We start from the raw sequence: 57,671 nt of genomic DNA, 5'->3' as shown, positions 1-57,671 counted from the left end.
CCCTGGGAGGCTGTCCGAGAATCACCGGTCATCAAATCTGTTATCAGTTTTATCATACGCTAACTGGCAACCCTTCTGAATAATGAGCCTTGGACAGAACAGTAGTCTACTTTTTATATTCTTTACGGCTTGAATTCAGGAATAATCATGGATAGAGGTGGTGATGGTATAAGTTGGCAAGACACAACATCAGGTAATGATTATAAACAACCGGATGATCATCCCGGTTTTTCAAGGAGTGGGCGATACCGGCATGGCACAGTCAGGCAGGGGCATGCTTTACCCTACATCCCGAGGCGTAATGAATTTTATAATACTTCTGACGTATGCTCTTCTCACTGTCCACCAAGACACTCAGTAAAACCTGTTCATGAATTAAATGCGCTCATTATACGAGAAAAAATGGATTGGCTGGTGAGGTTATCTGCTCGTTACGGTGAGTACTATGATGGTAAAAAACACAGTCAATTTGCCACTTCAATTAAACAATACACATCAGCTTTGAAACGACCTTTAAATCTTAGTGAACAACGCCAATTGATACCATTGTTGCACGATTTTAAAGCGACACCCGGGTGGGCTTGGCGAGGCCTGACGACAACGCTTCATTCATTGACTACAGCGGGTGTTTTTACCCCTCATAAATACATGGATGAAGGGGTTAAGGAAGCTCAAGTATCTTTATTGTCAACTTTACTTGATACAGTAATACTTAAATGCAACCAAAAAAACGCAGCCAGTGATATTGATGCACAAGGTATCAGCAACCTGCTGTGGACCATGGCGAAACTGGTGGGCAACGGACTGGAGCTGGAGAAGACTGCGAAACTCAAAGAGGCCGTGGTCGCGCTGTTGCCCCATGTGAAAACCATAGCCGAATCAAAAGAAAAGAAAGACCACTTTAACACTCAAGGTACCGCCAACCTGCTGTGGGCCCTGGCGAAACTGGTGGACAACGGGCTTGAGCTTGCGCAGACACCGAAGCTCAAAGAAGCCGTGGCGGCGATGTTGCCCCATGTGAAAACCAAGGCCGAATCAAAAGAAGAGAAAGACCAATTCAAGCCACAGGAAGTCACCAACCTGGTGTGGGCCGTGGCGAAACTGGTGGACAACGGACTGGAGTTGGAGAAGACACCGATATTCAAAAAGGCCTTGGCCGCGCTGCTGCCCCATGTGAAAACCAAAGCCGAATCAAAAGAAAAGAAAAACCACTTTATTCCTCAACATATCGCCAACCTGCTGTGGGCCTTGGCGAAACTGGTGGGCAATGGGCTGGAGCTGGAGAAGACACCGAGGCTCAGAGAGGTCGTGGCTGCGCTGTTGCCCCTTGTGCAAACCAAAGCCGAATCAAAAGAGCAGAAAGACCACTTTATTCCTCAGCATATTGCCAACCTGTTATGGGCCGTGGCGAAACTGGTGGAGCATGGACTGGAGCTGGAGAAGACACCGAAACTCAAAGAGGCCGTGGCCGCGCTGTTGTCCCATGTGAAAAGCAAAGCCAAATCAAAAGAGAAAGACCACTTTATTCCACAGCATATTGCCAACCTGTTATGGGCCGTGGCGAAACTGGTGGAAAATGGACTGGAGCTGGAGAAGACACCGAAAATCGAAGAGGCCTTGGCCGCGCTGATGTCCCATGTGAAAACCAAAGCCGAATCAAAAGAAGAGAAAGACCACTTTAATGCCCAGCATGTCGCCAACCTGCTATGGGCCATGGCGAAACTGGTGGAGAATGGGCTGGAGCTGGAGAAGACAGCGAAGCTCAAAGGGGCCGTGGCCTCGCTGTTGCCCCATGTGAAAAACAAAGCCGAATTAAAACAAGAGAAAGACCGCTTCAACACTCAAACTACCGTCATCCTGCTGTGGGCTGTGGTGAAACTGGTGGACAACGGGCTGGAGCTGGAGAAAACACCGAAGCTCAAAGAGGCCGTGGCCGCGTTGTTGCCCCATGTGACAACCCAGGCCGAATCAACAAAACAGAAAGACCTCTTCATGCCACAGGAAGTCACCAACCTGCTGTGGGCCCTGGCGACACTGATGGACAATGGGCTGGAGCTGGAGATAACACCGAAGCTCAAAGAGGCCGTGGTCGCGCTGTTGCCCCATGTGAAAACCAAAGCCGAATCAAAAGAAGAGAAAGACCAGTTTAATCCTCAGCATATCGCCAACCTGCTGTGGTCCGTGGCAAAACTGGGTGAGGCCATTGAGCTGAACCTGGTTAAATCTACGTTCGATTCTCTTGTCGACCGAATCAGTGAAAGCCCTCAGTTCTCTCAACAAGGTATATTGATGTCTCTCTGGGGAGTCATGGTATTTTGTGCCAGGTTTTATCTTTATGATGGCAATAAAAGCTCACTTGAAAAGCACATAGGTGACCTGTTATCTCGCCTGGAAAATACATTCCCAATAGATACAGAGGATGAATCCATCGTTGGCATGGCTACCAGCTGGCTTGGAAGAGCGTGTCCGGTCGTCCCCCATTACCAGACAAGTATTTCACAATTTCAATCCACCTTTCGCGATCGACTGCAATCAAGCCTTCCGTCTTTGAAGATTGAAGAAGAAAAGAGTTTGAACTCATTACCTCCGGTTGACCTGCTACTGCCAGATTACAACATGGTTATCGACATTCAGGGACCTTCTCATTACGTGAGTGGTGATTTCAAAACCAGAAATGGTTCGACGTTGTTGAAAATTGCCCTGCTGCAGAAATCAGGATTTGAGGTCATTGAAATCCCGGTGAACAAGCTTGTGAACCAGAAGTCAATAAAAACAGTGATTGAGCAAGTAAAGACAAAGTTAGCCGTCCCGCCAGAGGCTCATGGCTCTGTGTCATTTAACAGGGAAGAGGAGTCGGCAGACGAGGCATATTTTACTGCCGAAGAGTATTTGGAAGAGCAAACAGATAAACCAAAAAGAAAAAGGAAGAGAAGAAAAGCCGGTAAAACTTATTTACATAAGCATTAATTAAACCAGAGTTTATAGACACTCAGGCAAGATGAACTATAAACAAGACAGCAGTCTACTTTTTATATTTTCCATGAACGAATGAAATATAAATATGGATAGAGCTGGTGCTGGCATAAGTCAGAAATACACGACATCCGGTAATGATTATAAACAACCGGAGGATCATGTCGGTGCTTCAGGGAGTGCGCGATACAGGCATGGCACAGTCAGGAAGGTGCATATGCCACTACGCTATACCCGGAAGCGTAATGAATTTTATCCTGCTTCTGATGCCTGCTCTGCTAACCATCCACCAGGGCATTCAATAAAACCTGTTCATGGTTTTAATGCTCTCATCACACCAGAAAAAATGGATTGGCTGGCGAGGATATCTGCTCGTTATGGTGACCGCGATGATGGTAGAAATCATGGTCAATTTGCCTGTTCAATCAAACGGTACACATCAGGGGCAAAACGACTATTAAATCATAGTGAACAACGCCAACTGATACCATTGTTGCATGCTTTTAAAGTGACACCCTGGTGGTCCTGGCGAAGTCTGACAACAACGCTGCATTCATTTACTTCAGCGGGTGTTTTTGTTTTTACCCCTCATAAATACATGAATGAGGGGTATGGGGAAACTCAAGCCGCTTTACTGTCAACTTTACTTGATGCATTAATACTTAAGTGCAACCAAAAACCTGAAACCAGGGATATTGATGCACAAGGTATCGCCAACCTGCTGTGGGCCGTGGCAAAACTGGTGGACAATGGGCTGGTGCTGGAGAAGACGCCGAAGCTGAAAGAGGCCGTGGCCGCGCTGTTGCCCCATGTACAAACCAAAGCCGAATCAAAAGTAGGCCACTTCAATCCACAGGAAGTCACCAACCTGCTGTGGGCGGTGGCGAAACTGGTGGGCAATGGGCTTAAGCCGGAGAAGATGCCGAAGCTGAAAGAGGCCATGACCGCGCTGTTGCCCCATGTGAAAACCAAAGCCGAATCAAAAAAAGAGAAAGACTACTTCAAGCCACAGGAAGTCACCAATCTACTGTGGGCCGTGGCGAAACTGGTGGACAATGGGCTGAAGCTGGAGAAGACGCCGAAGCTCAAAGAGACCGTGACCGTGCTGTTGCCACCTGTGAAAACCAAAGCCGAATCAAAAGAAGGGAAAGACCAATTTACTCCTCAGCATATCGCCAACCTGCTGTGGGCCCTGGGGAAACTGGTGGACAACGGGCTGGAACTTGAGAAAACACCGGAGCTCAAAGAAGCCATCGTCGCGCTGCTGCTCTGGGGGAAAACCAAAGCCGAATCAAAAGAAGAAAAAGACCACTTTACTCCTCAGCAAATCACCAACCTGATTTGGGCCTTGGCGAAACTGGTGAGCAACGGGCTGGAGCTGGAGAAGACAGCGATGCTCAAAGAATCCGTGCCCGCGCTGCTGAACCATGTGAAAACCAAAGCCGAATCAAAAGAAGAGAAAAACCATTTTATTCCTCAGCATATCTCCAACCTGCTGTGGTCGGTGGCGAAACTGGTGGACAACGGTCTGAAGCTGGAGAAGACAGTGAAGCTCAGAGAGGCCGTGGCCGTGCTATTACCCCATGTGAAAACCAAAGCCGAATCAAAAGAAGAGAAAGACCACTTTATGCCACAGGAAGCTGCGAACTTGCTGTGGGCCTTGGCGAAACTGGTGGAAAACGGGCTGGAGCTGAAAAAGACCGCGAAGCTTAAAGAGGCCGTGGCCGCGCTGTTGCCCCATGTGAAAACCAAAGCCGAATCAAAAGAAGAGAAAGACCACTTCAAGCTGCAGGAAGTCGCCAACCTGCTGTGGGCCTTGGCGAAACTGGTGGACAACGGGTTGAAGCTGGACAAGATGCCGAAGCTCAAAGAGGCCGTGGTCGCGCTATTGCCCCATGTGAAAACCAAAGCTGAATCAAAAGAAGAGAAAGACTACTTCAACACTCAAGCTGCCGCCAACCTGCTTTGGGCCGTGGCGACACTGGTGGACAACGGGCTGCAGCTGGAGAAGACCACGAAGTTCAAAGAGGTCCTGGCTCCGTTGTTGTACCAGGTGACAACCAAAGCCGAATCAAAAGAAGAGAGAGACCGCTTTACTCCTCAGCATATCACCAACCTGCTGTGGGCTGTGGCGAAACTGGGTGAGGCCATTGAGCTGAGTCTGGTTCAATCTACGTTCAATTCTCTTGTCGACAGAATCAGTAAAAAACCTCAACTCTCTGAGCAAGAGATATCGATGTCTCTTTGGGGAGTCATGGTATTCTGTGCCAGATTTTATCTGGACTCAGGTAGCAATGATAAAAACCCACTTGAAAAGCACATAGGTGAACTTTTTTCTCGCCTGGAAAATACATGTCCGGGCATTATAGAGGTTCAAACCGTCACTGCCATGGCCGCAAGTTGGCTTGGAAAAGCGTGTCCGGTGGTCCCCCATTACCAGATATCCATTTCAGAATCACAATCCACTTTCCGCGATCAACTCCAATCAAGCCTTCCGTCTTTGAAGATTGAGGAAGAAAAGAGTCTGAACTCATTACCTCCGGTTGACCTGCAACTGCCAGATTACAATACGGTGATCGACATTCAGGGACCTTCTCATTACGTGAGTGCTGATTACAAAACCAGGAATGGTTCAACGTTGCTGAAAATCGCCCTGCTGCAAAAATCAGGATTTGAAGTCATTGAAATCCCGTCGAACAAGCTTTGGAAACAGGATTCAATGAAAATAGTTATTGAGCAAATAAAGGCAAGGTTAGCCGTCCTGCCAAAGGCTCATGGCTCTGTGTCACTTAACAGCGGCGAGTGGGTGGCAGACGAGGCATATTTTACTGCCGATGATGGAGGGCAATTTTCAGATGACTGTTATTTTACCGCCGAAGAATATTTAGAAGAGCAAACCAAAAAGCCCAAAAAAAGAAAAAGGAAGAGAAAAAAAACAGTAAAAACTGCTGCCTGCTGATGCCCTAAAATAGTCTACTTTTTATATTTTCCATGAATTAATGAAATATAATTATGGACAGAGGCGGTGCTGGTATAAGTTGGAAATACACAACTTCAGGTAATGATTATAAACGACCGGATGATCATGCCGGTGCTTCAGGGAGTGGGCAATACAGGTATGCCACAGTCGGTCAGGTGAATGTGCCACGCCCCTATCTCCGGAAGCATAATGAATGTCATCCTGCTTCTGACGCCTGCTCTGCTAACCATCCACCAGGAACCCATCCACCAGGACATTCAATAAAACCTGTTCATGGTTTTAATGCTCTCATCACACCAGAAAAAATGGATTGGCTGGTGAGAATATCTGCTCGTTCTGGTGATCACTATGATGGTAAAACACACAGTCAATTTGCCACTTTAATCAAACAATACACATCAAAGGCAAAACGACCATTAAATCATAGTGAACAACGCCAACTGATACCATTGTTGCACGATTTTAAAGTAACACCCGGGTGGACCTGGCGAAGCCTGACAACAACGCTTCATTCATTTACTTCAGCGGGTGTTTTGACCCCTCATAAATACATGAATAAGGGGGATAGAGAAACTCAAGCCGCTTTACTGTCAAATTTACTTGATGCAGTAATACATAAGTGCAACCAAAAACCTGAAACCAGAGATATTGATGCACAAGGTGCCGCCAACCTGCTGTGGGCCCTGGCGAAACTGGTGAACAATGGGCTGGAGCTGGAGAAGACACCGAAGCTCAAAGGGGCCGTGGCCGCGCTGTTGCCCCTTGTGCAATCCAAAGCCGAATCAAAAGTAGACCACTTCAATCCACAGGAGGTCACCAACCTGCTGTGGGCCGTGGCAAAACTGGTGGACAACGGGTTGGAGCTGGATAAGACACCAAAGCTCGAAGAGGCTGTGGCCGCGATGTTGCCCCATGTGAAAACCAAAGCCGAATCAAAGAAAGAGCATTTCAACACTCAAGGTGTCACCAACCTGCAGTGGGCCGTGGCGAAACTGGTGGGCAACGGGTTGGAACTGGATAAGACACCGATGCTCAAAGAGGCTGTGGCCGCACTTTTGTGCCATGTGAAAACCAAAGCCGAATCAAAAGAAGAGAAAGACCACTTCAAGCCACAAGAAGTCGCCAACCTGCTGTGGGCCGTGGCGAAACTGGTGGACAACGGGTTGGAGCTGGATAAGACACCGATGCTCAAAGAGGCCGTGGCCGCACTTTTGTGCCATGTGAAAACCAAAGCCGAATCAAAAGATGAGAAAGACCACTTTATTCCTCAGCATATCGCCAACCTGCTGTGGGCCCTGGCGAAACTGGTGGACAACGGGCTGGAGAAGACATCGAAGCTCAAAGAGGTCGTGGCCGCGCTGTTGCACCATGTGAAAACCAAAGCCGAATCAAAAGAAGAGCAAGGCCACTTCAATCCACAGGAAGTCACCAACCTGCTGTGGGCCGTGGCAAAACTGGTGGACAACGGACTGGAGCTGGAGAAGACACTGAAGCTCAAAGAGGCTGTGCACGCGCTATTGCCCCATGTGAAAACCAAAGCCGAATCAAAAAAAGAGAAAGACCACTTAAAGCCACAGGAAGTCGCGAACCTGCTGTGGGCTGTGGCGAAACTGGTGGACAACGGGCTGGAGAAGACAGCGAAGCTGAAAGAGGCCGTGGCCGCGCTGTTGCCCCATGTGAAAACCAAAGCCGACTCAAAAGAAGAGAAAGACCACTTTATGCCACAGGAAGCCGCGAACGTGCTGTGGGCCTTGGCGAAACTGGTGGAAAACGGGTTGGAGCTGAAAAAGACAGCGAAGCTGAAAGAGGCCGTGGCCGCGCTGTTGCCCCATGTGAAAACCAAAGCCGACTCAAAAGAAGAGAAAGACCACTTCAAGCCGCAGGAAGTCACCAACCTGCTGTGGGCCTTGGCGAAACTGGTGGACAATGGGTTGAAGCTGGACAAGATGCCGAAGCTCAAAGAGGCCGTGACCGCGCTGTTGCCCCATGTGAAAACCAAAGCCGAATCAAAAAAAGAGAAAGACCACTTCAAGCCACAGGAAGTCGCCAACCTGCTGTGGGCCTTGGCGAAACTGGTGGGCAGCGGGCTCGAGCTGGAGAAGACAGCAAAGCTCAAAGAGGCTCTGGTCACGCTGTTGTACAATGTGAAAACCAAAGCTGAATCAAAAGAAGAGAGAAGTCACTTCAATACTCAAGGTACCATCAATCTGCTGTGGGCCCTGGCGAAACTGGGTGAGGCCATTGAGCCGAGCCTGATTAAATCTACGTTTGATTTTCTTGTTGACCGAATCAGTAAAAACACGCAACTTTCTCAGCAATATCTATCGATGTCTCTCTGGGGAGTCATGGTATTCTGTGCCAGAGTTTATCTGGACTCAGGCAGGAATAATAAAAACCCGCTTGAAAAGCACATTGGTGAACTATTTTCTCGCCTGGGAAATACATCCCCGGACAATATAGAGGTTCAAACCGTTATTGCCATGGCCGCAAGTTGGCTTGGCAGACCATGTCCGGTGGTCCCCCATTACCGGACAGTCATTTCCGAATCACAATCCGCTTTCTGCGATCAACTCCAATCAAGCCTTCCGTCTCTGACGATAGAAGAAGAAAAGAGTCTGAACACATTACCTCCGGTTGACCTGCTGCTGCCAGATTACAAAGTGGTTATCGACGTTCAGGGACCAGTTCATTACGTGAGTGGTGATTTCACAACCAGGAATGGCTCGACGTTGCTGAAAATCGCCCTGCTGCAGAAATTGGGATTTGAGGTCATTGAAATCCCGGTGAACAAGATTGATAACCAGGATTCAATCAAAACAGTTATTGAGCAAATAAAGGCAAAGTTAGCCGTCCTGCCAAAGGCTCACGGCTCTGTGTCTCTTAACAGCGGCGAGTGGGTGGCAGACGAGGCATATTTTACTGCCGATGATGGAGGGCAATTTTCAGATGACTGTTATTTTACCGCCGAAGAATATTTAGAAGAGCAAACCAAAAAGCCCAAAAAAAGAAAAAGGAAGAGAAAAAAGCGAGTAAAAACTGCTGCCTGCTGATGCCCTGGAATAGTCTATTTTTTATATTTTCAATGAATTAATGAAATATAATTATGGACAGAGGTGGTGCTGGTATAAGTTGGAAATACACAACATCAGGTAATGATTATAAACGACCGGATGATCATGCCGGTGCTTCAGGAAGTGGGCAATACAGGTATGCCAAAGTCAGGCAGGTGAATGTACCACGCCCCTATCTCCGGAAGCATAATGAATGTCATCCTGCTTCTGACGCCTGCTCTGCTAACCATCCATCAGGACATTCAATAAAACCTGTTCATGGTTTTAATGCTCTCATCACACCAGAAAAAATGGATTGGCTGGTGAGGATATCTGCTCGTTATGGTGATCACTATGATGGTAAAACACACAGTCAATTTGCCTGTTCAATCAAACAATACACATCAGGGGCAAAACGATTATTAAATCAAAGTGAACAACACCAACTGATACCATTGTTGCACGATTTTAAAGTGACACCCGGGTGGACCTGGCGAAGCCTGACAACAACGCTTCATTCATTTTCTTCAGCGGGTGTTTTGACCCCTCATAAATACATGAATAAGGGGGATAGAGAAACTCAAGCAGCTTTACTGTCAAATTTACTTGATGCAGTAATACTTAAGTGCAACCAAAAACCTGAAACCAGGGATATTGATGCACAAGGTGCCGCCAACCTGCTGTGGGCCCTGGCGAAACTGGTGAGCAATGGGCTGGAGCTGGAGAAGACACCGAAGCTCAAAGAGGCGGTGGCCGCGCTGTTGCCCCAGGTAAAAACCAAAGCCGAATCAAAAGCAGAGAAAGACCATTTCAAGCCACAGGAAGTCGCGAACCTGCTGTGGGCCATGGCGAAATTGGTGGACAACGGACTGGAGCTAAAGAAGACAACGCAGCTCAAAGAGGCCGTGGCCGCGCTGTTACTCCAGGTAAAAACCAAAGCCGAATCAAAAGCAGAGAAAGACCACTTTAATGCCCAGCATATCGCCAACCTGCTGTGGGCCGTGGCGAAATTGGTGGACAACGGGCTGGAGTTGGAGAAGACACCGAAGCTCAAAGAGGCCTTGGCTGCGCTGCTGCCCCAAGTGAAAACCAACGCCGAAGCAAAAGAAGAGAACGACCACTTCAAGATACAGGAAGTCGCCAATCTATATTGGGCCGTGGCGAAACTGGTGGACAATGGGCTGGAGCTGGAGAAGACACCGAAGGTCAAAGAGGCTGTGGCCGCATTGTTGCCCCATTTGAAAGCCAAAGCCCAGGCAAAAGAAGAGAAGGAACACTTTATTGCTCAGCATATCTCCAACCTGCTGTGGGCCCTGGCGAAACTGATAGACAACGGGCTGGAACTGGAGAAGACACCAAAGCTCAAAGAGGCCGTGGCCGCGCTGCTGCCCAAGGTGAAAAAAAAAGCTGAATCAAAAGAAGAGAAAGACCACTTTATTCCTCAGCATATCGTCAATCTGCTGTGGGCCGTGGCGAAACTGGTGGACAACGGGCTGGAGCTGAAGAAGACAGCGAAACTCAGAGAGGCCGTGGCCGCGCTATTAGCCCATGTGAAAATCAAAGCCGAATCAAAAAAAGAGAAAGACCGCTTTATGTCTCAACATATCTCCAACCTGCTGTGGGCCATGGCGAAATTGGTGGACAACGGACTGGAGCTGAAGAAGACAGCGAAGCTCAAAGAGGCCCTGGTTGCACTGCTGCCTCAGGTGAAAATCAAAGCCGAATCAAAAGAAGAGAAAGACCACTTCAAGTCACAGGCAGTCGCCAACCTGCTGTGGGCGCTGGCGAAACTGGTGGACAACGGGCTGAGGAACACACCGAAGCTCAATGAGGTCTTGGCCGCACTGTTGCCCCATGTGAAAACCAAAGCTGAATCAAAAAAAGAGAAAGACCACTTCAACAATCAAGGCAGCATCAACCTGCTGTGGGCCTTGGCAACACTGTTGGACGACGGGCTGGTGCTGGAGAAGACAGCGAATCTTAAAGAGGTGGTGTCTGTGCTGTTGTATCATGTGAAAACCAAAGCGGAATCAAAAGAAGAGAGAAACGACTTCAACACTCAAGGTACCATCAACCTGCTGTGGGCCATGGCGAAACTGGGTGAGGCCATTGAGCTGAACCTGGTTCAATCTATGTTCGATTTTCTTGTCGACAGAATCAGTAAAATCCGTCAACTCTCTCAGCAAAATATATCGATGTCGCTCTGGGGAGTCATGGTATTTTGTGCCAGGTTTTATCTGGACTCAGGCAGCAATGATAAACACTCGCTTGAAAAGCACATAGGTGAACTATTTTCCTGCCTGGTCAATACACCCCCGGGCAATATACAGGTTCAATCCGTCATGGCCATGGCCGCAAGCTGGCTTGACAGAGAGTGTCCGGTGGTACCCCATTACCAGACAGTCATTTCAGAATTGCAATCCACTTTCCGCGATCAACTCCAATCAAGCCTTCCGTTGTTGAAGATTGAAGAAGAAAAGAGTCTGAACTCATTACCTCCGGTTGACCTGCTGCTGCCAGATTACAAAGTGGTTATCGACGTTCAGGGACCTTTTCATTACGTGAGTGGTGATTTCAAAACCAGGAATGGCTCGACGTTGCTGAAAATCGCCCTGCTGCAAAAATTAGGATTTGAGGTCATTGAAATCCCGGTGAACAAGATTGATAACCAGGATTCAATGAAAACAGTTATTGAGCAAATCAAGGCAAAGTTAGCCGTCCCGCCAGAGGCCCATGGCTCTGTGTCACGTAATAGCGGCGAGTGGGTGGCAGATGAGGCATATTTTACTGCCGATGATGGAGGGCAATTTTCAGATGACTGTTATTTTACCGCCGAAGAATATTTAGAAGAGCAAACCAAAAAGCCCAAAAAAAGAAAAAGGAAGAGAAAAAGGCCAGTAAAAACTGCTGCCTGCTGATGCCCTGGAATAGTCTACTTTTTATATTTTCCATGAATTAATGAAATATAATTATGGACAGAGGTGGTTCTGGTATAAGTTGGAAAAACACAACATCAGGTAATGATTACAAAAAAACAGACGTTCAGGCCACTGCTTCAGGGAGTGGGCAATACAGGCATGGCACAGTCAGAAAGGTGAATGTGCCACTGTCCTATATCCAGAAACGTAATGAAGGTCATCCTGCTTCTGACGCCTGCTCTGCTAACCATCCACCAGGATATTCAGTAAAACCTGTTCATGGTTTTAATACTCTCATCACACCAGAAAAAATGGATTGGCTGGCGGGGATATCTGCTCATTATGGTGATCACTATGATGGTAAAACACACAGTCAATTTGCCTGTTCAATCAAACGGTACACATCCGGGGGAAAACGACCATTAAATCATAGTGAACAGCGCCAACTGATACCATTGTTGCACGATTTTAAAGTGACACCCGGGTGGACCTGGCGAAGCCTGACAACAACACTTCATTCATTTACTTCAGCGGGTGTTTTGATCCCTCATAAATATATGAATAAGGGGGATAGGGAAACTCAAGCCGCTTTACTGACAAATTTACTTGATGCAGTAATAAATACGTGCAACCAAAAACCTGAAGCCTGGGATATTGATGTACAAGGTGTCGCCAACCTGCTGTGGGCCCTGGCGAAACTGGTGGACAACGGGCTTGAGCTGGAGAAGACAGAAAAGCTCAAAGAGGCCCTGGCCACGCTGTTGTACCATGTGAAAACCAAAGCCGAAGCAAAAGAAGAAGGAAGTCTCTTCAATACTCAAGGTACCGTCAGTCTGCTTTGGACCCTGGGGAAACTGGGTGAGGCCATTGAGCCGAACCTGATTAACTCTACGTTCGGTTTTCTTGTTGACCGAATCAGTAAAAACCCTCAACTCTCTCAGCAATATATATCGATGTCTCTCTGGGGAGTCATGGCATTCTGCGCCAGAGTTTATCTGGACTCAGGCAGGAATAATAAAAACCCGCTGGAAAAGCACATAGGTGAACTATTTTCTCGCCTGGGAAATACATCCCCGGACAATATAGAGGTTCAAACCGTCATTGCCATGGCCGCAAGCTGGCTTGGCAGAGCATGTCCGGTGGTCCCCTATTACCGGACAGTCATTTCCGAACCACAATCCGCTTTCTGTGATCAACTCCAATCAAGCCTTCCGTCTTTGACGATAGAAGAAGAAAAGAGTCTGAACTCATTACCTCCGGTTGACCTGCTGCTGTCAGATTACAACACGGTTATTGATGTTCAGGGACCTTCTCATTACGTGAGTGGTGATTTCAAAACCAGGAATGGCTCGACGTTGCTGAAAATCGCCCTGCTGAAAAATTAGGATTTGAGGTTATTGAAATCCCGGTGAAAAAGCTTGATAACCAGGATTCAATGAACATAGTTATTGAGCAAATCAAGGCAAAGTATGCCGTCCTGCCAAAGGCTCATGGCTCTGTGTCACTTAACAGCGGCGAGTGGGTGGCAGATGAGGCATATTTTACTGCCGATGATGGAGGGCAATTTTCAGATGACTGTTATTTTACCGCCGAGGAATATTTAGAAGAGCAAACCAAAAAGCCCAAAAAAAGAAAAAGGAAGAGAAACAGGCCAGTAAAAACTGCTGCCTGCTGATGCCGTAGAATAGTCTATTTTTATATTTTCCATGAATTAATGAAATGTAATTATGGACAGAGGTAGTTCTGGTATAAGTTGGAAATACACAACATCAGGTAATGATTATAAACGACCAGATGATAATGCCGGTGCTTCAGGGAGCGGGCAATACAGATATGGCACAGTCAGGCAGGTGAATGCGTCACTTCGCTATACCCAGAAGCATAATGAATGTCATCCTGCTTCTGACGCCTGTTCTGCTAACCATCCACCAGGGCATTCAATAAAACCTGTTCACGGTTTTAATGCCCTCATCACACCAGAAAAAATGGATTGGCTGGCGGAGATATCTGCTCGTTATGGTGACCTATATGATGGTAGAAATCATGGTCAATTTGCCTGTTCAATCAAACAGTACACATCAGGGGGAAAACGACCATTAAATCATAGTGAACAACGCCAACTGATACCATTGTTGCACGATTTTAAAGTGATACCCGGGTGGACCTGGCGAAGCCTGACAACAACGTTTCATTCATTTACTTCAGCGGGTGTTTTGACCCCTCATAAATACATGAATAAGGGGGATAGGGAAACTCAAGCCGCTTTACTGTCAAGTTTACTTGATGCAGTAATACATAAGTGCAACCAAAAACCTGAAACCAGGGATATTGATGCACAAGGTGCCGCCAACCTGCTGTGGGCCTTGGTAAAACTGGTGGACAATGGGCTGGATCTGCACAAGACAGCGAAGCTCGAAAAAGCCGTGGTCGCGCTGTTGCCACATGTGCAAACCAAAGCCGAATCAAAAGAAGAAAAAGATCACTTTATTCCTCAGCATATCGCCATCCTGTTGTGGGCTTTGGCGAAGCTGGTGGGCAACGGGCTGAATCTGGAGCAAACACCGAAGCTCAAAGAGACCGTGGTCGCGCTGTTGCCTCATGTGACAACCAAAGCCGATTCAAAGAAGGAGCACTTCAACACTCAGGGTACCGCCAACCTGCTGTGGGCCTTGGCGAAACTGGTGGACAACGGGCTGAAACTGGAGAAAACACCGAAGCTCAAAGAGGCTGTGGCCGCGCTGTTGTACCAAGTGATAACCAAAGCCAAATCAAAACAAGAGAAAGACCTCTTCAATCCACAGGAATTCACCAATCTACTGTGGGCGGTGACGAAACTGGTGGACAATGGTCTGGAGCTTGAGAAAACACCGAAGCTGAAAGAAGCCGTGGTTGCGGTGTTACCCCATGTTAAAACCAAAGCCGAATCAAAAGAAGAGAAAGGCCAATTCAACACTCAGGGTATCGCCAACCTGCTGTGGGCCTTGGCGAAACTGGTGGATTACGGGTTGGAGTTGAATAAGACAGCGCAGCTCAAAGAGGCTCTGGCCGCGCTGTTGCCCTATGTGAAAACCAAAGCCGAATCAAAAGAAGAGAAAGACCACTTCAAGCCACAGGGAGTCGCCAACCTGCTGTGGGCGGTAGCGAAACTCGTTGACAACGGGCTGGAGCTGGAGGAGACACCGACGCTGAAAGAGGCCGTGGCCGCGCTGTTGCCCTATGTGAAAAGCAAAGCCGAAGCAAAAGAAGAGAAAGACGGCTTCAAGCCACAGGGAGTCGCCAACGTGCTGTGGGCGGTAGCGAAACTCGTTGATAACGGGCTGGAGCTGGAGAAGACACCGAAGCTGAAAGAGGCCGTGGCCGCACTGTTGCCCCATGTGAAAAGCAAAGCCGAATCAAAAGAAGAGAAAGGCCGCTTGAACGCTCAAGCTATCGTGAACCTGCTGTGGGCCGTGGCGAAATTGGTGGACAACGGGCTGGAGCTGGAGAAGACACCGAAGCTCAAAGAGACTGTGACCACTCTGCTGCCTCATGTGAAAAGCAAAGCCGAATCAAAAGAAGAGAAAGGCCACTTTATTCCTCAGCATATCGCCAACCTGCTGTGGGCCGTGGCGAAACTGGTGGACAACGGGCTGGAACTTGAGAAAACACCAAAGCTCAAAGAAACCGTCGTCGCGCTGCTGCCCTATGTGACAACCAAAGCCGAATCAAAAGAAGAGAAAGACCACTTCAAGCCACAGGAAGTCGCCAACCTGCTGTGGGCCGTGACGAAACTGGTGGGCAACGGGCTCGAGCTGGAGAAGACAGCAAAGCTCAAAGAGGCCCTGGCCACGCTGTTGTACCATGTGAAAACCAAAGCCGAAGCAAAAGAAGAGAGAAGTCAATTCAATACTCAAGGTACCATCAATCTGCTGTGGACCCTGGCGAAACTGGGTGAGGCCATTGAGCCGGACCTGATTAAATCTACGTTCGATTTTCTTGTTGGCCGAATCAGTAAAAACCCTCAACTCTCTGAGCAAAATATATCGATGTCTCTCTGGGGAGTCATGGTATTCTGCGCCAGAGTTTATCTGGACTCAGGCAGGAATAATAAAAACCCGCTTGAAAAGCACATAGGTGAACTATTTTCTCGCCTGGGAAATACATCCCCGAACAATACAGAGGTTCAAACCGTTATTGCCATGGCCGCAAGTTGGCTTGGCAGAGCATGCCCGGTGGTCCCCCATTACCGGACAGTCATTTCCGAAGCACAATCCGCTTTCTGCGATCAACTCCAATCAAGTCTTCCGTCTTTGACGATAGAAGAAGAAAAGAGTCTGAACTCATTACCTCCGGTTGACCTGCTGCTGCCAGATTACAACACGGTTATTGCCGTTCAGGGACCTTCTCATTACGTGAGTGGTGATTTCAAAACCAGGAATGGTTCGACTTTGTTGAAAATCGCCCTGCTGCAAAAATTAGGATTTGAGGTTATTGAAATCCCGGTGAACAAGATTGATAACCAAGAGTCAATGAACATAGTTATTGAGCAAGTAAAGGCAAAGTTAGCCATCCTGCCAGAAGCTCATGGCTCTGTGCCACTTAACAGCGGCGAATGGACGGCAGACGAGGAATATTTTACTGCCGATGATGGAGGGCAATTGTCAGATGACTGTTATTTTACCGCTGAAGAATATTTAGAAGAGCAAACCAAAAAGCCCAAAAAGAGAAAAAGGAAGAGAAAAAGGTCAGTAAAAACTGCTGCCTGCTAATGTCGTAGAGTAGTCTATTTTTTATATTTTCCATGAATTAATGAAATATAATTATGGACAGAAGTGGTTCTGGTATAAGTTGGAAAAACACAACATCAGGTAATGATTACAAAAAAAAAGACGTTCAGGCCACTGCTTCAGGGAGTGGGCAATACAGGCATGGCACAGTCAGAAAGGTGAATGTGCCACTGTCCTATATCCAGAAACGCAGTGAAGGTCATCCTGCTTCTGACGCCTGCTCTGCTAATCATCTACCAGGACACTCAGTAAAACCTGTTCATGGTTTTAATACTCTCATCACACCAGAAAAAATGGATTGGCTGGCGGGGATATCTGCTCGTTATGGTGACCTCTATGATGGTAGAAATCATGGTCAATTTGCCTGTTCAATCAAACGGTACACATCAGGGGCAAAACGACCATTAAATCATAATGAACAACGCCAACTGATACCATTGTTGCACGATTTTAAAGTGACACCCGGGTGGTCCTGGCGAAGTCTGACAACAACGCTGCATTCATTTACGTCCGCGGGTGTTTTTACCCCTCATAAATACGGGTATGGGGAAACTCAAGCCGCTTTACTGTCAACGTTACTTGATGCATTAATCCTTAAGTGCAACCAAAAAACTGAAGCCAGTGATATTGATGTACAAGGTATCGCCAACCTGCTGTGGGCCTCGGCAAAACTGGTGGACAATGGGCTGGTGCTGGAGAAGGTGCCGAAGCTGAAAGAGGCCGTGGCCGCGCTGTTGCCCCTGGTGAAAAACAAAGCTGAATCAACAGAAGAGAAAGACCACTTTATGCCTCAGCATATCGCCAATCTGCTGTGGGCCCTGGCAAAACTGGTGGACAACGGGCTGGAACTGAAGAAGACAGCGGAGCCCAGAGAGGCCGTGGCCGCGCTGTTGCCCCATGTGAAAACCAAAGCCGAATCAAAAAAAGAGAAAGACCACTTCAAGCCACAGGAAGTCGCCAATCTACTGTGGGCCATGGCGAAACTGGTGGACAATGGTCTGAAGCTGGAGAAGACGCCGAAGCTCAAAAAGGCCGTGGCTGCGCTGTTGCCCCATGTGAAAACCAACGCCGAATCAAAAGAAGAGAAAGACCACTTCAATATTCAAGGTATCGCTAACCTGTTGTGGGCCCTGGCGAAACTTGTGGATAACGGGCTGGAGCTGGAGACGACAGCAAAACTCAAAGAGGCCTTGACCGCGCTATTGCCCCATGTGAAAACCAGGGCCGAATCAAAAGAAGAGAAAGACCATTTTATCCCTCAGCATATGGTCAACCTGCTGTGGGCTGTGGCGAAACTGGTGGACAACGGTCTGGAGCTGGCGAAAACACCGAAGCTGAAAGAGGCCGTGTCAGCGCTGTTACCCTATGTGAAAACCAACGCCGAATCAAAAGAAGAGAAAGACCACTTCAACACTCAAGGTATTACCAACCTGCTGTGGGCGGTAGCGAAGCTGGTGGACAACGGGCTGAAGCTTGCGAAGACACCGAAGATCAAAGAGGTTGTGGCGGCACTGTTGCCCCATGTGAAAACCAAAGTCGGATCAAAAGTAGACCACTTCAAGCTGCAGGAAGTCACCAATTTGCTGTGGGCGGTAGCGAAGCTGGTAGACAATGGGCTGAAGCTGGAGAAGATGCCGGAGTTGAAAGAGGCCGTGGCTGCGCTGTTGCCCCACGTGCAAACCAAAGCCGAATCAAAAAAAGAGAAAGACCCATTCAAACCACAGGACGTCACTAATCTACTGTGGGCCGTGGCGAAACTGTTGGACAACGGGCTGGAGCTGGAGAAGACACCGAAGCTCAAAGAGGCCGTGGCCGCACTGTTGCCCCATGTTAAAACCAAAGCTGAATCAGGAGAAGAGAAAGACCACTTTATTCCTCAGCATATTGCCAATCTGCTGTGGGCCATGGCGAAATTGGTGGACAACGGGCTAGAACTTGAGGAAACAGCAAAGCTCAAAGAAGCCGTCGTCGCGCTGCTGCCCTATGTGACAACCAAAGCTGAATCAAAAGAAGAGAGAGGCCTCTTCAATACTCAAGGTACCGTCAATCTGCTGTGGGCCCTGGCGAAACTGGGTGAGGCCATTGAGCCGAACCTGATGAAATCGACGTTCGATTCTCTTGTCGACAGAATCAGTAAACACCCTCAACTCTCTCAGCAAGATATATCGATGTTTCTCTGGGGAGTTATGGTATTTTGTGCCAGGGTTTATCTGGACTCAGGTAGCAGTGATAAAAATCCGCTGGAAAAGCACATAGGTGAACTATTTTCTCGCCTGGGAAATACATCCCCGGACAATACAGAGGTTCAAACCGTTATTGCCATGGCCGCAAGTTGGCTTGGCAGAGCATGTCCGGTGGACCCCCATTACCGGACAGTCATTTCCGAATCACAATCCGCTTTCTTCGAGCAACTCCAATCAAGCCTTCCGTCTTTGACGATAGAAGAAGAAAAGAGTCTGAACTCATTACCTCCGGTTGACCTGCTGTTGCCAGATTACAACACGGTTATTGACGTTCAGGGGCCTTCTCATTACGTGAGTGGTGATTTCAAAACCAGGAATGGCTCGACGTTGCTGAAAATCGCCCTGCTGCAAAAAGCAGGATATGAGGTCATTGAAATCCCGGTGAACAAGCTTGATAACCAGGATTCAATGAAAACAGTTATTGAGCAAATCAAGGCAAAGCTAGCCGTCCTGCCAGAGGCTCATGGCTCTGTGTCACTTAACAGCGGCGAGTGGGCGGCAGACGAGGCATATTTTACTGCCGATGATGGAGGGCAGTTTTCAGATGACTGTTATTTTACTGCCGAAGAGTATTTAGAAGAGAAAACAGGTAAACCAAAACGAAAAAGGAAGAGAAAAAAGCCGGTGAAAACCCATTTACTCAAGCGGCAATTACACAGGAGTTGATGGACATTTAAGCAAGATGGGCTAAAAACAAGCCAGTAGTCTACTTTTATATTTTCCATGAATTAATGAAATATAAATATGGATAGAGGCGGTGCTGGTATAAGTTGGAAATACACGACATCAGGTAATGATTATAAACAATCGGAGGGTCATGGCGATTCTTCAAGGAACAGGCGATATCGACATCGCACAGCCAGGCAGGCGAATACGCCACCCCCCTATATCCCGGGGCGTAATGAATTTTATCGTGCTTCTGGTGCCTGCTCTGCTGACTATCCGCCAAGATATTCAGTAAAACCTGTTGATGATTTTAATACTCTCGTTACTCAAGAAAAAATGGATTGGCTGGCAAAGGTATCTGCCCATTACGGTAATCGCTACGATGGGAAAAAACACAGTCAATTTACCACTTTAATTAAACAATACACATTAGCGTCACAACGACCTTTAAATCACAGTGAACAACGTCAACTGATACCACTGTTACACGATTTTAAAGCGACACCCCGGTGGAGCTGGCGAAGCCTGACGACAACGTTTCATTCATTTACTTCGGCGGGTGTTTTTACCCCTCATAAATACATGGATGCGTGGGTTAAGGAAACTCAAGCTGCTCTACTGTCAAATTTGCTTGATCTGGTAATACTTAAGTGCAACCAGGAAACCAGGGATATTGATGCACTGGGTGCCGTCAACCTGATGTGGGCCCTGGCGAAACTGGTGGACAATGGGCTGGTACTGAAGAAAACACCGAAGCTGAAAGAGGCCGTGGCCGCGCTGTTGCCCTATGCGAAAATCAAAGCCGAATCAAAAGAAGAGAACGACCACTTTATTCCCAAGCGCATCGCCAGCCTGCTGTGGTCTGTGGCAAAACTGGTGGACAACGGGCTGGAACTGAAGAAGACACCGAAGCTCCAGGAGGCTGTGGCCACGTTGTTGCACCAGGTGAAAACCAGAGCGGAATCAAAAGAGAAGAAAGACCACTTCAACACTCAAGGTAACGCCAACCTGATGTGGGCCGTGGCGAAACTGGTGGACAACGGGCTGGAGCTGGAGAAGACACCGTTGCTCAAAGAGGCCGTGGCGGTAATTTTGTACAATGTGACAACCAACGCCAGATTAAAAGAAGAGAGAGACCACTTTATTCCTCAGCATATCACCAACCTGCTGTGGGCCGTGGCAAAACTGGTGGACAACGGACTGCAAAAGACACTGAAGCTCAAAGAGGCCGTGGTCGCGCTGTTGCCCCATGTAAAAACCACAGCCGAATCAAAAGAGGAGAAAGACCACTTTAACACTCAAACTGCCACCAACCTGCTGTGGGCCTTGGCGAAACTGGTGGACCACGGACTGAAGCTGGAGAACACACCGAAGCTGAAAGAGGTTGTGGCCGTGCTGTTGTCCCATGTGAAAGCCAAAGCCGAATCAAAAGAAGAGAAAGACCACTTCACGCCACAGGAAGTTGCCAATCTATATTGGGCCGTGGCGAAACTGGTGGACCATGGGCTGGCGCTGGAGAAGACACCGAAGCTCAAAGAGGCTGTTGCCGCACTTTTGCTGCATATTAAGGCCAAAGCCAAATCAAACGAAGAGAAGGAATACTTTATTTCCCAGCATATCTCCAACATGATGTGGGCCTTGGCGAAACTGGTGGACAATGGGCTGGAGAAAACACCGGAGCTCAAAGAGGTGGTGGCTGTGCTGTTGCCCCATGTGGCAACCAAAGCCGAATCCAAAGAAGAGAAAGACCGCTTTATTCCTCAGCATATCGCCAATCTGCTGTGGGCCCTGGCGAAACTGGTGGACAACGGGCTGGAGCTGGAGAAGACACCGAAGGTCAAAGCAGCCCTGGCCGCGCTGTTGTACCATGTGAAAACCAAAGCCAAATCAAAAGAAGAAAAAGACCACTTTATTCCTCAGCAGATCACCAACCTGCTGTGGGCCATGGCGAAACTGGTGGACAACGGGCTGGAACTGGAGAAGACACCGAAGATCAAAGAAGCCCTGGCCGCGCTGTTGTACCACCTGAAAACCAAAGCCGAATTAAAAGAAGAGAAAAGCCAATTCCAGCCGCTGGAAGTCTCCAACCTGCTTTGGGCCCTGGCGAAACTGGTGGACAACGGACTGGAGCTGGAGCGCACACCCACACTTAAAGAGGTTGTGGCCAGGTTGTTGCCCCAAGTGAAAACCAAAGCCGAATCAAAAGAAAAGAAAGACTGCTTCAGTACTCAGGATATCGTTAACCTGCTTTGGGCCGTGGCGAAACTGGTGCACAACGGATTGGAGCTGGAGAGGACACCGAAGCTCAAAGAGGTCGTGGCCGCGCTGTTGCTTCATGTGACAACCAAAGCCGGATCAATAGAAGAGAAAAACCAATTTTCTCCTCAGAATATCGCCAACCTGCTGTGGGCCCTGGTGAAACTGGTGGAGAAGGGGTTGACACTGGGGAAAATATCGAAGCTTAAAGAGCCCGTGATCGCGCTGTTGCCCCATGTGCAAACCAAAGCCGAAGCAAAAGAAGACAAAGACCACTTAAAGCCAAAGGAAGTTGCCAATCTACTGTGGGCCCTTGCGAAAATGGGTGAGGCCATTGAGCTGAATCTGGTCCAATCTGTGATCAATTCTCTTGTCGATAGAATCACTGAAAACCCTCAGCTCTCTCAGCGAGATATACCGATGTCTCTCTGGGGAGTCCTGGTATTCTGTGCCAGATTTTATCTGCACTTCGGTAGCGATAGTAAAAATGCTCTTGAAAAGCGTATAGATGAACTGTTGTCTCGCCTGGAAATTCCACCCCCGTGCAATACAGAGGCTCCATTCATCATGGCCATGGCCGCAAGCTGGCTTGGGAGAGCCTGCCCGGTGGTGGTTCCCTATTACCGGTCAACCATTTCACAATCACAATCCATTTTTCGCGATCAACTCCGATTAAGCCTTCCGTCTTTGAAGATTGAAGAAGAGACGAGTCTGAACTCATTACCTCCTGTTGACCTGCTACTGCCAGATTACAACATAGTTATCGACATTCAGGGGCCTTCCCATTACGTGGGTGGTGATTTCAAAACCAGGAATGGCCCGACTTTGTTGAAAATCGCCCTGCTGCAAAAATTAGGGTTTGAGGTTATTGAAATCCCGGTGACAAAGCTGGATGACCAGGATTCAATGCAAAGCGTTATTGAGCAAATAAAGACAAAGTTAGCCATCCTGCGAGAGGACGATGGCCCTGTGTTACTGAACAGCGAGAAGACGGCAGAAGACGTATATGTTACTGCCGATGAAGAAGGGCAATTTTCCGATGACTGTTATTTTTCCACTGAAGAAGATTTAAGCAGTTAACCAAATGAAATCACAAAAAAGAGAAGCAGGAGGAGAACAAAGTCAGTAAAAACTACTGACTGATGATGCCATAGACTAGTCTACTTTTTATATTTTCCATGAATTGATGAAATATAATTATGGACAGAGGCGGTGCTGGTGTCAGTTGGCAATGCACAACATCAGGTAATGAATATAAAAAACCGGATGATCGTACCGATTTTGCAAAAAATGGGCGATACAGGCATGGCACAGTCAGGCAGGTGAATGCACCACTGCCCTATATCCAGAAGCGTAATGAACTTCATCCTGCTTCTGATGCCTGCTCTGCTAACCATTCACCAGGACACTCAATAAAACCTGATCATGGTTTTAATGCTCTCATCACCCAAGAAAAAATGGATTGGCTGGTGGGGGTATCTGCTCGTTATAGTGATCGCTATGATGGTAAAAAACACAGTCAATTTGCCACTTTAATTAAACAATACGCATCAGCGTCACAACGATCTTTAAATCACAGTGAACAACGCCGACTGATACCCTTGTTGCACGATTTTAAAACGACACCCGGGTGGACTTGGCGAAGCCTGGCGACAACGTTTCATTCATTTACTTCAGCGGGTGTTTTTACCCCTCATCAATACATGGATGAGTGGGTTAAGGAAGCTCAAGCTGATTTACTGTCAACTTTACTTGATCCAGTAATACTTAAGTGCAACCAAAAACCTGACGCCAGAGGTATTAATGCACAGGGTACCGTCAACCTGCTGTGGGCCGTAGCAAAACTGGTGGACAACGGGCTGGCGCTAGAGAAGACAGCGAAGCTGAAAGAGGCCGTGGTTGCGCTGTTGCCCCATGTGAAAACCAAAGCCGAAGTAAAAGAAGAGAAAGACTGCTTCAACACTCAAGGTACCACTAACCTGCTGTGGGCCTTGGCGAAACTGGTGGACAATGGGCTGGCGCTGGAGAAGACACCGAAGCTGAAAGAGGCCGTGGCTGCGCTGTTACCCCAGGTGAAAGCCAAAGCCGAATCAAAAGCAGAGAAAGACCGCGTTAACAATCAAGATACCGCTAATCTGCTGTGGGCCCTGGCGAAACTGGTGGACAACGGGCTGAAGCTGGAGAAGACGCCGAAGCTCAAAGAGGCCGTGGCTGCGCTGTTGCCCCATGTGAAAACCAAAGCTGAATCAAAACAAGAGAAAGACCACTCTATTCCTCAGCAGATCGCCAACCTGCTGTGGGCCCTGGCGAAACTGGTGGACAACGGTCTGGCACTGGAGAAGACAACGAATCTCAAAGAGGCCGTGGCTGCGCTAGTACACCTTGTGAAAACCAAAGCCGAATCCAAAAAAGAGAAAGACCACTTCAATCTACAGGAAGTCTCCAATCTACTGTGGGCCTTGGCAAAACTGGTGGACAACGGACTGGAGCTGGAGAATACAGCGAAGCTCAAAGAGGCCGTGGCTGCGCTAGTACACCTTGTGAAAACCAAAACCGAATCAAAAGAAGAGAAAGACCACTTCAGGCCACAGGCAGTCGCCAACCTGCTGTGGGCCGTGGCGAAACTGGTGGACAACGGTCTGGAGCTGGAGAAGACAACGAAGCTCAAAGAGGTTGTGGTCGCGCTGTTGCTCCAGGTGAAAATCAATGCAGAAGCAAAGAAAGACCACTTTATTCCTCAGCATATCGCCATCCTGCTGTGGGCCGTGGCAAAACTGGTAGACAATGGGCTGGAGAAGACAGCGAAGCTCAAAGAGGCCGTGAACGCGTTGTTGCCCCAGGTGGCAACCAGGGCCGAATCAAAAGAAGAGAAAGACCACTTCAAAACTCAAGGTATTGCCAACTTGCTGTGGGCCGTGGCGAAACTGGTGGATAACGGCCTGGCGCTGGGGAAGACAGTAATGCTCAAAGAGACCGTGGCCGTACTGTTGCCCCATGTGAAAATCAAAGCCGAATCAAAAGAAGAGAAAGACCACTTCAACCTGCAGGCAGTGGCCAACCTGCTGTGGGCAATGGCGAAACTGGTGGACAACGGGCTCGAGCTGGAGAAGACACCGAAGCTCAAAGAGGCCGTGGCCGCGCTGTTGCCCCAGGTGAAAACCAAAGCCGAATCAAAAGAAGAGAAAGACCGCTTCAAGTCTCAAGGTACCGTCAATCTGCTGTGGTCCGTGGTGATACTGGTGGACAACGGGCTGGAGCTGGAGAAAACACCGAAGCTCAAAGAGGCCCTGGCCGCGCTGTTGTACCATGTGAAAACCAAAGCCGAATCAAAAGAAGAGAAAGACCACTTCAACCCTCAAGGTACCGCCATCCTGCTCTGGGCCCTGGCGAAACTGGGTGAGGCCATTGAGCTGAACCTGATTAAATCTACGTTCGATGTTCTTGTTGACAGAATCAGTAAAACACCTCAGCTCTCTCAGCAAAGTATATTGATGTCTCTCTGGGGAGTCATGGTATTCTGTGCCAGGTTTTATCTGGAATCAGGCAGTAATGATAAACACTCCCTTGAAAAGCACATAGGCGAACTATTTTCTCGCCTGGAAATTACCTCCCCGGGCAATGAGGATCAATCCATCATTGCCATGGCAGCAAGTTGGCTTGGGAGATCGTGTCCGGTGGTTCCCGATTACCAGACATTCATTTCACAACCTCAGTCCACCCTCTGCGATCAACTCCAATCCAGTCTTCCTTCGTTGAAGATTGAAGAAGAAAAGAGTCTGAACTCATTACCTCCGGTTGACCTGCTACTGCCAGAGTACAACATGGTGATCGACGTTCAGGGACCTTCCCATTACGTGGGTGGTGATTTCAAAACCAGGAATGGGTCGACTTTGCTGAAAATCGCCCTGCTGCAAAAATCAGGATTTGAGGTCATTGAAATCCCGGTGACCAGTCTTGTGAACCAGGATTCAATAAAAATAGTTATTGAGCAAATAAAGACAAAGTTAGCCGTCCCGCCAAAGGCTTATGGTTCTTTGTTAAATAACAGCGGCGAGGGGGCAGAAGATGAGGCATACGTTACTGTCGATGAAGGAGGGGAATTTTCCGATGACTGTTATTTTACCGCCGAAGAATATTTAGAAGAGCCAACAGAAAAAACAAAAAAAAGAAACAGGAGGAGAAAAAAGTCAGTGAAAACGGCTGACTGATGATGCCATCGAGTAGTCTACTTTTTATATTTTCCATGAATTAATGAAATATAATTATGGACAGAGGCGGTGCTGGTGTCAGTTGGCAATGCACAACATCAGGTAATGATTATAAACAGCCGGATGATCGTACCGATTGTTCAAAAAGTGGGCGATTCCGGCATGGTACAGTCAGACAGTTGGATGCGCCACTCGCCTATATCCGGGAGAGTAATGAATTTTATGCTGCTTCTGACGCCTGCTCTGCTGACCATCCACCAAGACATTCAATAAAACCTGTTCATGGTTTCAAAGCTCTCATCACACCAGAAAAAATCGATTACATGATGAAGATATCTACTGATTATGGTGATCAATATGATGGTAAAAAACACTGTCAATTTGCTCTTTCCATCAAACAATACACTTCAGTGTCAAAACGATCTTTGAATCATAGTGAACAACGCCAACTGATACCATTGTTGCACGATTTTAAAGCGACACCCGGGTGGACCTGGCGAAACCTGGCGACAACGTTTCATTCATTTACTTCAGCGGGTGTTTTTACCCCTCATAAATACATGGATGAGTGGGTTAAGGAAATCCAGGCTGCTCTACTGTCAGCTTTACTTGATCCTGTAATACATAAGTGCAACCAAAAACCTGAAGCCAGGGGCATTTATGCACAGGGTACCGTCAACCTGCTGTGGGCCGTAGCGAAACTGGTGAACAATGGGCTGGCGCTGGAGAAGACAGCGAAGCTGAAAGAGGCCGTGGTTGCGCTGTTGCCCCATGTGAAAACCAAAGCCGAATCAAAAGAAGAGAAAGACCGCTTCAACACTCAAGGTATTTCTAACCTGGTGTGGGCCATGGCGAAACTGGTGGACAATGGGTTGGCGCTGGAGAAGACACCGAAGCTGAAAGAAGCCGTGGCTGCGCTGTTACCCCAGGTGAAAACCAAAACTGAATCAAAAGAAGAGAAAGACCGCTTCAACACTCAAGGTACCTCTAACCTGCTGTGGGGCTTGGCGAAACTGGTGGACAATGGGCTGCAGCTGGAGATGGCGAAGCTCAAAGAAGCCGTGGCCGCGCTGTTACGCCATGTGAAAACCAAAGCCGAATCAAAACAAGAGAAAGACCACTTCAAGCCACAGGAAGTCGCCAATCTCCTGTGGGCCATGGCAAAACTGGTGGACAACGGACTGGAGCTGGAGAAGACAACGAAGCTCAAAGAGGCCGTGTGTGCGCTGTTGCCCTGTGTGAAAACCAAAGCCGCATCAAAAGAGGAGAAGGACCACCTGAACACTCAAGCTATCAACAACCTGCTGTGGGCCCTGGCGAAACTGGTGGACAACGGGTTGGAGCTGGAGAAGACAACGAAGCTCAAAGAGGCCGTGGCCGCGCTGTTGCCCCATGTGAAAACCAAAGCCGAATCAAAAGAAGAGAAGGGCCACTTTAACACTCAAACGACCACCAACCTGCTCTGGTCTCTGGCAAAACTGGTGGACAACGGGCTGGAGCTGGAGACGACACCGAAGCTCAAAGAAGCCTTGGACGTGCTGTTGTCCCATGTGAAAGCCAAAGCCGAATCCAAAGAAGAGAAAGACCAATTCCAGCCACAGGCAGTTACCAACCTGCTTTGGGCCCTGGCGAAACTGGTGGACAGCGGACTGGAGCTGGAGAAGACAGCGAAGCTCAAAGAGGCTGTGTGTGTGCTGTTGCCCTATGTGAAAACCAAAGCCGAATCAAAAGAAGAGAAGGACCACTTCACGCCTCAGGCAGTCACCAACCTGCTGTGGGCAATAGCGAAACTGGTGGAAAACGGGCTCGAGCTGGAGAAGACAACGAAGCTCAAAGAGGCTGTGGCCGCGCTGTTGCTCCAGATGAAAACCAAAGCAGAATCAAAGAAAGACCACTTTATTCCTCTGCATATCGCCAACCTGTTGTGGGCCATGGCAAAACTGGTGGACAATGGGCTGGCGCTGGAGAAGACAGCGAAGCTCAAAGAGGCTGTGGCCGCGCTGTTGCTCCTGGTGAAAACCAAAGCAGAATCAAAGAAAGATCACTTTATTCCTCAGCATATCGCCAAGCTGCTGTGGGCCATGGCAAAACTGGTGGACAATGGTCTGGAGCTGAAGAAGATACCGAAGCTAAAAGAGGCCGTGGCCACGCTGTTGCCCCAGGTAAAAACCAAAGCCGAATCAAAGGCAGAGAAAGACCACTTTAATGCACAGCATATCGCCAACCTGCTGTGGGCTTTGGCGAAACTGGTGGACAATGGACTGGAGCTGGAGAAAACACCGAAGCTCAAACAGGTCGTAGCTGCGCTGTTGCCCCATGTGACAAGCAAAGCCGAATCAAAAGAACAGAAAGACCGCTTTATTCCTCAGCATATCACCAACCTGCTGTGGGCCTTGGCAAAACTGGTGGACAACGGACTGGAGCTGGAGAAAACAACGAAGCTCAAAGAGGCCGTGGCTGCGCTGTTGCCCCATGTGAAAACCAAAGCCGAATCAAAAGAAGAGAAAGACCACTTCAGCACTCAAGGTACCGCCAACTTGCTATGGGCCCTGGCGAAACTGGGTGAGGCCATTGAGCTGAACCTGATTAAATCTACGTTAGATTCTCTTGTCGACAGAATCGGTGAAAACCCTCAATTCTCTCAACAAGATATATTGATGTCTCTCTGGGGCGTTATGGTATTCTGCGCCAGGTTTTACCTGGACTCAGGTAATAATGATAAACACTCCCTTGAAAAGCACATAGGCGAACTATTTTCTCGCCTGGAAAATACATCCCCAGGTAGTATAGAGGATCAATCCATCATTGCCATGGCTGCATGTTGGCTTGGGAGAGCGTGTCCGGTCATCCCTTATTACACGACAAACACTTCACAATCTCAATCCACCTTCCGCGATCACCTCCAATCGAGCTTTCCGTCTTTGAAGATTGAAGAAGAAAAGAGTCTGAACTCATTACCTCCGGTCGATCTGCTACTGTCAGAGTACAACATGGTGATCGACATTCAGGGACCTTCCCATTACGTGAGTGGTGATTTCAAAACCAGGAATGGCCCGACTTTGTTGAAAATCGCCCTGCTGCAAAAATTAGGGTTTGAGGTTATTGAAATCCCGGTGAGAAAGCTGGATGACCAGGATTCAATGCAAAGCGTGATTGAGCAAATAAAGACAAAGTTAGCCGTCCCGCCAAAGGCTTATGGCTCTTTGTTACAGAACAGCGACGAGGGGGCAGAAGATGAAGCATACGTTACTGCCGATGAAGGAGGGGAATTTTCCGATGACTGTTATTTTACCGCCGAAGAATATGTAGAAGAGCCAACAGAAAAAACAAAAAAGAGGAACAGGAGGAGAAAAAAGTCAGTGAAAACGGCTGACTGATGATGCCATCGAGTAGTCTACTTTTTATATTTCCCATGAATTCATGAAATATAATTATGGACAGAAGCAGTGCTGGTGTCAGTTGGCAATGCACAACATCAGGTAATGATTATAAACAGCCGGATGATCGTACCGATTGTTCAAAAAGTGGGCGATGCTGGCATGGTACAGTCAGACAGTTGGACGCGCCGCTCGCCTATGTCCGGGAGAGTAATGAATTTTATGCTGCTTCTGACGCCTGCTCTGCTGACCATCCACCAAGACATTCAATAAAACCTGTTCATGGTTTCAAAGCTCTCATCACACCAGAAAAAATAGATTACATGATGAAGATATCTACTCATTATGGTGATCACTATGATGGTAATAAACACTGTCAATTTGCCCTTTCAATCAAACACTACACTTTATCGTCAAAACGACCCTTGCATCATAGTGAACAACGCCAACTGATACCGTTGTTGCACGATTTTAAAGCGACACCCGGGTGGACCTGGCGAAACCTGGCGACAACGTTTCATTCATTTACTTCAGCGGGTGTTTTTACCCCTCATAAATACATGGATGAGTGGGTTAAGGAAACCCAGGCTGCTCTACTGTCAGCTTTACTTGATCCTGTAATACATAAGTGCAACCAAAAACCTGATGTCAGGAGTATTAATGCACAGGGTACCGTCAACCTGCTGTGGGCCGTAGCGAAACTGGTGAACAATGGGCTGGCGCTGGAGAAGACAGCGAAGCTGAAAGAGGCCGTGGTTGCGCTGTTGCCCCTGGTGAAAACCAAAGCCGAATTAAAAGAAGAGAAAGACTGCTTCAACACTCAAGGTACCGCTAACCTGCTGTGGGCCCTGGCGAAACTGGTGGGCAATGGTCTGGCGCTGGAGAAGACACCGAAGCTGAAAGAGGCCGTGGCTGCGCTGTTACTCCAGGTGAAAACCAAAGCCGAATCAAAACAAGAGAAAGAGCACTTTAACACTCAAGGTACCGCTAATCTGCTGTGGGCCCTGGCGAAACTGGTGGACAACGGGCTGAAGCTGGAGAAGACGCCGAAGCTCAAAGAGGCCGTGGCCGCGCTGTTGCCCCATGTGAAAACCAAAGCCGAATCCAAAAAAGAGAAAGACCACTACAAGCCACAGGAAGTCGCCAATCTCCTGTGGGCCATGGCAAAACTGGTGGACAACGGACTGGAGCTGGAGAAGACAACGAAGCTCAAAGAGGCCGTGTGTGCGCTGTTGCCCTATGTGAAAACCAAAGCCGAATCAAAAGAAGAGAAGGACCACTTCACGCCACAGGCAGTCACCAACCTGCTGTGGGCAATAGCGAAACTGGTGGAAAACGGGCTCGAGCTGGAGAAGAGAAAGAAGCTCAAAGAGGCTGTGGCCGCGCTGTTGCTCCAGGTGAAAACCAAAGCAGAATCAAAGAAAGACCACTTTATTCCTAAGCATATCGCCAACCTGCTGTGGGCCATGGCAAAACTGGTGGACAATGGGCTGGCGCTGGAGAAGAGAGCGAAGCTCAAAGAGGCTGTGAACGCGCTGTTGCCCCATGTGGCAACCAAAGCCGAAGCAAAAGAAGAGAAAGACCGCTTTAAAACTCAAGGTATTGCCAACTTGCTGTGGGCCTTGGCGAAACTGGTGGATAACGGGTTGGAGCTGGAGAAAACACCGAAGCTCAAAGAGGCCGTGGCCGCGCTATTACCCCATGTGAAAATCAAAGCCGAATCAAAAGAAGAGAAAGAGCACTTTATTACTCAGCATATCGCCAACCTGCTGTGGGCCCTGGTGAAACTGGTGGACAACGGGCTGGAGAAAACACCGAAGCCCAAAGAGGCCGTGGATGCGCTATTGCCCCATGTAAAAACCAAAGCCGAATCAAAAGAAGAGAAAGATCACTTCAAGCCACAGGCAGTCGCCAACCTGCTGTGGGCGCTGGCGAAACTGGTGGACAACGGGCTGGGGCTGGAGAAAACAACGAAGCTCAAAGAGGCCGTGGCCGCGCTGTTGCCCCATGTGAAAACCAAAGCCGAATCAAAAGAAGAGAAAGACCGCTTCAAGTCTCAAGGTATCATCAGCCTGCTGTGGGCCGTGGTGATACTGGTGGACAACGGGCTGGAGCTGGGGACGACACCGAAGCTCAAAGAGGCCGTGGCCGCGCTGTTGCCCCATGTGAAAACCAAAGCCGAATCAAAAGAAGAGAAAGACCGCTTCAGCACTCAAGGTATCGCCAACTTGCTATGGGCCCTCGCGAAACTGGGTGAGGCCATTGAGCTGAACCTGATTAAATCTACGTTAGATTCTCTTGTCGACAGAATCGGTGAAAACGCTCAATTCTCTCAACAAGATATATTGATGTCTCTTTGGGGAGTCATGGTATTTTGCGCCAGGTTTTATCTGGAATCAGGAAGTAATGATAAACACTCCCTTGAAAAGCACATAGGCGAACTATTTTCTCGCCTGGAAAATACATCCCCGGGCAGTATAGAGGATCAATCCATCATTGCCATGGCTGCATGTTGGCTTGGGAGAGCTTGTCCAGTTATCCCTTATTACACGACAAACACTTCACAATCTCAATCAACCTTCCGCGATCACTTGCAATCGAGCTTTCCGTCTTTGAAGATTGAAGAAGAAAAGAGTCTGAACTCATTACCTCCGGTCGATCTGCTACTGGCAGATTACAATATGGTGATCGACATTCAGGGACCTTTCCATTACGTGAGTGGTGATTTCAAAACCAGGAATGGTTCGACTTTGTTGAAAATCGCTCTGCTGAAAAAATCAGGATTTGAGGTCATTGAAATCCCGGTGACCAGGCTTGTGAACCAGGATTCAATGAAAAGAGTTATTGAGCAAATAAAGACAAAGTTAGCCGTCCTGCCAGAGGCTTATGGCTCTTTGTTACAGAACAGCGGCGAGGGTTCAGAAGATGAGGCATACGTTACTGCCGATGAAGGAGGGGAATTTTCCGATGACTGTTATTTTACCGCCGAAGAATATGTAGAAGAGCCAACCAAAAAAACAAAAAAGAGAAACAGGAGGAGAAAAAAGTCAGTGAAAACGGCTGACTGACGATGCCATAGAGTAGTCTACTTTTTATATTTCCCATGAATTAATGAAATATAATTATGGACAGAAGCGGTGCTGGTGTCAGTTGGCAATGCGCAACATCAGGTAATGATTATAAAAAACCGGATGATCGTACCGATTCTTCAAAAAGTGGGCGATACTGGCATGGCACAGTCAGACAGTTGGATGCGCCGCTCGCCTATATCCGGGAGAGTAACGGATTTTATGCTGCTTCTGACGTCTGCTCTGCTGACCATCCACCAAGACATTCAATAAAACCTGTTCATGCTTTCAAAGCTCTCATCACACCAGAAAAAATAGATTACATGATGAAGATATCTACTCATTATGGTGATCACTATGATGGTAAAAAACACAGTCAATTTGCCTGTTCAATCAAACAATACACTTCAGCGTCAAAACGACTTTTGAATCATAGTGAACAACGCCAACTGATACCTTTGTTGCACGATTTTAAAGCGACACCCGGGTGGACCTGGCGAAGTCTGACGACGACGTTTCATTCATTTACTTCAGCGGGTGTTTTTACCTCTCATAAATACACGGAAGAGAGGGTTAAGAAAACTCAAGCGGCTTTACTGTCCACTTTACTTGATCAAATAATACTTAATTGCAACCAAACACTTGAAGCCAGGGATCTTGATGTACACGGTATCAATAACCTGCTGTGGTCCGTGGCGAAACTGGTGGACAACGGGCTGGAGCTGGAGAAAACACCGAAGCTCAAAGAGGCTGTTGCCGCACTGTTGATCCATGTTAAAGCCAAAGCCAAATCACCAGAAGAGAGCGAACACTTTATTCCTCAGCATATCAGCATCCTGCTGTGGTCGGTGGCGAAACTGGTGGACAACGGGCTGGAGCCGGACAAGGCAACGATGCTCAGAGAGGTCGTGGCCGCGCTGTTGCCCCATGTGAAAGCCAAAGCTAAATCAAAAGAAGAGAGAGACCACTTTATTCCTCAGCATATCAGCATCCTGCTGTGGGCCCTGGCGAAATTGGTGGACAAGGGGGTGGAGAAGACTCCAAAGCTCAAAGGGACCGTGGCCGCGTTGTTGCCTCATGTGAAAACCACAGCAGAATCAAAAGAAGAGAAAGAGCACTTTAACACTCAAGGTATCGCCAACCAGCTGTGGGCCTTCGCGAAACTGGTGGACTACGGACTGGAGCTGGAGAAGATACCAAAGCTCAAAGAGGTTGTGGCTGCACTGTTGCCCCATGTGAAAACCAAGGCTGAATCAAAACAAGAGAAAGACCACTTTACTCCTCAGCAGATCGCCAACCAGCTGTGGGCCCTGGCGAAACTGGTGGAGAAGGGGCTGGAGCTGGAGAGCACTCCGAAGCTCAAAGAGGCTGTGGCCGCGCTGTTGCCCCATGTGAAAACCAAAGCCGTATCAAAAGCAGAGAAAAACCACTTCAACACTCAAGCTACCGCCAACCTGATGTGGGCCCTGGCGAAACTGGTGGAGAACGGGCTGGAGCTGGAGAAGACAGCGAAGCTCAAAGAGGCCCTGGCTGCGCTGTTGCACCATGTGAAAGCCAAAGCCGAAGCAAAAGAAGAGAAAGGCCACTTCAACACTCAAGCTACCGCCAACCTGCTTTGGGCCGTGGCAAAACTGGTGGAGAACGGGCTGGAGCTGGAGAAGACAGCGCAGCTAAAAGAGGCCCTGGCCGCGCTGTTGCGCCATGTGAAAGCCAAAGCCGAATCAAAAGAAGAGAAAGACCACTTTATTCCTCAGAATATCGCTAACCTGCTGTGGGCCGTGGCAAAACTGGTGGACAACGGGCTGGAGCAGACAGCGAAGCTCAAAGAGGCCCTGGGGGCGCTGTTGCACCATGTGAAAGCCAAAGCCGAATCAAAACAAGAGAGAGACCACTTTAACACTCAAGCTACCGTCAACCTGCTGTGGGCCGTGGCAAAACTGGTGGACAACGGGCTGGAGCTGGAGAAGACAGCGCAGCTCAAAGAGGTTGTGGCCGTGCTGTTGCCCCATGTGAAAGTCAAAGCTGAATCAAAAGAAGAGAAAGACCACTTCAAGCCACAGGAAGTCGCCAACCTGTTGTGGGCTGTGGCGAAACTGGTAGACAACGGACTGGAACTGGAGAAGACACCCAGGCTTAAAGAGGCCGTGGCCTGGTTGTTGCCCTATGTGAAAACCTATGCCGAATCAAAAGAAGAGAAAGACCGCTTCAGCACACAAGAGACCGCCAACTTGCTGTGGGCCGTGGCGAAACTGGTAGACAACGGACTGGAGCTGGAGAAGACACCGAAGCTGAAAGAGGCCGTGGTTGCGCTGTTGCCCCATGTGACAACCAAAGCCGAATCATTAGAAGAGACAGACCCCTTTACTCCTCAGCATATCGCCAACCTGCTGTGGGCCTTGGCGAAACTGGTGGACAACGGGCTGGAGCTGGAGAAGATACCGAAGCTGAAAGAGGCCGTGGTTGCGCTGTTGCCCCATGTGACAACCAAAGCCGAATCATTAGAAGAGTCAGACCCCTTTACACCTCAGCATATCGCCAACCAGCTGTGGGCCCTGGCGAAACTGGTGGAGAACAGGTGGAAGCTGGAGAAGACATCGAAGCTGAAAAAGGCTGTGGTCGCGCTGTTGCCCCATGTGCAAACCAAAGCCGAATCAAAAGAAGAGAAAGACCAATTCAAGCCACAGGAAGTCGCCAACATGATATGGGCCGTGACAAAACTGGGTGAGGCTATTGAGCTGAAAGTGGTTAAATCAACGTTAGCTTCCCTTGTCGGCAAAATCAGCGAAAACACCCCGCTCTCTCAAGGTAGATGGATGTCTCTGTGGGGAGTCATGGCATTCTGTGCCAGATGTTATCTGACCTACGGTAAGAATAATAAAAACTCGCTTGAAAAGCATATAGGTGAACTATTTTCTCTCCTGGGAAATACACCCTCAGGCAATACCGAGGATCAATCCATTATTGCCATGGTCACAAGTTGGCTGGGGATAGCGTGTCCGGTGGTTCCCTATTACCAGACAATCATTTCACAATCTCAATCCACCTTTCGCGATCAACTCCGATCAAGCCTTCCGTCTTTGCAGATTGAAGAAGAGAAGAGTCTGAGTTTATTACCTCCGGTTGACCTGCTACTGCCAGATTACAACATGGTGATCGACGTTCAGGGGCCTTCCCATTACGTGGGTGGTGATTTCAAAACCAGGAATGGTTCGACTTTGTTGAAAATCGCCCTATATAAAAAATTAGGATTTGAGTTTATTGAAATACCGGTGAACAAGCTTGATAACCAGTATTCAATACAAAGAGTTATTGAACAAATAAAGACAAAGTTAGCCATCCTGCCAGAGGCCCATGGTCCTGTGTCACCTGACAGCAGCGAGTGGGATGCAGGTGAGGCATACTTTACTGCCGATGAAGGATGGCAATTTTCCGATGACTGTTATTTTACCGCTGAAGAATATTTAGAAGAGCAAACAAAGAAACCAAAAAAGAGAAAAAGGAAGAGAAAAAAGCCGGGCTAATGCCTGTTCTTAGGGTGGACATTAAGCTTACCCCTCCATTTTCAATGGCTTTTGAATGGAACCACGAAGGACACAAAGAGCACGAAGGAAAAAAAAATCTCTTCTTTGTGCTCTTCGTGTTCTTCGTGTTCTTCGTGGTTCCATCTTTAACTTTCCGAAGAGGGGAGTAGACGCTTAATGTCTATCCTAAGAATGCCTGCTGATGTCGTGGAGTAGTCTACATTTTATGTTTCCCATGAATTAATGAAATATAATGATGGACAGAGGCGATGCTGGTATCAGTTGGCAATGCACAACATCAGGTAATGATTATAAAAAACCGGATGATCGTACCAATTCTGCAAAAAGTGGGCGATACAGACATGGCACAGTCAGACTGGTGATTGCGCCACTACCCTATATCCAGAGGTGTAATGAACTTCATCCTGCTTCTAATGCCTGCTCTGCTAACCGTCCACCAGGACACTCAATAAAACCTGATCATGATTTTAATGCTCTCATCACACAAGAAAAAATGGATTGGCTGGTGTGGGTATCTGCTCGTTACAGTGATCGCTATGATGGTAAAAAACACAGTCAATTTGCCACGTTAATTAAACAATACACATCAGCGTCACAACGACCTTTAAATCACAGTGAACAATGTCAACTGATACCCTTGTTGCACAATTTTAAAGCGACACTCGGGTGGACTTGGCGAAGCCTGATGACAACGATTCATTCATTTACGTCAGCGGGTGTTTTTACCCCTAATAAATATATGAATGAGAAAAGTCAGGAAGCTCAGGCAGCGTTATTGTCAACGTTACTTGATGGAGTAATAGTTAAGTGCAAGCAAAAACCTGAAGCCAGGGATATTGATGCCCAAGGTACCACCAACCTGCTGTGGGCCCTGGCAAAAATAGTTGGTAACGGGCTGGAGCTGGAGAAAACACCGAAGCTCAGAGAGGTCGTAGCTGCGCTGTTGCCCCTGGTGAAAATCAAAGCCGAATCAAAAGAGGGGAAAGAACACTTTATTCCTCTGCATATCGCCAACCAGCTGTGGGCATTGGCAAAATTGGTAGATAACGGGCTGGAGCTGGAGAAGACACCGAAGCTCAAAGAAGTTGTGGCCGCGCTGTTACTCCATGTGAAAACGAAAGCCGAATCAAAAGAAGAGAAAGACTACTTCAAGCCACAGGAAGTCACCAACCTGCTTTGGGCTCTGGCGAAACTGGTCGAAAACGGGTTGGATCTGGAGAAGACAGCGCAGCTAAAAGAGGCCGTAGCCGCGCTGTTGCACCATGTGAAAATTAAAGCTGAATCAAAAGAAGAGAAAGACCACTTTAATCCTCAGCATATCGCCAACCTGCTGTGGGCGGTGGCGAAATTGGTAGACAATGGTCTGAAGAAGACACGGACGTTCAGAGAGGCCGTGGCCGCGCTGCTGGCCAATGTGAAAACCAAAGCCAAATCAAAAGAAGAGAAAGACCACTTTATTCCTCAGCATATCACCAACCTGCTGTGGGCCGTGGCAAAATTAGTGGACAACGGGCTGGGGCTGGAGAAAACACCCAAGCTCAAAGAGGTCGTGGCCGCGTTGTTACCCCATGTGAAAACCAAAGCCGAATCAAAAGAAGAGAAAGACCACTTTATTGTTCAGCATATCGCCAACCAGCTGTGGGCGGTGGCGAAATTGGTAGACAACGGGCTGGAGAAGACAGCGCAGCTAAAAGAGGTCGTCGCCGCGCTGCTACCCCATGTGAAAACCAAAGCCGAATCAAAAGCAGATCAAGACCACTTTATTCCTCAGCATATCGCTAACCTGCTGTGGGCCGTGGCAAAACTGTTGGACAACGGGCTGGAGAAGACAGCACAGCTGAAAGAGGCCGTGGCCGCGCTGTTACCCCATGTGAAAACCAAAGCCGAATCAAAAGAAGAGAAAGACCACTTGAAGCCACAGGCAGTCACCATCCTGCTGTGGGCCGTGGCAAAACTGGTGGAGAACGGGCTGGAGCTGGAGAAGACAGCGAAGCTCAAAGAGGCCCTGGCCGCGCTGTTGTGCCATGTGAAAGCCAAAGCCGAATCAAAAGAAGAGAAAGACCACTTTATTCCTCAGCATATCGCCAACCTGCTGTGGGCCTTGGCAAAACTGGTGGAGAACGGGCTGGAGCTGGAGAAGACAGCGAAGTTCAAAGAGGCTGTGGTCGCGCTGTTGCCCCATGTGCAAACCAAAGCCACATCAAAAGAAGAGAAAGACCAATTCAAGCCACAGGAAGTCGCCAACATGATATGGGCCGTGGCAAAACTGGGGGAGGCTATTGAGCTGAATGTGGTTAAATCAACGTTAGCTTCCCTTCTCGGCAAAATCAGCGAAAACACTCCGCTCTCTCATCAAGGTAGATGGATGTCTCTGTGGGGAGTCATGGCATTCTGTGCCAGATTTTATCTGACCTACGGTAAAAATAATAAAAACTCGCTTGAAAAGCATATAGGTGAACTATTTTCTTGCCCGGGAAAAACACCCACTGGCAATACCGAGGATCCATCCATTATTGCCATGGTCACAAGTTGGCTGGGGATAGCGTGTCCGGTGGTTCCCCATTACCGAACAAACACTTCACAATTACAATTCACTTTTCACGATCAACTCCGATCAAGCCTTCCGTCTTTGAAGATTGAAGAAGAAAAGAGTCTGAACTCATTACCTCCGGTTGACCTGCTACTGCCAGATTACAACATGGTGATCGACGTTCAGGGACCCTCCCATTACGTGGGTGGTGATTTCAAAACCAGGAATGGTTCGACTTTGTTGAAAATCGCTCTGCTGAAAAAATTAGGATTCGAAGTCATTGAAATCCCGGTGTATAAGCTTCATAACCAGGATTCAATGAAAATAGTTATTGATCAAATAAAGACAAAGTTAGCCATCCTGTCAGAGGCCCATGGTCCTGTGTCACCTGACAGCAGCGAGTGGGATGCAGGTGAGGCATACTTTACTGCCGATGAAGGATGGCAATTGTCAGATGACTGTTATTTTACCGCTGAAGAATATTTAGAAGAGCAAACAAAGAAACCAAAAAAGAGAAAAAGGAAGAGAAAAAAGCCAGTAAAAACTACTGCCTGTTGATGCCGTGGAGTAGTCTACATTTTATATTTCCCATGAATTAATGAAATATAATTATGGACAGAGGCAGTGCTGGTATAAGTTGGAAATGTACAACATCAGGTAATGATTATAATCAACCGGATGATCATGCAGGTGCTTCAGGAAGTGTACGATACCGGTATGGCACAGTGAGGCGGACGAATACTCCACTTCCCTATATCCCGGAGCGTCATGAATTTTATCCTGCTTCTGACGCCTGTTCTGCTCACCATCCACCAGGACATTCAATAAAACCTGTTCAGGATTTTAATGATCTCATCACACAAGCAAAAATGGATGACCTGGTGAGGATATCTACTCATTATGGTGATCGCTATGATGGGAAAAAACACAGTCAATTTGCCTGTTCAATCAAACAATTCACATCAAGGTCAAAAAGACCATTAAATCGTCGTGAACAATGCCAACTGATACCATTGTTGCACGCTTTTAAAGCGACACCCGGATGGCTCTGGCGAAGCCTGATGACAACAGTTCATTCATTTACGTCAGCGGGTGTCTTTACCCCTCATAAATACATGAATGAGAGAAGTAAGGAGGCTCAGGCAGCGTTATTGTCAACGTTACTTGATGCAGTAATAGTTAAGTGCAAGCAAAAACCTGAAGCCAGGGATATTGATGCCCAAGGTACCGCCAACCTGCTGTGGGCCCTGGCAAAAATAGTTGGTAACGGGCTGGAGCTGGAGAAAACACCGAAGATCAAAGAGGCCGTGGCCGCGCTGTTGCCCCTGGTGAAAATCAAAGCCGACTCAAAAGAGGGAAAATATCACTTTATTCCTCAGCATATCGCCAACCAGTTGTGGGCAGTGGCAAAATTGGTAGATAACGGGCTGGAGCTGGAGAAGACACCGAAGCTCAAAGAAGTTGTGGCCGCGCTGTTGCTCCATGTGAAAACGAAAGCCGAATCAAAAGAAGAGAAAGACCACTTCAAGCCACAGGAAGTCGCCAACTTGCTGTGGGCTCTGGCGAAACTGGTCGAAAACGGGTTGGATCTGGAGAAGACAGCGCAGCTAAAAGAGGCCGTAGCCGCGCTGTTGCACCATGTGAAAAGCAAAGCTGAATCAAAAGAAGAGAAAGACCACTTCAATCCACAGGCAGTCGCCAACCTGCTTTGGGCCGTGGCGAAACTGTTGGACAATGGTCTGAAGAAGACACCGACGTTCAGAGAGGCCGTGGCCGCGCTGCTGGCCAATGTGAAAACCAAAGCCGAATCAAAAGAAGAGAAAGACCACTTTATTCCTCAGCATATCACCAACCTGCTGTGGGCCGTGGCAAGATTAGTGGACAACGGGCTGGGGCTGGAGAAGACACCCAAGCTCAAAGAGGTCGTGGCCGCGCTGTTACCCCATGTGAAAACCAAAGCCGAAGCAAAAGAAGAGAAAGACCACTTTATTCCTCAGCATATCGCCAACCTGCTGTGGGCGGTGGCGAAATTGGTAGACAACGGGCTGGAGAAGACAGCGCAGCTAAAAGAGGCACTGGCCGTGCTGTTACCGCATGTGAAAACCAAAGCCGAATCAAAAGCAGAGAAAGACCACTTTATTCCTCAGCATATCACCAACCTGCTGTGGGCGGTGGCGAAATTGGTAGACAACGGGCTGGAGCTGGAGAAGACAGCGCAGCTAAAAGAGGCCGTGGCCGCGCTGCTACCCCATGTGAAAACCAAAGCCGAATCAAAAGCAGAGAAAGACCACTTTATTCCTCAGCATATCGCTAACCTGCTATGGGCCCTGGCAAAACTGGTGGACAACGGGCTGGAGATGACAGCGCAGCTAAAAGAGGCCGTGGCCGCGCTGCTACCCCATGTGAAAACCAAAGCCGAATCAAAAGAAGAGCAAGACCACTTCAAGCCACAGGCAGTCGCCAGCCTGCTGTGGGCCGTGGCAAAACTGGTTGACAACGGGCTGGAGCTGGAGAAGACAGCGAAGCTCAAAGAGGCCCTGGCCGCGCTGTTGTGCCATGTGAAAGCCAAAGCCGAATCAAAAGAAGAGAAAGACCACTTTATTCCTAAACATATCGCTAACCTGCTGTGGGCCTTGGCCAAACTGGTGGACAACGGGCTGGAGAAGACAGCGAAGTTGAAAGAGGCCCTGGCCGCGCTGTTGCACCATGTGAAAGCCAACGCCGAATCAAAAGAAGAGATAGACCACTTTAACACTCAATCTACCGCCAACCTGCTGTGGGCCGTGGCAAAACTGGTGGACAACGGGCTGGAGAAGACAGCGCAGCTCAAAGAGGTTGTGGCCGTGCTGTTGCCCCATGTGAAAGTCAAAGCCGAATCAACAGCAGAGAAAGACCACTTTATTCCTCAGCATATCGCTAACCTGCTGTGGGCCCTGGCAAAACTGGTGGACAACGGACTGGAACTGGAGAAGACACCCAGACTTAAAGAGGCCGTGGTCTGGTTGTTGCCCTATGTGAAAACCTACGCCGAATCAAAAGAAGAGAAAGACCGCTTCAGCACACAAGAGACCGTCAAAGTGCTGTGGGCCGTGGCGAAACTGGTAGACAACGGACTGGAGCTGGAGAAGACACCAAAGCTGAAAGAGGCCGTGGTTGCGCTGTTGCCCCATGTGACAACCAAAGCCAAATCATTAGAAGAGACAGACCCCTTTACTCCTCAGCATATCGCCAACCTCCTGTGGACCCTGGCGAAACTGGTGGAGAACAGGTGGAAGCTGGAGAAGACATCGAAGTTCAAAGAGGCTGTGGTCGCGCTGTTGCCCCATGTGCAAACCAAAGCCACATCAAAAGAAGAGAAAGACCAATTCAAGCCACAGGAAGTCGCCAACATGATATGGGCCGTGGCAAAACTGGGTGAGGCTATTGAGCTGAACGTGGTTAACACAACGTTTGCTTCCCTTCTCGGCAAAATCAGCGAAAACACCCCGCTCTCTCATCAAGGTAGACGGATGTCTCTGTGGGGAGTCATGGCATTCTGTGCCAGATTTTATCTGACCTACGGTAAAAATAATAAAAACTCGCTTGAAAAGCATATAGGTGAACTATTTTCTTGCCCGGGAAATACACCCTCAGGCAATACCGAGGATCAATCCATTATTGCCATGGTCACAAGTTGGCTGGGGATAGCGTGTCCGGTGGTTCCCCATTACCGAACAATCACTTCACAATCACAATCCACTTTTCGCAATCAACTCCGATCAAGCCTTCCGTCTTTGAAGATTGAAGAAGAAAAGAGTCTGAACTCATTACCTCCGGTTGACCTGCTACTGCCAGATTACAACATGGTGATCGACGTTCAGGGGCCCTCCCATTACGTGGGTGGTGATTTCAAAACCAAGAATGGTTCGACTTTGTTGAAAATCGCTCTGCTGAAAAAATTAGGATTTGAGGTCATTGAAATCCCGGTGAACAAGCTTGGGAACCAGGGTTCAATGAAAAGAGTTATTGAGCAAATAAAGATAAAGTTAGCCGACCCGCCGCAGGCTTATGACTCTGTGTTACATAACAGCGGCGAGGGGTCAGCAGATGAGGCATACGTTACTGCCGATGAAGGAGGGCAATTTTCAGATAGCTGTTATTTTACCGCTGTAGAATATTTAGAAGAGCAAACAGATAAACCAAAAAAGAGAAAAAGGAAGAGAAAAAAGCCAGTAAAAACTACTGCCTGATGATGCCGTAGAGTAGTCTACTTTTTATATTTCCCATGAATTAATGAAATATAATGATGGACAGAGGCGGTGCTGGTATCAGTTGGCAATGCGCAACATCAGGTAATGATTATAATCAACCGGATGATCGTACCGATTGTTCAAAGGGGGGGCGATACCGGCATGGCACAGTCAGACAGGTGAATACGTCACTTCCCTATACCCAGAAGCATAATGAATTTTATCCTGCTTCTGACGCCTGTTCTGCTAACCATCCAAGAAGACACTCATTAAAACCTGTTGATGATTTTAAGGCTCTTATCACACATGAAAAAGTGGATTGCCTGTTGAGGTTATCTACCCATTACGGTGATCGCTATGATGGTAAGAAACACAGTCAATTTGCCATTTCAATCAAACAATACACTGCAGCGTCAAAACGACCTTTGCATCACAGTGAACAACGTCAACTGATGCCATTGTTGTACGATTTTAAAGTGACAACCGGGTGGACCTGGCGAAGCCTGACGACAACGTTTCATTCATTTACTTCAGCGGGTGTTTTTACCTCTCATAAATACATGGAAGAGTGGGTTAAGGAAACTCAAGCGGCTTTACTGTCGACTTTACTTGATCAAGTACTACTCAAGTGCAACCAAAAACCTGAAGCCAGGTATCTTGATGTTCAAGGTATCAATAACCTGCTGTGGTCTGTAGCGAAACTGGTGGGCAACGGCCTGGCGCTGGAGAAAGCACCGAAGCTCAAAGAGGTTGTGGTTGCACTGTTGATCCATGTTAAAGCCAAAGCCAAAGCACCAGAAGAGAGAGAACACTTTATTCCTCAGCATATCGCCAACCTGCTGTGGTCTGTGGCGAAACTGGTGGACAACGGGCTGGAGCTGGACAAGACACTGGTGCTCAGAGAGGGGGTGGCCGCGCTGTTGCCCCATGTGATAGCCAAAGCTGGATCAGAGAAATACCACTTTATTCCTCAGCAGATTGCCAACCTGCTATGGGCCGTGACGAAATTGGTGGACAAGGGGTTGGAGAAAACACCAACGCTCAAAGGGGCCGTGGCCGCGCTGTTGCCTCATGTGAAAACCAAAGCCGAATCAAAGGAAGAGAAAGACCACTTTAACACTCAAGGTGTCGCCAACCTGCTGTGGGCCTTCGCGAAACTGGTGGACAATGGACTGGAGCTGGAGAAGATACCGAAACTCAAAGAGGCTGTGGCTGCGCTGTTGCCTCATGTAAAAACCAAAGCCGAATCAAAAGCAGAGAAAGGCCACTTTAACAATCAAGGTATCGCCAACCTGCTATGGGCCTTCGCGAAACTGGTGGACTACGGGCTGGAGCTGAAGAAGATGCCGACGCTCAAAGTGGCCGTGGCGGCGCTGTTGCCCCTGATGAAAACCAAAATCGAATCAACAGAAGAGAAAGACCAATTCAAGCTGCAGGAAGTCGCCTCTCTACAATGGGCTTTGGCGAAACTGGTGGACAATGGGCTGGAGCTGGAGAGGACACCGAAGCTCAAAGAGACTGTGGACGCAGTGTTGATTCATGTTGAAGCCAAATCAAAAGAAGAGAAGAACCACTTCAATCCTCAGCAAATTTCCAACCTTATATGGGCGGCGGCGAAATTGGTAGACAACGGGCTGGAGCTGGAGAAAACACCGAAACTCAAAGAGGTCGTGGCTGTGCTGTTGCCCCTGATGAAAACCAAAGCTGAATCAAAAGAAGAGAAAGACCACCTTATTCCTCAGCATGTCACCAACCAGCTGTGGGCCCTGGCGAAACTGGTAGACAACGGGCTGAAGCTAAAGAAGACTCCGCAGCTCAACGAGGCTGTGGCCGCGCTGTTGCCCCATGTGAAAACCAAAGCTGAAGCAAAAGAAGAGAAAGACCGCTTCAGGCCACAGGGAGTCGCCAATCTGCTGTGGTCCATGGCGAAACTGGTAGACAACGGACTGGAACCGGAGAAGACACCCAGGCTTAAAGAGGCCGTGACCTGGTTGTTGCCCTATGTGAAAACCTACGCCGAATCAAAAGAAGAGAAAGACCGCTTCAGCGCAAAAGATACCGCCAACTCGCTGTGGGCCATGGCGAAACTGGTAGACAACGGACTGGTGCCGGAGAAGACACCGAAGCTGAAAGAGGCCGTGGTTGCGCTGTTGCCCCAGGTGACCAGCAAAGCCGAATCATTAGACGAGACCGACCACTTTTCTCATCAGCATATTGCCAACCTGCTGTGGGCCCTGGCGAAACTGGTGGAGAACGGGTTGAAGCTGGTGAAGACATCGGAACTCAAAGAGTCCGTAGTCGCGCTGTTGTCCCTGATGCAAACCAAAGCCGAATCAAAAGAAGAGAATGAGCGCTTCAAGCCACAGGAAGTCGCCAGCATGATGTGGTCCGTGGCAAAACTGGGTGAGGTGATTGAGCTGAAGGTGGTTGAATCAACGTTCGATTTTCTTGTCGGCAAAAACAGCGAAAACCTCCAGCTCCCTCAGCAAAGTAGATGGATGTCTCTGTGGGGAGTCATGGCATTCTGTGCCAGATGTTATCTTAACTACGGTAAAAATAATAAAAACTCACTTGAAAAGCATGTAGGTGAACTATTTTCCCGCCTGGGAAATACCTCCTCAGGCAGTATCGAGGATCAATCCATTATTGCCATGGCCGCAAGCTGGCTTGGAAGAGCGTGTCCGGTCACCCCCCAATACCCGACAATTATTTCACAATCTCAATCCACCTTCCTCGATCAACTCAAATCAAGCCTTCCGTCGTTGAAGATTGAAGAAGAAAAGAGTCTGAACTCATTACCTCCGGTTGACCTGCTACTGCCAGATTACAACATGGTTATCGACATTCAGGGACCTTCTCATTACGTGAGTGGTGATTTCAAAACCAGAAATGGTTCGACTTTGTTGAAAATCGCCTTGCTGCAAAAATCAGGATTTGAGGTCCTTGAAATTCCGGTGAACAAGCTTTGGAAACAGGATTCAATGAAACGAGTTATTGAGCAAATAAAGATAAAGTTAGCAGTCCCGCCACAGGCTCATGGCGTGTTCCATACCAGTGGTGAGGCGGCGGCAGATGAGGCATACGTTACTGCTGATGAAGGAGAGCCATTTTCCGATGACGGTTATGTTACCGCCGAAGAATATTTGGAAGAGCCAATAAATAAACCCAAAAAGAGAAAAAGGAAGAGAAAAAAACCAGTAAAAACTACGGCCTGATGAGGCTCTGGGAGGCTGTCCGAGAATAGACTGCCCTACGCGGCAACTGCTCCTGCGTTGCCCTAGCTCCTGCATCCATGCAGTCGTGCGGCGACAGCAAATTGGTCTAAAAATCCGCTTTTGTTCGGCAAATAGCCCCGCTATTCACCTCACAAAACCAAATTTTTATCCTCAATTTTCTCCCGTCCTCGCGACGGGCGCTATTCTCGGAAAGCCTCCTGGAGTAGTCTACTTTTTATATTTCCCATGAATTAATGAAATATAATGATGGACAGAGGCGGTGCTGGTATCAGTTGGCAATGCGCAACATCAGGTAATGATTATAAACAACCGGATGATCGTACCGATTCTTCAAAGAGTGGGCGATACTGGCATGGCTCAGTCAGACAGGTGAATGCGCCACTCGCCTGTATCCAGAAGCGTAATGAGTATCGTGCTTCTGACGGCTTTTCTGCTAACCATGCAAAAAAACACTCAATAAAACCTGTTCATGATTTTAATGCTCTCATCACACAAGAAAGAATGGATTACCTGCTGAGCATATCTGCGCGTTATAGCGATCGCTATGATGGTAAAAAACACAGTCAATTTGCCACCTTAATCAAACAATACACTTCAGCATCAAGACGACCTTTGCATCATAGTGAACAACGCCAACTGATACCATTTTTGCACAATTTTAAAGCTACCTCCGGGTGGACCTGGCGAAGTCTGGCGACAACGCTTCATTCATTTACTTCAGCGGGTGTTTTTACCCCTCATAAGTACATGAGTGAGGGAAGTAAGGAAACTCAGGAAGCTTTATTGTCAACTTTACTTGATGCAGTAATACGTAAGTGCAACCAAAAACCTGAAACCAGGGATATTGATGCACAAGGTGCCGCCAACCTGCTGTGGGCCCTGGCGAAACTGGTGAACAACGGGCTGGAGCTGGAGAAGACACCGAAGCTCAAAGAGACCGTGGCCGCGCTATTGCCCTTGGTGAAGACCAAAGCCGAATCAAAAGAAGAGAAAGACGATTTTATCCCTCAGCATATCTCCAACCTGCTGTGGGCCGTGGCGAAATTAGTAGACAACGGGCTGGAGCTGAAGAAGACACCAAAACTCAAAGAGGTCGTGGCCGCGCTGTTGCCCCTGGTGAAAACCAAAGCCAAATCAAAAGAAGAGAAAGACCATTTTATCCCTCAGCATATCTCCAACCTGCTGTGGGCCGTGGCAAAATTGGTGGACAACGGGCTGGAGAAGACACCAACGCTCAAAGGAACGGTAGCCACGCTGCTGCCCCTGATGAAAGCCAACACCGAATCAAAAAAAGAGAAAGACCACTTCAACACTCAAGCTACCGCCAACCTGCTGTGGACTCTGGCGAAACTGGTAGACAACGGGCTGGAGAAGGCAGCGCAGTTCCAAGAGGCTGTGGCCGCGCTGCTGCCCCACGTGACAACCAAAGCCGAATCAAAAGAAGAGAAAGACCACTTCAACACACAGGAGGTTGCCAGCCTGCTGTGGGCCTTGGCGAAACTGTTGGACAACGGGCTGGAACCTGAGAAAACACAGAAGCTCAAAGAAGCCGTCGTCGCGCTGCTGTCCCGGGTGAAAGCCAAAGCCGAATCACAAGAAGAGAAAGACCACTTTAATCCTCAGGATATCACCAACCTGCTGTGGGCTGTGGCGAAACTGGTGGACAATGGACTGGAGCTGGAGAAAACACCGAAGCTCAAACAGGTCGTAGCCGCGCTGTTGCCCCATGTGACAACCAAAGCCGAATCAAAAGAACAGAAAGACCGCTTTATTCCTCTGCATATCGCCAACCTGCTGTGGGCCATGGCAAAACTGGTGGACAATGGTCTGGAGCTGAAGAAGATACCGAAGCTAAAAGAGGCCGTGGCCACGCTGTTGCCCCAGGTAAAAACCAAAGCCGAATCAAAGGCAGAGAAAGACCACTTTAATGCACAGCATATCGCCAACCTGCTGTGGGCTTTGGCGAAACTGGTGGACAATGGACTGGAGCTGGAGATAACACCGAAGCTCAAACAGGTCGTAGCCGCGTTGTTGCCCCATGTGACAAGCAAAGCCGAATCAAAAGAACAGAAAGACCGCTTTATTCCTCAGCATATTGCCAACCTGCTGTGGGCCTTGGCAAAACTGGTGGACAACGGACTGGAGCTGGAGAAGACAGCGAAGCTCAAAGAGGCCCTGGCTACGCTGTTGTACCATGTGAAAACCAAAGCCGAATCGAAAGAAGAGAGAGACCGCTTCAAGCCACAGGGAGTGGCCAACCTGTTGTGGGCCTTGGCGAAACTGGTGGACAACGGGCTGGAGCTCGAGAAGACAGCGAAGCTTAAAGAGACCCTGGCCGCGCTGTTGTACCATGTAAAAACCACAGCCGAATCAAAAGAAGAGAGAGACCACTTCAATACTCAAGGTACCGTCAACCTGCTGTGGGCCATGGCAAAACTGGGTGAGGCCATTGAGCTGAACCTGGTTAAATCTATGTTCGGTTCTCTTGCCGACAGAATCAGTGAAACCCCTCAGCTTTCTCTGCAAAATACTTGGATGTCTCTCTGGGGAGTCATGGTATTCTGTGCCAGGTTATATCTGTACTTCGGTAGAGATAATAAAAACCCGCTTGAAAAGCACATAGGTGAACTATTTTCTCGCCTGGGAAATACATCCCCGAAGAATATAGAGGCTCAAACCGTCATTGCCATGGCCGCCAGTTGGCTTGGGCGACCGTGTCCGGTGGTCCCCTATTACCAGACAATTATTTCACAATCTCAATCTACCTTCTGCGAGCAACTCCGATTGAGCCTTCCGTCTTTGAAGATTGAAGAAGAAAAGAGTCTGAACTCACTACCTCCGGTTGACCTGCAACTGCCAGATTACAACACGGTGATCGACGTTCAGGGACCTTCTCATTACGTTAGTGGTGATTTCAAAATCAGGAATGGTTCGACTTTATTGAAAGTCGCTCTGCTGAAAAAATTAGGATTTGAGGTCATTGAAATCCCGGTGAACAAGCTTGGGAACCAGGATTCAATGAAAATAGTTATTGAGCAAATAAAGGAAAAGTTAGCCGCTCTCCCAGAAGCTCATGGCTCTGTGTCACTTAGCAGCGGTGAGTGGGCGGCAGACGAGGCATATTTTACTGCTGATGAGGGAGGGCAATTTTCGGATGACTGTTATTTTACCGCTGAAGAATATTTAGAAGAGCAAATAAATAAACCAAAAAAGAGAAAAAGGAAGAGAAAAAAAGCCAGTAAAAACTAATGCCTGATGAGGCCGTAGAGTAGTCTACTTTTTATATTTCCCATGAATTAATGAAATATAATGATGGACAAAGGCGGTGCTGGTATCAGTTGGCAAGGCACAACATCAGGTAATGATTATAAACAACCGGATGATCGTACCGATTTTTCAACGGCTGGGCGATATTGCCATGGCACAGTCAGACAGGTGAATGCGCCACTCCCCTATATCCAGAAGTGTCATGAATTTTATCGTGCTTCTGACGCCTGCTCTGCTAACCATCCAACAAGACATTCAGTAAAACCTGTCCATTATTTTAATACTCTCATCACACAAGAAAGAATGGATTACCTGGTGAGCATATCTGCTCGTTTCGGTGATCGCTATGATGGGAAAAAACACAGTCAATTTGCCACTTTAATCAAACAATACACTTTAGCGTCAAGACGACCTTTGCATCATAGTGAACAACGCCAACTGATACCATTGTTGCACAATTTTAAAGCAACCGCCGGGTGGACCTGGCGGAGCCTGACGACAACGCTTCATTCATTTACGTCAGCGGGTGTTTTTACCCCTGACAAATACATGAATAAGGGAAGTAAGGAAACTCAGGCAGATTTACTGTCAACTTTACTTGATGCAGTAATACTTAAGTCCGACCAAAAACCTGAAACCGGGGATATTGATGCACAAGGTAGCGCCAACCTGCTGTGGGCCATGGCGAAACTGGTGAATGAGCTGGAGCTGGAAAAGACACCCAGACTCAAAGAGGCTGTGGCCGCGCTGTTGCCCAAGGTGAAAACCAAAGCCGAGTCAAAAGAGGAGAAAGACCACTTTATCCCTCAGCACATCTCCAACCTGCTGTGGGCCGTGGCGAAATTGGTAGACAACGGGCTGGAGAAAACACCAAAGCTCAAAGGTGCTGTAGCCGCGCTTTTGCCCCACGTGACAACCAAAGCCGAATCAAAAGAAGAGAAAGACCACTTCAAGCTACAGGAAGTCGTCAACCTGCTGTGGGCCATGGCAAAACTGGTGGACAACGGGCTGGCGCTGGAGAATGCAGCGAAGCTCAAAGAGGCCGTGACCACGCTGTTGCCCCAGGTAAAAACCAAAGCCGAATCAAAGGCAGAGAAAGACCACTTTAATGCACAGCATATCGCCAACCTGTTGTGGGCCGTGGCGAAATGGGTGGACAACGGGCTGGAGTTGAAGACACCGAAGCTCAAAGAGGCCTTGGTTGCTCTGCTGCCCCGGGTGAGAACCAAAGCCGAATCAACAGAAGAGAAAGACCACTTCAAGCCACAGGAACTCACCAACCTGCTGTGGGCCCTGGCGAAACTGGTGGACAATGGGCTGAAGCTGAAGAAGCTACCGAAGCTCAAAGAGATTATGGCCGCGCTGTTTTCCCAGGTAAAAAACCAGGCCGAATCAAAAGAAGAGAAAGACCGCTTCAAGCCACAGCACCTCGCCAACTTGCTGTGGGCCGTGGCGAAACTGGTGGACAACGGGCTGGAACTGGAGAAGACACCGAAGCTCAAAGAGGCCTTGGCCGCGCTGCTGCCCCGGGTGAAAACCAAAGCTGAATCAACAGAAGAGAAAGACCACTTTATTCCTCAGCATATCGCCAATCTGCTGTGGGCCGTGGCGAAACTGGTGGGCAATGGGCTGGAGAAGACAGCGAAGCTCGACGAGGTTGTGACCACGCTGTTGCCCCATGTGAAAACCAAAGCCGAATTAACAGAAGAAAAAGACCACTTCAAGTCACAGGAAGTCACCAACCTGCTGTGGGCCCTGGCGAAACTGGTAGACAACAGACTGGATCTGGGGAAGACACCGGAGCTCAAAGAGTCCGTGGTCGCGCTGTTGCCCCATGTGAAAACCAAAGCCGAATCAACAGCAGAGAAAGATCACTTGAAGCCACAGGAAGTCACCAACCTGCTGTGGGCCTTGGCGAAACTGGTGGACAATGGGCTGGAGCTGGAGACGACAGCAACGCTCAAAGAGGTCGTGGCCGCACTGCTGCTCGATGTGAAAACCAAAGCCGAGTCAAAAGAAGAGAAAGACCACTTTATTCCACAGCATATCGCCAACCTGCTGTGGGCCGTGGTGACACTGTTGGAAAACGGGTTGGAGCTGAAGAAGACACCGAAGCTCAAAGAAGTTTTGGCCGCGCTGTTGCACCATGTGCAAGCCAAAGCCGAATCAAAAGAAATGAAAAACCATTTCAAGCCACAGGAGGTCACCACACTGGTGTGGTCAGTGGCAAAACTGGGTGAGGCCATTGAGCTGAACCTGGTTAAATCTATGTTCGATTCTCTTGTCGACAGCATCAGTGAAAACCCTCAGCTCTCTCAGCAAGATATATCAATGGCTCTATGGGGAGTCATGGTATTCAGTGCCAGGTATTATCTGTACTTCGGTGACGATAATAAAAACGCCCTTGAAAAGCACATAGATGAACTGTTCTCTCGCCTGGAAAGTCCATCCCCGTGCAATACAGAGTTTCCATTCATCACGGCCATGGCTGCAAGTTGGCTTGGGAGGGCGTGTCCAGTGGGCCCCCATTACCGGACAATCATTTCCCAATCTCAATCCATCTTACGCGATCAGCTCCAGTCAAGCCTTCCGTCTTTGAATATTAAAGAAGAGCAGAGTCTGAACTCATTACCTCCGGTTGACCTGCAACTGCCAGATTACAATACGGTGATCGACGTTCAGGGACCTTGTCATTACGTGAGTGGTGATTTCAAAACCAGGAATGGTTCGACTTTATTGAAAGTCGCTCTGCTGAAAAGATTAGGATTTGAGGTTATTGAAATACCGGTGGACAAGCTTTGGAAGCAGGATTCAATGACAAGAGTTATTGAGCAAATAAAGACAAAGTTAGCCGTCTCGCCAGAGGCCCATGGTCCTGTGACCCCTGACAGCAGCGACTGGGCGGTAGATGAGGCCTATTTTACTGCTGATGAAGGGGGGCAATTTTCGGATGACTGTTATTTTACCGCTGAAGAATATATAGAAGAGCAAATAAATAAACCCAAAAAGAGAAAAAGGAAGAGAAAAAAGCCAGTAAAAACTGCTGCCCGATGATGACGTAGAGTAGTCTACATTTTATATTTTCAATGAATTAATGAAATTATAATTATGGACAAAGGCGGTGCTGGTATAAGTTGGACATGCACAACATCAGGCAATAATGATTATAATCAACCAGATGATCATACCGGTGCTTCAGGGAGTGGGCGATACAGGTATGGCACAGTGAGGCGGACGAATACTCCACTTCCCTATATTCCGGATCGTCATGAATTTTATCCTGCCTCTGACGCCTGCTCTGCTAACCATTCACCAAGACATTCAATAAAACCTGTTCAGGATTTTAATGCTCTCATCACACAAGCAAAAATGGATGACCTGGTGAGCATATCTGCTCGTTTTGGTGATCGCTATAATGGGAAAAAACACAGTCAATTTGCCTGTTCAATCAAACAATACACATCAAGGTCAAAAAGACCATTAAATCACAGTGAACAATGCCAACTGATACCATTGTTGCATGCTTTTAAAGCGACACGCGGATGGCCTTGGCGAAGCCTGACGACAACGGTTCATTCATTTACATCAGCGGGTGTTTTTACCCCACATAAGTACATGAATGAGAGAAGCAAGGAGGCTCAGGCAGCTTTTTTGTCAACGTTACTTGATGCAGTAATACTTAAGTGCAACCAAAAACCTGACGCCATGGGTATTGATACCCAAGGTACCGCCAATCTGCTGTGGGCCCTGGCAAAAATGGTGGGCAACGGGCTTGAGCTGGAGACGACACCAAAGCTCAAAGAAGCCGTCGCCACGCTGTTGCCCCTTGTAAAAACCAAAGCCGAATCAAAAGAAGAGAAAGACCATTTTATCCCTCAGCATATCTCCAACCTGCTGTGGGCAGTGGCGAAATTAGTAGACAACGGGCTGGAGCTGGAGAAAACGCCGAAGCTCAAAGAGGCCGTAGCTGCGCTGCTGCCCCATGTGAAAACCAAAGCCGAATCACAAGAAGGGAAAGATCACTTCAACACTCAAGGTACTGCCAACCTGCTGTGGGCCATGGCAAAAATGGTGGACAATGGGCTGGAGAAAACACCGAAGCTCAACGAGGCGATAGCCGCGCTGTTGCCCCATGTAAAAACCAAAGCCGAATCAAAAGAAGAGAAAGACCGCTTCAAGCCACAGGAAGTCGCCAACCTGGTGTGGGCCGTGGCGAAACTGGTGGATAACGGGCTGGAGCTGGAGAAGACCGCGATCCTCAAAGAGGCCGTGGCCGTGCTTTTGTACCATGTGAAAACCCAAGCCGAATCAAAAGAAGAGAAAGACCATTTTATCCCTCAGTATATCTCCAACCTGCTGTGGGCAGTGGCGAAATTGGTAGACAACGGGCTGGAGCTGGAGAAAACACCGAAGCTCAAAGAGGCCGTAGCTGCACTGCTGCCCCATGTGAAAACCAAAGCCGAATCAAAAGAAGGGAAAGATCACTTCAACACTCAAGGTACTGCCAACCTGCTGTGGGCCCTGGCAAAAATGGTGGACAATGGGCTGCAGCTGAAGAAGATACCGAAGCTCAAAGAGGTTATGGCCGCGCTGTTTCCCCAGGTCAAAAACCAAGCCGAATCAAAAGAAGAGAAAGACCACTTCAAGCCACAGCACCTCGCCAACTTGCTGTGGGCCGTGGCGAAACTGGTGGACAACGGGCTGGAGAAGACAGCGAAGCTCAACGAGGCTGTAACCGCGCTGTTGCCCCATGTGAAAACCAAAGCCGAATTAACAGAAGAAAAAGACCACTTCAAGCCACAGGAAGTCACCAACCTGCTGTGGGCCCTGGCGAAACTGGTAGACAATGGGCTGGAGCTGGAGAAGACACCGAAGCTCAAAGAGTCCGTGGCTGCGCTGTTGCCCCAGGTGAAAACCAAAGCCGAATCAACAGCAGAGAAAGACCACTTGAAGCCACAGGAAGTCGCCAACCTGCTGTGGGCCTTGGCGAAACTGGTGGACAATGGGTTGGAGAAGACAGCAACGCTCAAAGAGGCCTTGGCCGTGCTGCTGCTCGATGTGAAAACCAAAGCCGAGTCAAAAGAAGAGAAAGACCACTTTATTTCACAGCATATCGCCAAACTGCTGTGGACCGTGGTGACACTGTTGGAAAACGGGTTGGGGCTGGAGAAGACACCGAAGCTCAAAGAAGTCTTGGCCGTGCTGTTGCACCATGTGCAAGCCAAAGCCGAATCAAAAGAAATGAAAAACCATTTCAAGCCACAGGAGGTCACCACACTGGTGTGGTCCGTGGCAAAACTGGGTGAGGCCATTGAGCTGAACCTGGTTAAATCTATGTTCGATTCTCTTGTCGACAGAATCAGTGAAAACCCTCAGCTCTCTCAGCAAGATATATCAATGGCTCTCTGGGGAGTCATGGTATTTAGTGCCAGGTATTATCTGTACTTCGGTGACGATAATAAAAACGCCCTTGAAAAGCACATAGATGAACTGTTTTCTCGCCTGGAAAGTCCATCCCCGTGCAATTCAGAGTTTCCATTCATCACTGCCATGGCTGCAAGTTGGCTTGGGAGGGCGTGTCCAGTGGGCCCCCATTACCGGACAATCATTTCCCAATCTCAATCCATCTTACGCGATCAGCTCCAGTCAAGCTTTCCGTCTTTGAAGATTAAAGAAGAACAGAGTCTGAACTCATTACCTCCGGTTGACCTGCAACTGCCAGATTACAACACGGTGATCGATGTTCAGGGACCTTCTCATTACGTGAGTGGTGATTTCAAAACCAGGAATGGTTCGACTTTATTGAAAGTCGCTCTGCTGAAAAGATTAGGATTTGAGGTTATTGAAATACCGGTGGACAAGCTTTGGAAGCAGGATTCAATGACAAGAGTTATTGAGCAAATAAAGACAAAGTTAGCTGTCTCGCCAGAGGCCCATGGTCCTGTGTCACCTGACAGCAGCGAGTGGGCGGCAGATGAGGCATATTTTACTGCTGATGAAGGAGGGCAATTTTCGGATGACTGTTATTTTACCGCTGAAGAATATTTAGAAGAGCAAATAAATAAACCAAAAAAGAGAAAAAGGAAGAGAAAAAAAGCCAGTAAAACTAATGCCTGTTGATGCCGTAGAGTAGTCTACATTTTATGTTTCCCATGAATTAATGAAATATAATTATGGACAGAGGTGGTGCTGGTATAAGTTGGGCATGCACAACATCAGGTAATGATTACAATCAATCGGATGATCATACCGGTGCTTCAGGGAGTGGGCGATACAGGTATGGCACAGTGAGGCGGATGAATACTCCACTCCCCTATATCCCGGCGCGTCATGAATTTTATCGTGCTTCTGACGCCTGCTCTGCTAACCATCCACCAAGACATTCAATAAAACCGGTTCAGGATTTTAATGCTCTCATCACACAAGAAAGAATGGATGAACTGATGAGGATATCTACTCATTATGGTGATCGCTATAATGGGAAAAAACACAGTCAATTTGCCACTTTAATTAAACAATACACATTAGCGTCACAACGATCTTTAAATCACAGTGAACAACGTCAACTGATACCATTGTTACACAATTTTAAAGCGACACCCCTGTGGGGCTGGCGAAGCCTGACGACAACGTTTCATTCATTTACTTCGGCGGGTGTTTTTACCCCTCATACATACATGGATGCGTGTGTTAAGGAAACTCAAGCTGTTCTACTGTCAAATTTGCTTGATCTGGTAATACTTAAGTGCAACCAAAAACCTGAAACCAGGGATATTGATGCGCAAGGTACCGCCAACCTGCTGTGGGCCTTGGCGAAACTGGTGGGCAACGGGCTGGAGTTGGAAAAGACACCCAGGATCAAAGAGGCTGTTGCTGCGCTGTTGCCCCGGGTGAAAACCAAAGCCGAATCAAAAGAAGAAAAAGACCACTTTATTCCTCAGCATATCTCCAACCTGCTGTGGGCGTTGGCGAAATTGGTAGACAACGGGCTGGAGCTGGAGAAAACACCGAAGCTCAAAGAGGCCTTAGCTGCGCTGCTGCCCCATGTGAAAACCAAAGCCGAATCAAAAGCAGAGAAAGACCACTTCAACATTCAAGCTACCACCAACCTGCTGTGGACTCTGGCGAAACTGGTGGACAACGGGCTGGAGCTGGAGAAGACAGCGCAGCTCAAAGAGGCCGTGGCCGCGCTGTTACGCCATGTGAAAACCAAAGCCGAATCAAAAGAAGAGAAAGACCACTTCGACACTCAAGCGACCGCCAACCTTCTTTGGGCCATGGCGAAACTGTTGGACAATGGGCTGGAGTTGGAGAAGGCTCCGAAGCTCAAAGAGGCGGTAGCCGCGCTGTTACCCGATGTGAAAACCAAAGCCGAATCAAAAGAAGAGAAAGACCACTTTATTCCTCAGCATATCGCCAACCTGCTGTGGGCCTTCGCGAAACTGGTGGACAACGGACTGAAGCTGGAGAAGACAGCGAAGCTCAAAGAGGCCGTCGCCGCACTGTTGCCCCATGTGAAAACCAGAGCCGAATCAAAAGAAGCGAAAGACCACTTTATTCCTCAACATATCGCCAATCTGCTGTGGGCCTTGGCGAAACTGGTCGAAAACGGGCTGGAGATTGAGAAAACACCGCAGCTCAAAGTTGCCGTTGCTGCGCTGTTGCCCCGGGTGAAAACCAAAGCCGAATCAAAAGAAGAGAGAGACCACTTCAATCCACAGGAAGTCGCCAACCTGATGTGGGCCGTGGCGAAACTGGTGGACAACAGGCTGGATCTGGGGAAGACACCGAAGCTCAAAGAGACCGTAGCCGCACTTTTGTCCTATGTAAAAACCAGAGCCGAATCAAAACAACAGAAAGTGCACTTTATTCCTCAACATATAACCAGCCTGCTGTGGGCCGTGGCGAAACTGGTGGACAATGGGCTGGAGATGACAGCGAAGCTCAAAGAAGTTGTGGCCGCGCTGTTGCCACATGTAAAAACCAAAGCCGAATCAAAAGAAGAGAAAGACCACTTCAACACTCAAGGTATCACTAACCTGCTGTGGGCTGTGGCGAAACTGGTGGACAATGGGCTGGCGTTAGAGAAGGCACCAAAGCTAACCGAGGCGGTAGCCGCGCTGTTACCCCATGTGAAAACCAAAGCCGAATCAAAAGAAGAGAAAGACCACTTTATTCCTCAGCATATCGCCAATCTGCTGTGGGCCTTGGCAAAACTGGTGGACAACGGGCTGGAGCTGGAGCTGGAGAAGACAGCGATCCTCACAGAGGCCCTGGCCGCGCTTTTGTACCATGTGAAAACCAAAGCCAAATCAAAAGAAGAGAAAGACCACTTTATTCCTCAGCATATCGCCAACCTGTT

General features: G+C 48.4%; 20 protein-coding genes. All 20 read left to right on the top strand.

All coding sequences use genetic code 11. The annotated features are described in order from the left end of the window. Positions 1 to 147 precede the first annotated feature (147 nt). The gene (locus tag ACO6UY_RS10920; protein WP_422449589.1) at positions 148 to 2,967 is read left to right on the top strand and encodes a DUF1601 domain-containing protein; all 2,820 of its coding nucleotides are present in this window, start codon (positions 148 to 150) and stop codon (positions 2,965 to 2,967) included. Positions 2,968 to 3,061: 94 nt separating this feature from the next. Then, positions 3,062 to 5,932 (top strand): DUF1601 domain-containing protein, encoded by a 2,871-nt coding sequence (locus ACO6UY_RS10915; protein ID WP_422449590.1) that lies wholly within the window; start codon positions 3,062 to 3,064, stop codon positions 5,930 to 5,932. Between the two features lie 53 nt (positions 5,933 to 5,985). After that, the gene (locus tag ACO6UY_RS10910; RefSeq protein WP_422449591.1) at positions 5,986 to 9,003 is read left to right on the top strand and encodes a DUF1601 domain-containing protein; all 3,018 of its coding nucleotides are present in this window, start codon (positions 5,986 to 5,988) and stop codon (positions 9,001 to 9,003) included. 53 nt (positions 9,004 to 9,056) lie between these two features. Further along, positions 9,057 to 11,921, top strand: coding sequence for an RAP domain-containing protein (locus ACO6UY_RS10905; RefSeq protein ID WP_422449592.1), 2,865 nt, complete (start codon positions 9,057 to 9,059; stop codon positions 11,919 to 11,921). 53 nt (positions 11,922 to 11,974) lie between these two features. Further along, a complete protein-coding gene (locus ACO6UY_RS10900) occupies positions 11,975 to 13,306 on the top strand; it encodes a hypothetical protein (RefSeq protein ID WP_422489923.1) in 1,332 nt (443 codons plus the stop codon). Between the two features lie 50 nt (positions 13,307 to 13,356). Continuing rightward, the gene (locus tag ACO6UY_RS10895; RefSeq protein WP_422489921.1) at positions 13,357 to 13,596 is read left to right on the top strand and encodes a hypothetical protein; all 240 of its coding nucleotides are present in this window, start codon (positions 13,357 to 13,359) and stop codon (positions 13,594 to 13,596) included. A 52-nt stretch (positions 13,597 to 13,648) separates the two neighbouring features. Further along, positions 13,649 to 16,669 carry a DUF1601 domain-containing protein gene (locus ACO6UY_RS10890; RefSeq protein ID WP_422449594.1) on the top strand — a complete coding sequence of 1,007 codons (3,021 nt, stop codon included), beginning with the start codon at positions 13,649 to 13,651 and terminating at the stop codon, positions 16,667 to 16,669. 53 nt (positions 16,670 to 16,722) lie between these two features. After that, complete coding sequence (locus tag ACO6UY_RS10885; protein ID WP_422449595.1) at positions 16,723 to 19,596, top strand: DUF1601 domain-containing protein; 2,874 nt, start codon at positions 16,723 to 16,725, stop codon at positions 19,594 to 19,596. Positions 19,597 to 19,674: 78 nt separating this feature from the next. Further along, a complete protein-coding gene (locus ACO6UY_RS10880; RefSeq protein WP_422449596.1) occupies positions 19,675 to 22,932 on the top strand; it encodes an RAP domain-containing protein in 3,258 nt (1,085 codons plus the stop codon). Between the two features lie 119 nt (positions 22,933 to 23,051). Next, positions 23,052 to 26,060 (top strand): RAP domain-containing protein, encoded by a 3,009-nt coding sequence (locus ACO6UY_RS10875; RefSeq protein ID WP_422449597.1) that lies wholly within the window; start codon positions 23,052 to 23,054, stop codon positions 26,058 to 26,060. A gap of 56 nt (positions 26,061 to 26,116) precedes the next feature. After that, positions 26,117 to 29,437 (top strand): RAP domain-containing protein, encoded by a 3,321-nt coding sequence (locus ACO6UY_RS10870; protein ID WP_422449598.1) that lies wholly within the window; start codon positions 26,117 to 26,119, stop codon positions 29,435 to 29,437. Between the two features lie 56 nt (positions 29,438 to 29,493). Beyond that, complete coding sequence (locus ACO6UY_RS10865; protein WP_422489919.1) at positions 29,494 to 32,505, top strand: DUF1601 domain-containing protein; 3,012 nt, start codon at positions 29,494 to 29,496, stop codon at positions 32,503 to 32,505. A gap of 56 nt (positions 32,506 to 32,561) precedes the next feature. After that, positions 32,562 to 36,026, top strand: coding sequence for a hypothetical protein (locus ACO6UY_RS10860; protein WP_422463229.1), 3,465 nt, complete (start codon positions 32,562 to 32,564; stop codon positions 36,024 to 36,026). 253 nt (positions 36,027 to 36,279) lie between these two features. Next, positions 36,280 to 39,135, top strand: coding sequence for an RAP domain-containing protein (locus ACO6UY_RS10855; protein ID WP_422489917.1), 2,856 nt, complete (start codon positions 36,280 to 36,282; stop codon positions 39,133 to 39,135). Between the two features lie 53 nt (positions 39,136 to 39,188). Continuing rightward, positions 39,189 to 42,806, top strand: coding sequence for a DUF1601 domain-containing protein (locus tag ACO6UY_RS10850; RefSeq protein WP_422489915.1), 3,618 nt, complete (start codon positions 39,189 to 39,191; stop codon positions 42,804 to 42,806). 53 nt (positions 42,807 to 42,859) lie between these two features. After that, complete coding sequence (locus ACO6UY_RS10845) at positions 42,860 to 46,021, top strand: DUF1601 domain-containing protein (protein ID WP_422449603.1); 3,162 nt, start codon at positions 42,860 to 42,862, stop codon at positions 46,019 to 46,021. A gap of 264 nt (positions 46,022 to 46,285) precedes the next feature. Beyond that, the gene (locus ACO6UY_RS10840; RefSeq protein ID WP_422449604.1) at positions 46,286 to 49,291 is read left to right on the top strand and encodes a DUF1601 domain-containing protein; all 3,006 of its coding nucleotides are present in this window, start codon (positions 46,286 to 46,288) and stop codon (positions 49,289 to 49,291) included. 60 nt (positions 49,292 to 49,351) lie between these two features. Then, complete coding sequence (locus tag ACO6UY_RS10835) at positions 49,352 to 52,363, top strand: DUF1601 domain-containing protein (RefSeq protein ID WP_422489913.1); 3,012 nt, start codon at positions 49,352 to 49,354, stop codon at positions 52,361 to 52,363. A gap of 54 nt (positions 52,364 to 52,417) precedes the next feature. Continuing rightward, complete coding sequence (locus tag ACO6UY_RS10830) at positions 52,418 to 55,429, top strand: DUF1601 domain-containing protein (RefSeq protein ID WP_422489911.1); 3,012 nt, start codon at positions 52,418 to 52,420, stop codon at positions 55,427 to 55,429. A gap of 53 nt (positions 55,430 to 55,482) precedes the next feature. Continuing rightward, the coding region (locus tag ACO6UY_RS10825) for a DUF1601 domain-containing protein (RefSeq protein ID WP_422489909.1) at positions 55,483 to 57,671 on the top strand (2,189 nt) is incomplete at its 3' end.

Origin of the sequence: Endozoicomonas sp. ALE010 (assembly GCF_049310165.1) — a bacterium.
Taxonomy (GTDB): Bacteria; Pseudomonadota; Gammaproteobacteria; order Pseudomonadales; family Endozoicomonadaceae; genus Endozoicomonas.
Note: the sequence above shows the minus strand (reverse complement) of the source record. Positions and strands in the feature narration are given on the sequence as shown.

Coding starts and splice junctions, on each gene's coding strand:
- ACO6UY_RS10895 (WP_422489921.1), top strand. CDS start 13,357: ATGAACATAGTTATTGAGCAAATCAAGGCAAAGTATGCCGTCCTGCCA.
- ACO6UY_RS10900 (WP_422489923.1), top strand. CDS start 11,975: ATGGACAGAGGTGGTTCTGGTATAAGTTGGAAAAACACAACATCAGGT.
- ACO6UY_RS10915 (WP_422449590.1), top strand. CDS start 3,062: ATGGATAGAGCTGGTGCTGGCATAAGTCAGAAATACACGACATCCGGT.
- ACO6UY_RS10855 (WP_422489917.1), top strand. CDS start 36,280: ATGATGGACAGAGGCGATGCTGGTATCAGTTGGCAATGCACAACATCA.
- ACO6UY_RS10875 (WP_422449597.1), top strand. CDS start 23,052: ATGGACAGAGGCGGTGCTGGTGTCAGTTGGCAATGCACAACATCAGGT.
- ACO6UY_RS10860 (WP_422463229.1), top strand. CDS start 32,562: ATGGACAGAAGCGGTGCTGGTGTCAGTTGGCAATGCGCAACATCAGGT.
- ACO6UY_RS10890 (WP_422449594.1), top strand. CDS start 13,649: ATGGACAGAGGTAGTTCTGGTATAAGTTGGAAATACACAACATCAGGT.
- ACO6UY_RS10865 (WP_422489919.1), top strand. CDS start 29,494: ATGGACAGAAGCAGTGCTGGTGTCAGTTGGCAATGCACAACATCAGGT.
- ACO6UY_RS10885 (WP_422449595.1), top strand. CDS start 16,723: ATGGACAGAAGTGGTTCTGGTATAAGTTGGAAAAACACAACATCAGGT.
- ACO6UY_RS10880 (WP_422449596.1), top strand. CDS start 19,675: ATGGATAGAGGCGGTGCTGGTATAAGTTGGAAATACACGACATCAGGT.
- ACO6UY_RS10905 (WP_422449592.1), top strand. CDS start 9,057: ATGGACAGAGGTGGTGCTGGTATAAGTTGGAAATACACAACATCAGGT.
- ACO6UY_RS10830 (WP_422489911.1), top strand. CDS start 52,418: ATGGACAAAGGCGGTGCTGGTATAAGTTGGACATGCACAACATCAGGC.
- ACO6UY_RS10920 (WP_422449589.1), top strand. CDS start 148: ATGGATAGAGGTGGTGATGGTATAAGTTGGCAAGACACAACATCAGGT.
- ACO6UY_RS10840 (WP_422449604.1), top strand. CDS start 46,286: ATGATGGACAGAGGCGGTGCTGGTATCAGTTGGCAATGCGCAACATCA.
- ACO6UY_RS10910 (WP_422449591.1), top strand. CDS start 5,986: ATGGACAGAGGCGGTGCTGGTATAAGTTGGAAATACACAACTTCAGGT.
- ACO6UY_RS10835 (WP_422489913.1), top strand. CDS start 49,352: ATGATGGACAAAGGCGGTGCTGGTATCAGTTGGCAAGGCACAACATCA.
- ACO6UY_RS10845 (WP_422449603.1), top strand. CDS start 42,860: ATGATGGACAGAGGCGGTGCTGGTATCAGTTGGCAATGCGCAACATCA.
- ACO6UY_RS10850 (WP_422489915.1), top strand. CDS start 39,189: ATGGACAGAGGCAGTGCTGGTATAAGTTGGAAATGTACAACATCAGGT.
- ACO6UY_RS10870 (WP_422449598.1), top strand. CDS start 26,117: ATGGACAGAGGCGGTGCTGGTGTCAGTTGGCAATGCACAACATCAGGT.